Source organism: Methylophilus sp. VKM B-3414 (genome assembly GCF_032248435.1).
In the GTDB taxonomy this organism is placed as follows: Bacteria; Pseudomonadota; Gammaproteobacteria; order Burkholderiales; family Methylophilaceae; genus Methylophilus; species Methylophilus glucosoxydans.
In genome coordinates this window covers 1-57,671 of sequence record NZ_JAVTLI010000012.1, presented here as the reverse complement: position 1 = coordinate 57,671, position 57,671 = coordinate 1, and the positions used below count along the sequence as shown (strand labels likewise).

Below are 57,671 nucleotides of genomic sequence, written 5' to 3'. Positions count from 1 at the left end.
AATTTGCAACTGGTCATACTCGGTCATGTACTGTTTGGTCAGCATTTCTTGCCGGTCCAGCTCAAAATACAGTTTGCGCGCCTTGTATTGGGCCGTGACCACACCCAGCGCCATCGCAATCGTTAATGCAAACAAAATCAAATTGAGCCGGATCACTGGTCTAAGCCTTGTTCAAACGATGGCATCATTTAACTACTGCACCGTGGTGCGTTCAGCCACGCGCAAAACCGCGCTGCGTGAACGTACATTTGCTGCCACTTCAGCCTTGCTTGGCTTGATCGCCTTGCCCACGGGCATCATGCGCGGTTGTGGCAAGTCCTTGGCGCGTATAGGCAAGCCTGCGGGCAGGTTGTCGCGATCTGCTTCCGACTGAATAAAGCGTTTGACGATGCGATCTTCCAGCGAATGGAAGCTGATCACCGCCAGACGGCCTTGCGGGCGCAACAAACGTAAGCAATCCGGCAACACTAGCGAGAGTTCCTCAAGCTCTTGATTGACGAAAATCCGTAAAGCCTGAAATGTGCGCGTTGCAGGGTTCTGGCCCGGCTCATTCTTGGGGATGGCGCCTGCCACGATCTTGGCAAGTTGTCCTGTAGTGGTGATGGCATGCCCATCTTCGCGCTCTTTAACAAGCGCCCTTGCAACCTGCTTAGCAAACCGTTCTTCACCATAATCTTTAATCACCTCCACCAATTGTTTTTCTGGCATTTCAGCCAGCCACTGCGCCGCAGTCTTGCCGCGGCTTTGATCCATACGCATGTCCAGCGGCCCGTCAAAACGGAAACTGAAACCACGCTCACCCTCATCAATCTGTGGCGACGAAATCCCCAGATCGAGCAAAATGCCATCCACTGCCTGCACACCCAATGACTCAAGCACCTCCGCCATGGAGGAAAAATGTGCATGCACCATGCTAAAACGCGCATCGGCAATCGCCTGCCCATGCGCAACAGCCGCCAGATCACGGTCCAGCGCGATCAAACGGCCTTCACTACCCAGCTGGGAAAGAATGCGGCGACTATGTCCGCCACGGCCAAACGTCCCGTCCACATACAAGCCATCCGCCCGCACATTCAAGGCATCCACCGCCTCATGCAACAACACGGTGATATGACTGGCGGCGGCTGGTGACACTGACGTTTCCGTCAAGGACGCGGGCGCTGACTTCGCGCCCCGCGTCATAGCGAGAATCCTTCGAGCTCTTGTGGAATCTGTAATTGATCCGCCGCCATCAGGCTTTCCAGCTGCTGATCCCATGCGGCCAGATCCCACAATTCAAAATGACTACCCTGCCCGACCATCATCACCTCCTTGTCGAGCTTGGCAAATTTGCGCAGTACAGCATTCACCAGCAAGCGGCCCGCAGAATCCAGATGCATCACATCTGCCTGACCGACGATCATGCGCTGAATACCACTGGTTTGAGGATTAAAACTGGACAAACTGGTCAGCTTGGTCTCAATCGGCTCCCAAGCTGCTTTTGGATACAAAATCAGGCAACGGTGAGGATGCGCAGTCAGCACAACCTCCCCCTGCCCACCGGCCGTCAGGGCGTCACGATGCTTGGCCGGCACACTTAGCCGCCCCTTCGCATCCAAACTCAACTGTACCGCCCCGCGAAACATCAATTTTGATCCTTAACCCTATTTCTTGTTGAAAAAAGGAATAATTTCCCACAATTCAACACAAAATCACCCTTTTGCACACTATAGATAAAAAAAAAGTGCTTGGCAAGCACTTTGGGTGAAAAAATCTCTTTTAAAGACAATGACTTAGAGCATTTTAACAAAGCAATTCAAATCAACGGATTGGCGCAATTAATACATAAAGTTGTTTAATAAGGATAGCTATCTCATTGAAATTATTGAATAATTAAAAAACAGTATTTTCGGGTGATTTTTTAGGCAAAAAATAGGTCTAGGCAAGCATGCCCGCCATTCCACATACACTCTTTTGATGAAACTTTCCCCACGCTTAAACTTCCTGATTTTAGGGACAGCGATTTTGCTGGCCATGCAATGGCATACCTGGTGGTTTTACCTGAACCCGCCACCAGATTTTAGCCATGGGCAAGTGGTGCTCTACGCCACCGACTGGTGCCCTTATTGCGAAAAAACGCGCGCACTGCTGGCAACGAAAGGCATTCCCTATAAGGAAATGAATATCGAAACCTCAGCAGAAGCACGCAGCCAATACCAGCGGCTGGCGGCAAACGGCGTCCCCGTCTTATTAGTGGCAGGAGAGGTGGTGCGTGGCTACCACCAGCAGAGAATGGAAGCCCTATTGGATGCCTGGCAACGGGAACACAAACCAGCGGCTCTAACCAAATAATACGACTGACGCTAAACCATTAAAAATGCCTGACATGCGCTTATTTAGCCTAAGGCCCTCTCAAACAGACCACTCAACAATGATTACCGCTATAAACATATAGGAAAACTTCCTTAAAAAAGATATGCTTTTGCAAAATTGGCCCATGCATCCCTGTTTAATCGCCCAATCAAATACGCTGTAAAAGCGGTATAACTGGCGGGTCCGAATACATAGTTAAAAAGTTAACTTATCAATTAGACCCTAGCCAAAACTAGACCCCAGTCATGCCACCGATGATATTCCGCACAATCCGTTTACTCCCACTCCTTTTAATGGCACTGAGCCTGCCAGTGCGGGCAACCAATGGCATTCTGCTCATTGGTTACGGCGCTGAATCCACCCTCATGGGCGGGGCGGATACCGCTGTGGCAAGGGATACCAGCGCACTGAATACCAACCCGGCCGGGCTGGTGCAAATCAAAAGCAAGCAGTTCGATGCTTACGGCTCACTGCTGCGCACCACCCATCTCGAACAGGTTGACGCGCGCAACGACCAACACGCAGATAATCGTTACACCTTATTGGCTGGTGGCGGATATGCACAAGCACTGGAGGATCTACCCTGTACTGCGGGCATCGGCTTTTTTACCCAAGGCGGGGCCGGGGCGGTGTTTAAGCATATCAACACGCCGTTTGGCACCAATGACGAAATGTACTCTTTGTTTGGTATCGCCAAAATCACGCCAGGGTTGGCTTGCCAGGTGAATGACCGTTTATCCGTCGGCGCCGTACTGAGCATCAATTACGCCAGCATCAAGCAAGGTTTTTTTTACAACACTTCTGTCCCGAACGTATTTTCAGGGTTTAAAAACAAAGGTGCAGATACGATACGCCCAGGGTTTAAGGTAGGCGTGCAATATCGACTGGATGAGCAATTGACACTGGGCTTTAGCTACACCGAAAAAACAGAATTGCCACTGACTGGCGGGACATCATTGGTGAATAATGGCGCATCTGGGGTGGTCCGTTATCGTGACTTGAGCATTAAGGGGTTTGCTCTGCCGCGCGAGGTAGCGATAGGTGCCGCATTCAAACCGGATGACCGTTGGCTGCTCTCCGCCAAAATCAACTGGATACAATGGAGCGATGCCATTAAGGATGTCACCACCACCTGGCAAGATCCTGACAATCCATCAGCAGCGAGTCAACTGAGAACGGTCAACCCGCAGAACTGGCATGATCAACTGGTCTACGCCCTGGGCGCGGCCTATCGCTACGACGACAAAACGACGCTATATGCAGGTTACAACTATGGTAAAAATCCGGTACCCAGGCAAAATTCCAGCGCGCTGTTGGCGGCGACCCTAGAACAACACATCACGCTGGGCATGGCTCGCAAGCTTGATGCCAACTGGAAAATCACTAGTGGTATCGAATGGCTGCTGCCCAAAGACGTGACTTACAATAGCAATGTGTTCGGACAAAATACCGAAGCGAATAACGGCGGTTTTTTCCTGCACATGATGCTGAGCAAACAGTGGTAAACAGACACAGGTTAAGCTGAGTTCAGCTTAACCTGCCAGATGACTTTCACTGGACAATGGCGCCAGCCCTTAATGTCCCTGACCGCTCTTGAGAATGTCAGTATTAAATCCAAATACCTTGCCCGCCCAGAGAAATATGACCCAGGCGAGCACCCCAAACGGCAAATAACCGGCAAAGCCCAGCAGCGGCATTTCGACATAAATATGTATCACATTCACGTAAGGGATATCGTATACCCAATAATTAGGGTTGGTGACCGGCAATACGGGATGCGCGCTACCATAGTTCCACACCTCCCAGAACAAGCCGTTAATGATGGCACTCAGCGCCATTAATAGCACTGGACTCCAATTGCCTTTTGCGACATCGGTAAATGGCGTCCAGATGCCCAGCAGCATCAATATGGCGCTAATGCCGATTAAAGGCGCAATCCACATGGCCCAAAATAATGGATATGGCCAGAACGGTACGGCAGCCAACAAGACAAAGCTCAGATATAACATCGGCTTGGCTGGCAGTGAGAGCGCAGGACCTTGTGCATAGCGTGCGACAAATTTTGGAAACGCATTGAGCAAGGTATACCACTCAAAAATCGCCGGCCACACAGTGGTATACGCAAACAGAAAAATCCATACGATCTTGGCATGGCTTAATGCAGGAATATCATCTGTATTGGGGTAATACCAGTTACCCAAGGCAAAATAATCAAAATACTCAAAGAAATACCAGCCACCTAGCGAGACAGCCGCACTGATCAGAAATGTCTTGGGGCGGCTGGCAAACAGCGAGTAGCCGCCCGCATAGCGGAATGTCAGGCCATCGAGCACAAAGATAAATCCCCACCACATGGGGGTGAACGCGTAATACACCAGATCACCAAACGGGGTCGTACGCGCCCACATCAACCACCAGAAAAACAGCGTGACCACCATCCCGGCCCAAAACCACCAAGGCAGGGCGCGCGGGACAGGCTGCGGAGAAGGTGCGACAGGCTTAAAGCCAAACCATTGCGGGAAGAGTAAAAAAATCGCGACCGCGGCTTCGAGCAGAGCAATGACAACAAACACGATCAAATTAAAGCCAGGCGGGTCTTCAACAAACTGCGGCGGAAAAATACCGAAGCCAGGCGGAAGATGCGTAGATGGATAAGCAAACCAGGATGAGATCAATGGGATGAGTATCATCGCCAAAATGGTCATCACCAGCGCAGAACGTGTTGTTGCAGCTGCAAACATAAATTCCCCCTTGATTGACTAACAATATGTTGCCCCAATGCTGCGCACTGATGAACATGGCATCCTTAGCGCAACTGATCTTGCCGTGTTACGGCTCTTGTTTTGTTATTGTATTTTGCGCACGCGCTTATTTTCGTACATGCGCATATCCGCCAAACGCATAAACTCAGAGATATTATCAACCTCATAATAATAGGCGGACCCTGCGCTGGCCCCGGAAAACTCAAACCCCTCACGGCGCATATTTTCAACCGCCTCTTGCAACGCCTGCTCTACAACGACCACCTCACCTTTGTGACTTAATACGGCAAACTCATCCCCACCCAATCGATACAAGATGAGCGTACTGCCTAAATAATGCTGATATTTTTTTGCAAAGCAGATCAGCAACTCATCTCCACGTGCATGCCCGTAATGATCGTTATAAAACTTAAGTCCATCCAGATCAATAAAGGTCAGGCTACTCTGCATGGGTAGCCGATCCAGCGCTTTTACAAACGCATAGCGATTAGGCAGGCTGGTTAAAGCATCCGAATTGGCTACTTTCTCCGTCATGCCCAGCGCCTCTAATGCCTCTTCTTTTTCTTTATGCAATTGGGCAAATTGAAAAGAAAGCACCAACGCCAGCAATACCACCTCAATGGCCACACTCACCAGGCCCAGATGTTCGACATACAAATCAAACTGTTGATGCATTTTGCTGAGGCTGATCGTAATAATCCCCGACACAAAAAACAGGCTAATCGCGATTAAATAGCGTTTGGCAGTGGCATTTTTACGCTGGCTTTGCCTGATGGCCGTAGCCAGCCCATAGCATAAAAACAGCCCAACTTCATAGCGGCAAAACTCCAATGCCCAATTGGGGAAAGCAATAGCCAACAACAAAAACAAGACCATCACCACCAAAATCACCCGCCCCGCCGCATAGAGTCGCTTGTGTTGATACGGATTGATTTCCAGCAAATGCATCACAAACAGGATGTACGCAATACTGGAAAACAGGATAGGCATCGAAGCCCAATAGATGGAGTGAAGATTAAACAGGTCGGAAAGGACAAGCAGGGCGGCACTGTTAAAAAGAAAATTACCCGCAATAAAAATGGCATACATGGCTTCCACTTTACGATTACGGCTAGTCGCCAGTACCGTATAGTAGATGCCCAACCCCCAAAAGACCCCCAAGCCAAACAGCGTCAGCGCATTTCCACGCTTGATGGCATGCATGTAGCTGGCCTCATCATCTAAATAAGGCTCGGGAATCGCCAAATAGTTGGTAGAAATCAGTTGCGTGGCCAAGACATATTTGCCTGGTGCCAGATTGACACTGCGGCCATGCCTCAAGAAAAAGGGATTCTCAATTCGACGGCCAATCCCCCCTTCCAGCTTCTCCACCTCATGCCCTTGCTCGTCATACACCTGATGCTGGAAATACTCTATGGTACTGGTATTTTTGAAATCAACCACATACGCGTTGTTTGTCTTGATTTCAAACGAAGCAATATAAAGATAATGCCCGCCTCTCGGACTCACCGTCGCAACAGGCGCGTACTTTTGACGCAGTGGATCAGAGAGAAACTGCTGGGGACTTTGCCCGCCTTTATAGGCATGGACTAGCGACCAGACACCCTCTATCGATTGAGGAGAGGCCTGCACCAAGCCAATGGACAGCACAGCGATGATGATCGCTATGATCCCCCTGCCCAAGCTACTCAACATCCCCATCATCCATCACCGTTTTTATTGATTAATACGCAAACTATACAAGAAAGTCTCGCGAACGCACAGCTTCAAAGGCTACCTGCCAGACTACCCTTAACACGTCTTTGCAAAACGCCAGACTGATCGAAAATCAATCACCGCAACTGTGACAGCCCGCGAATACCTTCCCGTAGAACTAAAAGGAATATCAAGCCGTTGTAGAGACTCTACTATATTGTTGATTGAAGCGTCTTCATCTGCGTCAGGAAGAGCCCCGTCGAGGCCCAGCATGCTTTAACAGCCCACAGCACATGACTCATTGAGGAATAGATGGGTGAGGCGGCCTGATCTAAGGCCAAGGAAGCGACCACTTGGAAAGTGATCGCGAAATAAAAAGTAAAGCCAACCGGTAAGCCGGGTTCTGTAACTACTTGCGTAGCTGACAGTCATTCCTCTAGGCGTGCAATTACTCACACGCTCAAGCTATCTACCCGCTGGCAGCGCGAGCCACGCCTTATTACTTGCGTAAAATGCCAGCCTATTTGATATTGCTGCAGATGGAGGTTACCGCGTTTCACATCCACCTCACTAAAGAGGCTTACTCGTCTCTGTGGCCCTATTCCTCGCCTTATACTGTTGCCAGCTTTCAGCGTACGGCCGTTAGCCGTCATCCCGCTCTGAGCAGCCCGGACTTTCCTCCCCCTGTTTGCACAGGCGGCGACTGTCTGGTTGGCTTCAGTGCTATTTTACCATGCCTGAACGAACACCCTATAATGTGCGGAATTATCCTAGACTTGAATGCTCATGACCTCAACAGAAAAACCCGGCCAGCTGGACCCGACCTGGCAAGCCGTGCTTGGCGCAGAATTCAATCAGCCTTATATGCACTCGCTCAAGGCTTTTTTGCAACAGGAAAAAGCGGCCGGTAAAACCATTTTCCCGCCAGGCCCCCTGATTTTTAATGCCTTTAATCACACGCCCTTCGATAAAGTACGCGTGGTGATTATCGGCCAGGACCCTTACCATGGGCCGGGGCAAGCCCATGGCCTAAGCTTCTCCGTGCCTGCAGGCGTGGCACAGCCTCCTTCACTCATGAATATTTTTAAAGAGATTGAAGCCGATCTTGGGGTGCGCATGAGTGGGAGTGGCGACCTGACACCTTGGGCGGATCAAGGGGTGCTGTTACTGAATGCCACCCTGACAGTACAAATGGCCAATGCCGGTTCGCACCAGAACCGTGGCTGGGAGCAGTTTACTGATGCGGCGATTGCTGCATTGAATGCACAGCGGACAGGCCTGGTGTTTGTGCTGTGGGGCAGCTACGCACAAAAAAAAGGGGCCATGATAGACCCCAATAAACATCTGGTTTTAAAATCGGTGCACCCTTCACCACTCTCGGCGCACCGTGGTTTTTTTGGCAATCACCAGTTTTCCAAAATCAATGCCTATCTGGCTACACAGGGCCAAGCGCCGATCAACTGGCAACTTTAAACCAGCTTCCACGCCACAGTCTGCCCGGCGCGCAAGGGCACCAGCGCATCATCGGCAAAAGGAATGCTCTCAGGCACCAGCCAGCTTTGCTTGAGCAAGGTCACCTGGGTGGTATTGCGTGGCAGATGGTAAAAATCCGGGCCATAAAAGCTGGCAAAACCTTCGAGCTTATCCAGCGCGCCAGCTTCTTCAAAGGCTTCGGCGTATAGCTCAATTGCCGCATGCGCGGTATACATGCCTGCGCAGCCACAGCTAGCTTCTTTGGCAGATTTTGGATGTGGTGCGCTGTCTGTCCCCAAAAAGAATTTGGGCGAACCGGAGGTCGCGGCTTTGACCAGTGCGGCGCGATGCGTTTCTCGCTTAAGCACCGGCAGGCAGTAATGATGCGGACGGATACCACCAGTAAACATGGCGTTGCGGTTCATCAGCAAATGATGGGCGGTGATGGTAGCGGCCAGATTGGCTGGCCCGGCCGCCACAAACTCGGCGGCGTCTTGCGTGGTGATATGCTCAAACACAACCTTAAGGCCAGGAAAATCCTTGAGCAGCGGTTGCAAATGGCGCTCGATAAATACTTTTTCACGGTCAAACACATCGACATCACCATCGGTGACTTCACCGTGTATCAGCAAGGGCATGCCCTGCTTTTCCATCTCGGCCAATGTGGCTGCACATTTTTGCAGGCTGGTCACGCCTGAGTCACTGTTGGTCGTAGCGCCCGCCGGATACAGTTTGACCGCATGCACCACCCCAGATTGACGTGCCGCAGCAATTTCACTGGCAGGCGTATTATCTGTGAGGTAAAGCGTCATCAGGGGCTCGAACACCATGCCGGCTGGCAAGGCTTGTTTAATGCGCTGATAGTAAGCCAGCGCGGCCTCGGCGGTGGTCACAGGTGGCCGCAAGTTAGGCATCACGATGGCGCGTGCAAACTGTTTAGCCGTATCCGGCAAAACTGCTTTCAAGCCTTCGCCATCTCTGAGATGCAAATGCCAGTCATCGGGACGGGTGAGGGTAATTTTGGTTGTCATGCATTCATACCTTTATTCATGAGTATTGGCGGCCTTAAGCGCCAGCGCCGCTTCATAGAGTTCATTTTTTTTCTGGCCGGTGATATCAGTTGCCAGTGCCACCGCCTGCTTGAGTGGCAACTCCTGCAACAGGCGCTGCAGTATCCTTAATGTTTCGTCATCCAGACCCACGGCTTTTTTCTGCACATCAGCATGTAGCAGCAAGACAAACTCGCCACGTTGCTGGTTGGGGTCTGCCTGCAACCAGGCGACCGCTTCGGCCAAGCCACAGGTGTGTATGGTCTCGAAGGTCTTGGTCAGCTCGCGCGCCAGCGTCAGCTGACGGTGACCACCCAGCACAGCGGCCAGGTCAGTGACACACTCCACAATACGGTGCGGTGCCTCATAAAAAACCAGCGTGGTTGGAAGCGTTTTCAATATCTCTAACCGCTTGCGCCGCTGCGAGCCACTGGCGGGCAAAAAACCCTCAAAGTAAAAACCGGGCTGTGCGATGCCTGCGGCCGACAATGCCGTAATGACAGCGCTCACGCCTGGAATCGGCACCACCGCCAATCCTGCCTGCCTCACCGCGTGTACTACCAGCGCACCAGGATCACTGACAGCAGGTGTACCGGCATCGGTCACCAGAGCAATCGACTCCCCAGCCTGCAGACGCTTGATCAAGCCTTGTGCCGATTGCTGCTCGTTGTGTTCATGCACCGCCAGTAAAGGCTTGCTGATGCCCAAATGCCTTAACAACCCCACCGTATGCCGGGTATCTTCTGCGGCAATCGCATCCACCAGCTGCAATGTGCTGATTGCGCGCTGCGTGATATCGCCCAGATTGCCGATAGGCGTCGCAACTACATATAATGTGCCTGACTCTGTCATCGCGCTATTTTATGCCATCGCAGGCATTTCGCTAAGTTGTTTCATTGCGTATTCAACAACCCAAATGCAGGCATTATTCTGGTGAGAACCCTATGAAGCTGAATCAAAACAATCAGGGATTGGCTGCGGAACAAGCCGCCGTGCGCTTTCTGCAACAGCAGGGCCTTACCCTGGTGACACAAAATTACAGCTGCCGCTATGGCGAAATTGACCTCATCATGCACGAAAAGAACACGCTGGTGTTTGTAGAAGTGCGCTTGCGCAGCAACCGGGCATTCACCAGTGCGGCCGACAGTATTCATTATCACAAGCAGCAAAAACTGCTGCGCGCCGCGCAATATTACCTGCAAAGCCTTGACCGCCAGCCGCCATGCCGGTTTGATGCCATTCTGTTTGACAACAGCCGCTACCAATCGCCAGAATGGATTCGTAATGCAATCGACACATAAAAAGCGTAGAATTTTATGCTTGAATGCCTGTCACATTAGCTCATCCGTTTGTTTCACCTAGTCATCACAAGGAATTCTCATGACAAAAAAACTCTCACTGATCGCATTGGTATTATTGACCGTGCAATTGACAGGCTGCTTCCCGGCTGTCGTTGGCGGTGCCGCAGTCGGTGGCTCAATGGCGGCAGACCGTCGCACCTCAGGCATTTATGTTGAAGACGAGAATATTGAACTCAAAACGATGAAGCGCATGTCGCAATATATGGATAAAGCTTCACATATCAATGTGACCAGCTATAACCGCATCGTGTTGCTGACTGGCGAAGTGCCTAACGCCGGACAACAAGCCCAGGCTGAAACGCTGACCCGCGAAATCTCAAACGTACGCAGCATACACAATGCCTTAACCATAGGCTTTGCCTCTTCTATCAGTGACCGCACCAATGATGCTTACATCACCACCAAGGTCAAAGCCCGTTTTGTCAGCGAAAACCTGTTTCCGGCCAATGTCGTTAAAGTCGTGACCGAAGCCGGTGTGGTTTACCTGATGGGCATCGTTTCTGAAAAAGAGGCCAATGATGCCGTTGAAATCGCCAGAAGCACCGAAGGCGTGAGCAAGGTGGTCAAAGTTTTCGAATATACCAACTAAGGATAGGCGGCATCAGTCGCGATGCGCAAACATTGCAGTCCTTCTGTGAGGTTTTTATGCATCCCAGTGCTCGTACTGATAACGCTTACCCCTGACTATTAATTTGTATTTTTTAAGGAATCCGCATGGAAACTCAGGAAATTATTATTCAAGGCATCACACTGGCGGGCAAACCTTTCCGCCCGAGCGACTGGGTAGACCGTATGTGCAGCACCTATGCCAGCTTTGGCGTTGACAAGAAGCTGCGCTACTCGCCCTATTTGAAACCAAAACTGGTCAACAATGTACGCAGCCTGTCTGTGGACATGAAGCTTAAAGATGTGAATCCGGCTGGCTTTGAGCAGCTGATGCAGTTTGCCAAAGAGAACCAGTTGAGCGTAATCAACCCAGCCGGCGAAGCAGTCAACATTTAGACTAGGGCTTTACGGGGACATTAAACGCGGATTCCTTGAGTAACTGCTCTAACCAGGCGCGACTCAACGCGCCGCGTTTAACTTGATACAAGCGGCCATCTGGCGCATAAATATAGGTAGTGGGCAAAACTTCAGGCTTGTGAGCCGTCGGCTTTTGCGCCTCACCGAGCACCACCGGATAAGAAATCAGCATATCATCGGCATACTTCTTGACTGAGGCCACAGACTCATACTGGACCGCCACCCCGAGCACCATCACGTTTTGATTAACATGGGCATCATAAAACGTCACCAGTTCAGGCATTTCTTCAAGACAGGGCGGACACCAGGGGGCCCAGTAATTCACCACCAGCCAACGCCCTTTGTATTGGGAAAGCTGATGTTTATGACCAGCCATATCCTGCATCACCCAGTCCTTGGTCGCCTCCTGCGCCTGGGTCTCGCTCATGCTTGATAATAGCCATAGACTCAGCCATCCGATGCGCAACATGTTAAATAACATCAAGCCCTCTTGTTTTTAATGAAGATACGCCGCATTTACAAACAATAATGCAGGGAAAAACTTGATTATGCTTGAAAACTGTTGCTATACTAGCTGCAATCTTTTTAGTAATTTCAGTTTTCAGCAAATTACTCATTCAAAAATAATTGATTCAACTGATTCAAATAACGTTTAGCCTAAACAATATTTAGTCAAACACATTCAGAATTTTTCTGTTGATACCCTGTCTACTATTGACTTACATCCTTCACCAATCTTAAGAGGCAATAATGAGCGACAACATTACCCATTTAAGCGACGCCAGCTTTGAACAAGAAGTATTGCAATCCACGATTCCGGTACTGGTTGATTACTGGGCAGAATGGTGCGGACCTTGCAAGATGATTGCGCCGATTTTGGATGAGATCAGCAAAGAGTATGCGGGTCGCCTGAAAGTTGCCAAGCTCAACATTGATGACAACCAGAACACACCGCCTAAATATGGTATCCGTGGCATTCCCACACTGATGTTATTCAAAAACGGCAATGTTGAAGCCACCAAAGTGGGCGCCTTGTCCAAATCTCAGCTCAGCGCGTTCATCGACAGCAACATCTAACTTCTTTACCCGGTTTCAACGTCTGCGAAACCGGGTTTCCTTTTCAATCTCTCAGATGTTTTTCAATCTTGCGAGTTATTCATGCACCTATCCGACCTTAAACACCTTCCTGTGACCGAACTGGTCGAAATGGCGATCGCCAACGACATTGAAAATGCGAGCCGTATGCGCAAGCAGGATCTCATTTTTGCCATCCTTAAAAACAAGGCAAAAAAGGGCGACAGCATTTTTGGTGATGGCACGCTGGAAGTGTTGCCTGACGGATTTGGCTTTTTGCGCTCACCCGATACCTCCTACCTGGCAGGTCCGGACGACATTTACGTCTCCCCTTCACAGATTCGCCGCTTCAACCTGCACACCGGTGATAGCATTCAAGGTGAAATCCGCACGCCTAAAGAAGGCGAACGTTACTTTGCACTGGTCAAGGTAGACAGCGTCAATGCCGAGGCACCCGAGAATACCAAACACAAGATTCTGTTCGAGAACCTGACCCCGCTATTCCCGACCATCCCACTGACGCTGGAACGCGATATCCGCGGTGAAGAGAACATCACCAGCCGTGTGATCGACATGATTGCACCTATTGGTAAAGGTCAGCGCGCCTTGCTGGTCGCCAGTCCGAAAAGCGGTAAAACGGTCATGCTGCAAAATATTGCACACGCGATTACGGCTAACCATCCTGACTGTATTCTGATTGTATTGCTGATCGACGAGCGCCCGGAAGAAGTGACAGAGATGACCCGCTCAGTGCGTGGCGAAGTAGTGGCTTCAACCTTTGACGAACCGGCCACCCGCCACGTACAAGTGGCTGAAATGGTGCTGGAAAAAGCGAAACGCCTGGTTGAGCACAAAAAAGATGTCGTCATCCTGCTCGACTCCATCACGCGTTTGGCGCGTGCGTACAATACGGTGATCCCGTCTTCCGGCAAGGTCTTGACTGGTGGTGTGGACGCCAATGCCCTGCAAAAACCCAAACGCTTCTTTGGTGCGGCACGTAACGTCGAAGAAGGCGGCTCACTGACCATCATTGCCACGGCGCTGGTTGATACCGGCTCACGCATGGACGATGTGATCTACGAAGAATTCAAAGGCACCGGCAACATGGAAATCCATCTGGATAGACGCATGGCCGAGAAACGTACTTATCCGGCGATCAACGTCAACAAGTCCGGCACCCGCCGCGAAGAGCTGTTGCTGGATAAAGATGTATTGCAGAAAATCTGGGTATTGCGCAAATTGCTCTACCCCATGGACGACCTCGAGGCGATGGAGTTCTTGCTTGATAAAATCAAGGCCACCAAGAGCAACAACGACTTTTTTGACAGTATGCGTCGCGGCTAATGCTGCCAACGATACAAATATTTTTGAGATTGTGCTTGATAAAGCAGACGAATTCATAGATAATCGCGCGTTTACTGCAACTGCTTAAGATTAGAGAGAAAGCATGAAAGCTGATATTCACCCAAATTACCCGGAAATCAACGTCACATGTAGCTGTGGCAACAAATTTAAAACCCGTTCTACTAACGGTAAAGACTTGAACATTGAAGTCTGTTCACAGTGCCACCCGTTCTACACTGGCAAACAAAAGATCGTGGACACCGCTGGTCGCGTTGAGAAATTCCGCCAAAAGTACGGCATGTAATTTCGGCGAAGATCGTCCAGAAAGGCAGCATGGCTGCCTTTTTTGTTTTAATCTATAGGCATTAAGCTTGAGCTGAATAATCTGTTCTTGTTAAGGGCGTTTACTTCGCGATCTGTATTCCACCATGCAGTTTTACATTGACCACGACTGGCAAGAAAACATGGCTACCCCGCGCGCCAAGGTCGGTGAGCGGGCAAAAACACATTTGCTGATCCTGCTCTGTGCCATCTGGTTGTGCGTGGGCCTGATAGGGCATTCACCCTGGAAGCCGTTCGAGTCGCAGACGGCCAGTATCGTCCAAAGCCTGTTTGAACATCCGTTCCTGTCCATGCAAAGCTGGACCGAAGGCTACTGGATTGCGCCAGTATCGGCAGGCCACCCTGCCCTGGAAACCCCGCCCTTGTTTTACTGGGTCGCAACTGGTTTTGCGCATCTGCTCTCCCCATTTTTACCTATACATGATGCAGCCCGACTGAGTGTTGGTGTCTGGATGTTGCTGACACTGATCATGATGGGCTTGAGTGGGCGGGAGCTGTGGAATTTTGGGGTTGGCAGACAAACCAATTTCATTTTCATAGGTTGCCTGGGGTTGGTGGTGAGCGCACACACCATGATGCCGGCCGTGGCGGCCTTGAGTGGCATCACCATGGCGTTTTACGCCCTGGCACTCGTCATCCGCAAGCCATTACGTGCTGCAGGTTTGCTAGGGGCAGGCTTGCTGATCTCATTTCTGGCGGGTGGCGTATTGCCTGCACTCACCATTATCGGGACGACGGTTTGCCTGCTGCTATTGCCTGCCATTCGTCAACATCGCGCACAATCCCAGGCCTTACTGGCAGGCGTGCTGCTTGCAGTGCCTGGCATCTGGCTGTGGTGCTCGCTATGCCAGCAATGGGCCCCCGAACTTTGGCAGACATGGTGGCAATCGCAATGGCAAGTGCAACTCCCGACAAAGCATGCTTATTTTGTCCGCACCTTGGCCTGGTATGCCTGGCCAGCACTCCCTTTTGCCATGTGGGGCGTTTGGCGCTTTCGCCAGAGCGTGCTGAGCACCTACCGCTTTCAATTGGGACTGATCTTTTTTACCGTAGCCTTTGTACTGATCGGCTTTTATAGCGACCGCAGTGAAGTGAATGCCTTGCCCTTGCTAGTCCCGCTGACCGTGCTGGCAGCTGGCAGCATAGAAACGCTCAAACGTGGCGCAGCGGGTGCCTTAAACTGGTTTGGATTGATCTTGTTTGGCCTGTTGATTGCAATTGCCTGGCTGGGTTGGTGGGCCATGCTCAATGGCACCCCCGTCAAACTGTATCAGCGTCTGAGCTACCTGTCCGGCCTGCAAATGATTCCATTCAGCCTGCTCTACGGTGCGATTGCGGTAGCCGTGACCCTGATCTGGTTATCTATTGTCTTGCGTTCCAAACACTCCAACCGATCCAGCGCCACGAACTGGGCCATCGGCATGACCTGTGCCTGGACCGTATTCATGAGTCTCTGGCTCCCGATGATAGAAGCGGCGCGCACCTATCAGCCCCTGTTTGAAGACTTGCGCAAGCATTTGCCCACGCATTACCAATGTATTTATGCGCAAAACATAGGCAGCTCGCAAGAAGAGTTATTGCACTATCATGCCAAGATACGCCTGCAAACCCAGGCGACTGCAAAACCGGCAGACTGTGATTTGTACCTGATTGAAGACCAGCCTGGAAAACGCCACGTGTTGCCCGGGGATGAATGGCGCGTCATTTGGGAGGGGGAGCAGACCCGCCAGAATCGCGAGTCTTTCAGATTATTACAGCGAAACCACAAGTAATACAGAAAACGGCGACCAGACCTTCAGGTCGCCCTGTTCACTTCAAGACAATTTTACATATTGCTGCACGGCCGCAATCACTTGCGGATGCAAGCCTTGCCCCTGATGCTGCTGCACATGGCTAACCAGGCTGTTGATCATGACCGAATTCCAGAATTTTTTCAGGTGGCTGGCAATTTCACGCTGCGCTTCCTCGGCATCAGGATTTGCCTCAAAAAAATCGCCAATCTGGTTAGCCATTTTAATTAACTTTTCGACATCCATCTCTCTACACGCTTTCCAGTGACTATCCGGCTTAGCTTGTTTGGCCAAGCTCACCACTATACACAACACATTGGCCTGCTCTGGCAAAGCCAACCAGTAAAAAACCATATTCCTTGGCCAGGTTGACGGCGAGGGCGGTGGGCGCAGACATGGCCACCAACACCTGACCACCGGCCATCGACACTTTCTGTACCATTTCGTAACTGGCGCGACTGGTCGTCAGCACCCAGTGATCCAGCCAGCATGCAGACCACTCGACTTGCTGGCGCAACAAGCAACCGATCAGTTTATCCAGCGCATTATGCCTGCCGACATCTTCCCGCACGCACACAATGTTGCCCTGTTTGTCGGCAAGTGCTGTGGCATGCGTTGCGCCTGTCATCTGTTGCAGTGGCTGCTGTGATTGCAAGCAAGCCAGCGCGTTGGCTATCACGGCCGCATCCAGTCTGGTGGGCGCTGATGCCGTCATGCCAGGATGCTTGAATACTTGTTGCAAACTTTCTGCGCCGCATAAGCCACAACCCGTGCGGCCAGTCAGATTACGGCGCTGCGCTTTAAGCAAAACAAATTGTTCTGTGGCTAATTCTATGTGCAGTTCAACGCCTTGTAATTGACCATCGTCATCCTCAATCGCTTTAGCCTCTACACCATAAATCTGCTTGCGCGCAGTAATAATGCCTTCGGTAAACGAAAAGCCATAGGCAAAATCTTCGAGGTCTGCCGGCGTGGCCATCATCACCACATGCGATATCCCGTTGTACACAAACGCAATCGGGACTTCTTGCGCCAAGGCATCGGCGACCACAGTCACTTCGCCCTGACGCCAGCGCGTCACCGCCAGCGTCGTGACTGCCTGCTCAGCAGGCTGCACCGGCATTTCCTGATAGGCTGACAGGCGACATTGCGCCTCAGCCTCCTTAATAATGGCCTCGCTCATCAGGAAACAACCGTCTGCGGATCCATGCCGGACAACTCAATCTGGGTATCGCTGAATGAACGATATTGTTTCTGCCAATCAGACAACTGGTTCACCTTGGACACCTGTACTGCCGTGACCTTGTACTCTGGGCAATTGGTCGCCCAATCCGAGTTGTCGGTGGTAATGACATTGGCACCGGACTCAGGATGGTGGAAGGTGGTATAGACCACGCCAGGTTGTACCCGCTCGGTAATCTTGGCGCGCAACACGGTCTGCCCGGCGCGGCTGGTAATCCCCACCCAATCGCCTTCAACAATCCCGCGATCCTCAGCATCGTGCGGATGAATCTCGATCACATCCTCATGATGCCAAACCACGTTTTGTGTGCGTCGGGTTTGTGCACCCACATTGTATTGCGACAGGATACGGCCGGTGGTCAGGATCAATGGGTATTTCTGGTTGACGCGCTCAGTGGTGGGCACATATTGAGTAACAAAGAACTTGCCCTTGCCGCGCACAAACGCATCCACATGCATGGTCGGCGTCCCCTCTGGCGCCTCGTCATTGCAGGGCCACTGGATACTGCCCAACTCGTCCAGTTTCTTGAAGCTGACCCCAGCAAATGTAGGGGTCAAGGCAGCGATTTCATCCATGATCTCGCTGGCATGGGCGTAATGCATGGGGTAACCCAAGGCGGCCGAGAATCTGGCAGTAATCTCCCAATCTTCCATCCCATTCTTGGGGGTCATGACTTTACGCACTGGGGAAATGCGGCGTTCGGCATTGGTAAAGGTCCCGTTTTTCTCAAGGAAGGACGCCCCCGGGAAGAATACATGCGCGAATTTGGCAGTTTCGTTCAGGAACAAGTCCTGCACAATCACACATTCCATATTCTCCAGTGCATGGGTCACGTGCTGGGTGTCAGGGTCTGACTGGGCAATATCCTCACCCACGCAATACACCGCTTTAAAACTGCCTTCAGCGGCCAAGTCCAGCATATTGGGAATACGCAGCCCGGGGTCAGCGCTCAGTTTGACACCCCATGCCTGCTCGAACTGCGCCCGAGTTTCATCATCAGACACATGACGGTAGCCAGGAAACTCATGCGGCATGGAGCCCATGTCACAAGAGCCTTGTACATTGTTTTGACCACGCAAGGGATTCACACCCACGCCTTCACGCCCGACATTGCCGGTTGCCATCGCCAGGTTGGCTATGCCCATCACCGCGGTCGAACCTTGACTGTGCTCGGTGACCCCTAACCCGTAGTAAATTGCCGCATTGCCGCCGGTGGCATACAAGCGCGCAGCTTCTCTCACCTCTTTGGCAGGCACGCCCAATTCTTTTTCCAGTGCTTCTGGAGAGTTTTCAGGCTTGGCGGCAAAATCACGCCAGGCCACATAAGAATCCCATTCGCAGCGCGCTTTAACAAATTCCTCTTGCACCAACCCTTCAGCCACAATCACATGTGAAATGGCTGAAATCATGGCCACATTGGTCCCAGGCCGCAGCTTGAGATGGTAGTCGGCACGAATATGGGGAGAATTAGCAACCAGGTCGATTTCACGTGGATCGACGATAATCAACTTGGCCCCTTCACGCAGACGGCGTTTCATCAGTGAGCCAAACACCGGGTGACCATCGGTAGGGTTGGCCCCCATGACGAAAATCACATCTGATTTCATCACGGAATCGAAGGTCTGTGTGCCCGCGGACTCACCCAGGGTTTGCTTGAGGCCATAGCCAGTCGGGCTGTGGCACACACGGGCACAGGTATCGACGTTATTCACACCGAACACGGCACGGATCAGTTTTTGTGTGACATAGACTTCTTCATTGGTGCAACGACTGGAAGTAATTCCGCCCACGGCCTCTTTGCCATAGGTTTGCTGGATACGCTGAATTTCACTGGCGGCATAATTAATTGCCTCATCCCAGCTCACTTTTTGCCAGGGATCATGAATACTCTTGCGTATCATGGGCGTGGTAATGCGATCCGCATGCGTCGCATAGCCCCAGGCAAAGCGGCCTTTGACGCAACTGTGACCATGGTTGGCGCCGCCTGCTTTGCTCGGCGTCATGCGGACAACCTGCTCACCTTTCATTTCTGCATCAAAACTGCAACCAACGCCACAATAGGCACAAGTCGTTGTCACTTTGTGCTCAGGCGTGCCTGCCTCAATCACGGTTTTTTCCATTAATGTGGCGGTCGGACAGGCTTGCACACACGCACCACAGGAGACACATTCTGACTCCAGAAAGTCTTTGCTGCCTGCCGAAACCTTGCTGTCAAAGCCGCGACCTTGAATGGTCAAGGCAAAGGTGCCCTGTGTTTCTTCACAAGCCCGCACGCAACGTGAACAGACAATACATTTGGAAGGATCAAAGGTGAAGTAGGGATTGGACTCATCTTTGGCCTGGCCCAGATGATTTTCGCCTTCGTAGCCATAGCGGACTTCACGCAAACCGACCGCACCAGCCATGTCCTGCAACTCGCAATCCCCATTGGCGCCACAGGTCAGGCAATCCAGCGGATGGTCAGAAATATATAATTCCATGACGCCCCGGCGCACATCCGCCAATTTAGGGGTTTGCGTCTTCACCTTAAGCCCTGGTGCGACTGGCGTCGTGCAAGAGGCCGGATAGCCGCGACGGCCTTCGATCTCGACCAGACAAAGACGGCAGGAACCAAACGGCTCCAAGGAATCGGTAGCACAGAGCTTGGGCACGGTGACGCCGCCCAACTGCGCCGCATGCATGATAGAACTGCCCTCGGGCACAGTAACATCCACCCCATCGATATTGAGGGTCACCATCACTGCGCTGTCTGATTTTGGCGTACCGTAATCCTTGTCTGGGTCATACTTGAGGGATTGCGGCTGCGAAGAGGAATACTTGATATCGTCCATAATAATGTCCTTTGCTGCCTAGGCTGCAGCCTCTTTACCACTTAATCCAAAGTCTTCAGGGAAATGGTTCAATGCGCTCAAGACCGGGTAAGGCGTCATCCCGCCCAAGGCGCACAGAGAACCGTTAAGCATGGTCTCAGACAAATCACGCAACAAATGCACTTGCTTGGCGCGATTGTTGCCCAGCATAATCTTGTCCATCACCTCTACGCCACGGGTAGAGCCGATCCGGCATGGCGTACATTTGCCGCAGCTTTCCTCGGCGCAAAACTCAAAGGCATAGCGGGCCATTTTCGCCATATCGACACTGTCATCAAAAGCAACGATGCCGCCGTGACCGAGTACCGCCCAGATTTTGCCAAACTCTTCATAATCCAGTGGTGTATCAAACTGACTCTCTGGCAAATAGGCCCCTAGCGGACCGCCGACTTGCACGGCGCGAATCGGCCGCCCAGTCGCTGAACCACCACCATAGTTGTAGAGCAATTCGCGCAAGGTCGCACCAAATGCCAGTTCGACCAGGCCGGTGTGTTTTAAATTGCCCGCCAGCTGGATAGGCAAGGTGCCACGTGAACGCCCCATGCCGTAATCCGCATAGTATTGCGCACCCTTATCCAGAATAATCGGTACGGTAGCCAGCGAAATCACGTTATTGACAATGGTCGGCTTGCCAAACAAGCCTTCAATGGCAGGCAGTGGCGGCTTGAAGCGCACCAGTCCTCGCTTGCCTTCCAGGCTTTCGAGTAAAGAAGTCTCTTCGCCACACACATAAGCGCCTGCCGCTCGGCGCACCTCCAGGTGAAACGTACGGCCTGAGCCCTGAATATTCTCGCCCAGATACCCGGCAAGATTGGCCTTGCGGATCGCCTCATTCAGTGTTTTCAAGGCATGCGGATATTCACTGCGCAAGTAGATATAGCCCTGCGTTGCGCCGACCGCAATGCCAGCGATGGTCATGCCTTCAATCAGCACAAACGGATCGTCTTCCATGATCATGCGGTCAGAATAGGTGCCGGAATCGCCCTCATCCGCATTACAGACGACGTATTTTTGTTCAGCGGGCGCATTGAGCACGGTATTCCACTTGATGCCGGTCGGAAAAGCGGCACCACCCCGGCCACGCAAGCCTGAGTCAGTCACCGCTTTGACTATGTCAGCGCCGGACATGGTCAGCGCATTTTTGAGTCCTTGATAGCCATCATGCGCGAGGTAGTCCTCAAGAGACAAGGGGTCAGTGACCCCCACCCGTGCAAAGGTCAGTCGTTGCTGTTTTTTGAGCCAAGCCAGCTCTTCAGTCAAGCCGAGATATAAGGGATGGGCTTTCGCCTGGCCTGCCAAGGGCTGAGTAAACCCTGCATCAAACAAACCTGCGACGTCTGCGGGCGACACCGGGCCAAAAGCGACGCGCCCTTGCGCACTCTCTACTTCTACCAGAGGTTCCAGCCAGAACAGGCCACGAGAGCCATTACGCACCAGCGTAATCTCGAGGCCTCGCGCCTGGGCTTCCTGGATGATTTTTTTCGCGGTACGCTCAGCACCCAAAGACAGTGCTGTCGAGTCGATTGGGACATAGATCTTAACCATGACATACCTCGGCAATCAGTTCAGTCACTTTTTGCGTATTCATGCGGCCATAGACTTCTTCATCGAGCATGACGGCAGGGGAACAGCCGCAATTACCCAGACAATAGACCGGGAGCAAGGTCAGTGTGCCGTCAGCGGTAGTTTGATGATAGTCCACGCCTAGCCTGGCTTTTAATTCGGCTTCAAGCTTCTCTGAACCCATGGCCTGGCAGGATTCCGCGCGGCAGACTTGCAACACATGCTTGCCGACCGGATGCGTACGGAAATGATGATAGAAACTCACCACGCCGTGCACCTCGGCCACCGAGAGCGCCAGGGCTTTGGCAATGTCAGGATAGACAGTTTCCGGCACATAGCCAATATCATCCTGAATCGCATGTAACAGAGGCATTAAGCCGCCCGGTACATGCTGGTGTGCTTGAATATGCGCTTGTATTTGCGCATGCTGTTCATGGCTTAATGTGTTATCCAAACCGACCTCACATCTTAACGAGTTACAATTCAGTTACATTCTATCACCTTGGCATCATATCCTCTATTTATGCCTTGTTAAAGCAAAAAAAGGGCATAAAATGCTGATTACTTTAAATTTTAATGATCGCAATGCATACGCCAGCCACTCTACCCACCCAATTGATCGACCAGTTTGGCCGACAGGTGGACTACATACGCCTGTCGATTACTGACCGCTGCGATTTCCGCTGCCAATACTGCATGGCAGAGGACATGACGTTTCTACCCCGTCACGAGGTCATGTCACTTGAAGAGTGTGCACGCTTGGTTAAATTGTTTGTCCGTATGGGCGTGCGTAAAGTTCGCATCACCGGCGGCGAACCGCTGGTGCGCAAAAATGCACTGTGGCTGTTTGAGGAAATTGGACATTTGCCCGGTCTGGAGGAGTGTGTCATTACCACCAATGGCAGCCAACTGGATAAATACGCGCAGGCATTGAAGGCGGCAGGCGTCAAACGCATCAATATTTCTATCGACAGCTTGCAGGCTGACCGCTTCAAGGCGATCACCCGGGTAGGTGAGTTATCCAAAGTGCTGGGCGGTCTTGAAGCAGCCATCGCCGCCGGTTTTGAAAACATAAAGCTCAATTCGGTATTGATGCGCGGCATCAATGACGATGAAGCCGAAGCCCTGGTGAACTTCGCCATTCAAAAACGCATAGATATCAGCTTTATTGAAGAGATGCCCTTGGGCGAAGTGGCGCACGACCGTGAACAGAGCTGCGTCAGCAATAAAGACACCCTGGCACTGCTTAAAAGTAAGTTCTCACTGACGCCGAGCACCCATCAAACAGGCGGCCCCGCGCGCTACTGGCAGGTCAATGGCCAAGCGACCAGGATCGGCTTTATTTCACCGCATAGCCACAATTTTTGTGAAAATTGCAACCGGGTACGCATTACCTGCCAGGGAGAATTGTTTTTATGCCTGGGCCAGGACCATCAGGTGAATTTATTACCGCTGTTGCGTGCGCATCCCGACGATGACCAACCCCTGGTAGAAGCAATTTTGCACGGCATGCACATCAAACCCAAAGGCCATGACTTTGATTTACAGCGTGCAGGACCCGCTGTGATCCGTTTTATGTCGCACACAGGTGGTTAATGCAGATTACCGCAGTGATTCTTGCCGGGGGGCGTGGCTTGCGCATGGGGGGCGTGGACAAAGGCCTGGTGGATTACCAGGGCAAACCTCTGGTCGCGCATGTGCTGGAGCGCATCCAGCCGCAAGTGAATCATGTCATCATCAATGCCAACCGCCATCTGAACGAGTACCAGCGTTTTGGCATCCCTGTGGTCGCAGATGCCAATGACCAATTTGACGGGCCTTTGGCAGGCATGCAAGCAGGGATGCATCATGCCAGCACCGAATGGATTGTGAGTGTCCCCTGCGATTCGCCGCTGCTGCCGCTGGATCTGGTCAGTCGCCTCAAGACTGCCCTGGAACAAACACAACACCTGCACAAGCAAGCCAATGGGCTGGCCATTGCACGCAGCCAGAGTGGAACACACCCCGTTTTCTGCCTGATGCCACGCGCCCTGCGCGAGCATTTGGATCATTTTCTCGAGCAAGGCCAGCGCAAAGTGAGCGCATGGCAAGCGCAACATCCACATGTATTCGTGAGCTTTGAAGATGAGCAAGCGTTTACTAACATTAATGAACGGCCATCATCATCGCTATGAACCAGACACCAGATTTATTACGTCAATTGGCCCACGACCCGGCGGGCGCAGAGGATTATGACCCCAATGCCATGTCGGTATCGCAAGCGCGACAATACATTCAACAATTCCTGACGCCTGTGCAACAGACCGAACGCCTTTCGATTAAACAAGCCTTGGGACGGGTGCTCGCCAGCCCTATTGCCTCTACACTCAATGTGCCAGGTCACAACAATTCAGCCATGGATGGCTTTGCTTTCAGGCTCGCTGAAGCCTCGCAGCCATTGCGTATCGTCGGCACGGCGTTTGCCGGCAAGCCTTTTAACGGCACGATTCCTGCGGGCGGCTGTATCAAAATCATGACCGGTGCAGTGATTCCGGCAGACGCTGACACCGTCGTGATGCAAGAGCATGCAACAGTGACCGGCGAGCATGTCAGCATCCAAAAATTGCCTGGCAAAGGCGCCAATATTCGCCTACTGGGTGAAGACATCGCTATCGGACAAACCGTCCTTGCTACTGGCCACACGTTGCAACCGGCAGACATGGGCTTGCTCGCCTCGCTGGGTGTCGCAGAAATTGAGGTTTACCGACGTCTTAAAGTGGCTTTTTTTACCACGGGCGATGAACTGGTGAGCGTCGGCCAGCCCTTGCAAGCCGGACAAATTTACGACAGTAATCGCTATAGCCTGTGGGGCATGTTGCAAGCCCTGGGCGCAGAGGTCGAGGACCTGGGCAATATTGCCGACAATCCCCAAGCCTTGGAGCACACCCTATTGCAAGCCGCCGCCCGCTTTGATGTGGTCATCACCAGTGGCGGCGTGTCGGTGGGGGAAGCGGACTTCATGAAACAACTGCTCGCCACCCATGGTCAGGTGCTGTTCTGGAAAATCAACATGAAGCCAGGGCGACCGCTGGCTTATGGCAAGCTGGGACAAGCGCATTATTTTGGCTTGCCCGGCAATCCGGTCGCCACGATGGTAACGTTTTACCAGTTTGTGCAAACGGCGTTAAAGACCTTGATGGGAAGCCATGAGCGCGCGCAACCTTCCTTCAAGGTCGCGTGCGTGAGCCCGATTAAAAAGGCCGCAGGTCGTACCGAGTTTCAGCGCGGTATCCTGTTTAATGACGGTGCAGACTGGAAGGTAAAAACCACAGGCGAGCAGGGCTCCGGTATTTTAAGTAGCATGAGTCAGGCCAATTGCTTCATCTTGCTCGATGAAGCCTCAGGGCCGCTACCCGCAGGCAGTTGGGTTGAAGTGCAACCTTTCACCGGCATTTTCTAAGGCATCCTTGTATCTGCAAGCTGGCAAGAAGATTCAAAAATAGCTTATAGTGTCGGCTTGCGTTGGGGGTCATCAAAAGGGATATTGGCGTGCAAGCCGTTTTAAAAGAAACAAAACAATTCAGTCATTTATTAGAGTGGTGCCTGATTGCCTCACTCCTGATACATGCCTTGATCATGTTTACCCTACCCAAACCTGATTACGACCTGCCGCCCCCAAACAAGCAAGAAATACGGATTGAGCTGGTCAAACCAGAACCACCCGCGGTCACGCCCGCGCCACCTGCACCAGCAGAACCTGAAGTGGTCAAACCCACCCCTCCCAAACCGCAGCCACAGCCTCCAAAGCTAGAACCCAAGCCCGTAGAGCAAAAACCGGTGACGCCGCAAAAACCGTCGCCTATGCCAGAGCAAGCGGTAGAAACGCCCCGCCCCGTAGTGGAATCACCAGCCCCGGCCGTGATTGCCGCCAAGCCCAGCGTCAGTGAAACCAAGTCTGAAGTCGTGGTGCCGCCCCCCGCGCCCCCTGTGCCACCAGAACCAGTCAAAGCCTCTGGGCCCAGCGAAGGGGATATTGACGCCGCGCGTAATGCGTTTAGAAGTGCGGCGCATAGGGAGCTGAAGAAAAACCAGCGCTACCCGCGGATTGCGCAAGACAGAGGCATAGAGGGCGATGTCAAATTAAGCATCAGCATTGACGATCATGGCAATATCACCAATATTGAAGTCGTCGAGTCCAGCGGCAACAAAGCCATTGATGACGCAGCCTTGGCGGCAGCGCAAAAATCGCAGCTTAAACCCCATTTTCATGAAATACTACGTGGCAGAATCAATAACATTATTGTCACGGTCAGCTTCAAACTGTCCAGTTAGGTGCACATGCTGTTCAAGCGCAAGCAGACAAGCTCATCTCCCCATTGGCAACATGACAAGCCGCTGCGCTTATTATTGCTTTTTCATGACATCTATTTTATTGCACTGATCGTCCTCGCCGTCGCCAGTGGCGCTTATGGCATCTATTTGTGGGACAAAGCCTCCAAACAATCCCAGCGCATCAATGTCGTGATCCAGGAAATCTACCTGGTACGTGGCGACCTTTACCGGCAAATGAAAGAGTTGTTTGATGCATTTTTTTTGCAAGAGACGAATGCGCTCAATGAATACAACCAATACACCACGTCGATTCTGATCCATATGGAGCGCCTGCAGTCGATCGCGCTGGACCAGGAAGAACGTGATGCCTTGATGGAAATTGAGCACAAATACCGCAACTTGGTGAATGAAGCACCTGCGCTGTTCTATCGTTACCAGCACAATCCCGACCGTAATGCCCAGAAGTCGATTTATCAGGATATTGAAACCGGCATCTTCAAGCATTATGAAGAGGTGTCCAAGCGCGCAGAACGCCTGCTCATGATCAAGCAAGGTGAAATCAAGCACAGGCTGGATGAAGCCAGAAGTAACTCCATTGCCGTTTTGTCCTTGCCGCTGTTACTGGCTTGTGTGCTGATTGTCTATTCCAGGCGCATTCTCAAAGAGTCTATCGTGCGCCCGATAAATGACATTATGCAAGCCACCAATGCCATCAGCGGCGGCAGCCTCACCCATCAGGTGCCAGAAGCTGGTGCCGAGGAGCTGGCGATGCTGTCACGCGAAATCAATAAAATGGCCGAAGACCTGGCCGCCAGCCGCGATGCCCTGGTCAAGAGCGAGAAACAGGCGGCACTTGGCCTGTTGGTGCCTATGCTGGCGCATAACATCCGCAATCCCCTGGCGAGTATCCGCGCTACTGCGCAGGTGATCGATGACCCGCAGCTGGACAAGGACACCATGGAATCGATTCAAGGCATTATCCATACCGTAGACCGGCTTGAGCGCTGGACCGGCAGCCTGTTGTCTTATCTGCATCCGATCAAGCCTATGCTCAATCAGCTGCGGCTATCCAATATCGTTCAAGGTGCGGTCACTACCCTGCATCCCAAACTGAATGAAAAGCAGATCAGGTTGCAAGAAAACAGTGACACGGTGCAACAATTGATTTTGACCGACGAGCATTTACTGGAACAAATGCTATACAACCTGCTTCTAAACGCGACAGAGGCTTCTCCCAAAGGCGCCGAGATTCAGCTGCAATGTGCGCTACATGATCACTTGCTAACCCTGGTGATTATCGACCAGGGGCCAGGCATGCCGTTCAAGCCTGATCCGCATGCACTGACACCGGGCCCCACCACCAAACGGTTCGGCACGGGTCTCGGCATTCCTTTTGCATTTAAAGTTTGCGAAGAGCTCGGCGGGAGCATGTCTTTTGAAAGTGGCGCAGGCACAGGTACCCGCATTACTATCTTATTACCGCAATAATCATCCACCTCTCGTGAGATGCTTGATCGCAGGCGGTGAATATGCGATTTGTGCTTGCTTAATTTTGTATTTTTATCAACAATGTGATTAAGTGATAGCGATGTCAACTATGTTAAATTCACCTGTTCCAGAACTCAGCTTACCAGCGACCTCCAGCCTGCAATTCAATAGCAAAGACTATTTGGGCAAGTTCCTCGTCCTGTATTTCTACCCCAAGGATTCCACCCCAGGCTGTACCACGCAAGGGATGCAGTTCCGTGACATGCATGCCGCATTTCTCGAAGCCAATGCCATCATTTTCGGCATTTCGCGTGATACGCTCAAATCGCACGAAAACTTCAAGGCCAAATACAGCTTTCCCTTTGAATTGATCTCGGACAGCGATGAGATCGCTTGCCAGGCGTTTAATGTGATCAAAATGAAAAACATGTATGGCAAACAGGTTCGCGGCATTGAGCGCAGTACGTTTCTGATCAACCCACAAGGCATCATTGTGCGCGAATGGCGCGGTGTCAAAGTCGATGGTCATGCCGCTGAGGTGTTAGCCAGCATACAGTCTTCCCACTCATAAAAGTGATTTTCTATGGCCCGTGCTCCACAAACCAAGCTTTTTGTTCTCGATACCAACGTTTTGATGCACGACCCTTCGTCGCTATTCAGGTTTGAAGAGCACGACGTCTACCTTCCCATGGTCACCCTGGAAGAGCTGGACAACAATAAAAAAGGCTTGACCGAAGTTGCACGTAACGCGCGCCAGGCCAGCCGTTTTCTTGAAGAAATCATGGGGGGCAATGAAACAAGCAACCTTGAGGAAGGCTGTCCGCTTGCCATTCAAGGCAACCGTCATTTAACTGGCAAGCTGTTTTTCCAGACCGAACATGTGCCGACGGATTTACCAGGCCTCGCTGGCAGCAAGGCCGACAACCAGATCATCAGCGTGGTGCTGGCACTCAAAAAACAACACACCAAACGCAATGTCATCCTGGTCAGTAAGGATATCAACATCCGCATCAAAGCCCGTGCCATGGGCGTGGCGGCTGAAGATTACTTTAATGACAAGGTACTGGAAGACAGCGACATGCTGTATACCGGCCTGCGCGAACTGCCTGAAAACTTTTGGGACTTGCACAGCAAGGACATGCATTCATGGCAAGAATCTGGCCGCATGTACTACAAAGTCAGCGGGCCTATCGTCAAGTCACTGCTAGTAAATGAATTCGTGTTTTATGAGTTCAACAAACCGTTTCACGCTATTGTGCGCAAGATTGAAGACAATACCGCCATTCTTGAAGTGGTGCAGGACCACATGAACGCCAAACACAATGTGTGGGGCATCACTGCACGCAATCGTGAGCAGAACTTTGCGCTCAACCTGCTGATGGATCCCAACATTGATTTTGTTACGCTGCTGGGGCAGGCCGGGACAGGTAAAACCTTGCTCACCCTCGCCGCCGCCCTGACGCAAACCCTGGATAAAAAACGTTATTCGGAAATTATCATGACCCGTGTGACGGTACCGGTCGGCGAAGATATTGGCTTTTTACCTGGCACGGAAGAGGAAAAAATGGCGCCATGGATGGGTGCCCTTGAGGACAACCTCGATGTGCTCAACAAAACCGATGAAGATGTGGGTGAGTGGGGCCGTGCAGCCACCCAAGACCTGATTCGTACCCGGATTAAAATCAAATCGCTGAACTTTATGCGTGGCCGTACCTTTCTCAACAAGTTTCTGATCATAGACGAAGCACAAAACCTCACCCCCAAACAAATGAAAACGCTGATTACGCGGGCCGGACCGGGCACCAAAGTGGTCTGTCTGGGCAATATTGCCCAGATTGATACCCCCTACCTGACGGAGGGCAGCTCGGGATTGACCTATGTGGTTGACCGCTTCAAGAACTGGGCGCATAACGGGCATATTACCCTGGTACGTGGTGAGCGCTCACGTCTGGCAGACTTTGCGGCAGAGGTCTTGTAGACAGTCGTCTGCTCGCTTCTTATGGTCAAAGGCTTCTATACCTTACTGATTGCCCAGTTTTTGTCGGCAATCGCAGATAATGCTCTGCTGTTTGCTGCGATTGCCCTGCTGGCAAAGCTTAACGCACCCAGCTGGCACGAACCACTTCTACGCGAATTTTTCGTGATTTCCTATATCGTGCTCGCGCCTTTTGTCGGCCCCTTTGCCGATGCGCTGCCCAAAGGCCGGGTCATGTTTTTAAGCAATGGATTGAAGTTTATCGGTTGCCTGATGGCACTGGCGGGCGTGCCGCCCCTGTATGCGTACGCTGTGGTGGGGATAGGTGCTGCCGCTTACTCGCCGGCGAAATATGGCATTTTGACTGAAATGCTGCCATCGCATTTGTTAATCAAGGCCAACGCATGGATGGAAGGCACTACAGTCACCGCCATTATTCTGGGGCCGGTCTTGGGTTCTACGTTATCTGCCAACAATCCATACATGGGCATAGCCTGCATCATGTGCCTATATTTGCTGGCCGCAGCGTTCAACTACTACATTCCCAAAGTACCGATTGACCACAAAGTAGCGCAAAAAACGCTCTGGTTTTTGCTCAAGGATTTTTGGCATGCCTTTATGACGCTGTGGAAAGATCCGCAAGGCCAGGTCTCGCTGGCCGTCACCACTTTGTTCTGGGGCGCCGGCGCCACCTTGCAATTCGTGGTATTACAGTGGGCAGATGTCAGATTGGGCTTCTCTCAGCAACAAGCGACTTATTTGATCGCCATCCTTGCCGTTGGCATCGCCATCGGCTCAATCATCGCTTCCAAGTATGTCGAGCTGGAGAATGCCGTGAAAGTGTTACCGGCAGGCATTTACATGGGGATTCTGGTGATGAGCATGATGGTGATCCACAGCCCCATTCTGGCAGGGATCCTGCTATTTGTGATTGGTGTGCTTTCAGGCTATTTTCTGGTGCCGCTCAACTCCTTATTACAACACAGGGGCCATCATTTACTCGGCGCCGGGCACTCGATTGCCGTACAAAATTTTAACGAGAATATAGGTATCTTGCTGCTGTTGGGCGCTTACACCTGGATGGTAGGCGCCAAGCTAGACATTAATACCATTGTGGCCATCTTCGGGGTATTTATTATTTTCAGCATGTCATTGATCACACTGGTTTATCGCAAACATATCCGGCGATAAGCGCAACGCAGCTTTGATACAATCAACAAAAAAGGGCGCCTGAGCGCCCTTTTTGCTGTCTAGCGATCAATGCAATTTGACATGGGGCTCGGTACGTCTTGAGATAATACGACCGATGGTATGAACAATCACCGCCAGCACACCGTGCAATGCCATCAAGTGCATCTTGTACAAGGAACGGTACATCACGCGTGCGAACAAGCCCTGAATGTACATGCTGCCCCCCGCCACGGCACCCATCAAGCTGCCCACGGTAGAGTATTTGCCCAAATTGACCAGTGAGCCGTAATCGGTATAGTGGAACTCTGGCAGCGACTCTTTACCAGCCACACGCGCCTTCACCGTCTTGATCAGCAGCGAAGCCTGCTGGTGTGCCGCTTGCGCACGTGGAGGTACCGTCGCGTCATGCCCCAGCCATGGACAGGCTGCACAATCACCAAACGCAAAAATATTCGTATCACGAGTGGTCTGCAAATGCTGATTCACCACCAACTGGTTAATGCGGTTGGTTTCCAGCCCATCGATATCCTTGAGGAAATCCGGGGCTTTGATGCCAGCCGCCCACACTACCAACTCCGCAGGAATCGTACGGCCGCTGTGCGTCGTGATGCCTTTGGGAGACACCTCAGTCACACGCTCGCCAGTAAACACATTCACCCGCAGTTTACGCAACTCAACATCGACCGCATAAGAAAGCTTGGGTGGTAATGCTGGCAAAATACGGTCACTTGCTTCAATCAGAGAAATCTTGACGTCACGATCGGCATCAATTTTATCCAGGCCATAGGCGGCGAGCTCACGCGTAGTATTGTGCAGTTCAGCCGCCAACTCGACACCCGTCGCCCCAGCGCCCACAATCGCCACTTCAAGCTGACCGGGTTTTAATGGTTCAGGCTGTGTTTGTGCACGCAATAATGCGTTGTGCAGATAGCGATGGAATTTTTGCGCCTGCGCCTGGGTATCCAAGGCAAGTGAATACTCACGTGCCCCTTTAATGCCAAAATCATTGGTAGTACTACCCACCGCGATAATCAGGGTATCGTATTTGAATGAACGGCGCGCAATAATTTCATTCCCATCTTCGTCATGTACCGGCGACAAAAACACTTCACGTGTTGCACGATTCAGCCCATCCATCCGGCCCAGCCTGAACTTGAAGTGATGCCAATGTGCCTGTGCCAGATACTCCAGCTCATGGCGATCCGGATCCATACTACCCGCTGCAATTTCGTGCAACAGCGGCTTCCAGACATGGGTTCGCGTTGCATCAATCAACGTGATCCTTGCTTTTTTCTTTTTGCCCAAGGAGTCACCCAACTTGGTCGCCAATTCAAGGCCACCTGCACCACCACCTACAATAATGACATGGTGTAAATCATTTTCGTCAGTCACGCTCACATTAATCCTTCAATAAAAAAGCGCGCCTGCCGTACTGCCAAGCGCGCACAACACCTCAAATAACACGACTATTCGTTACCAGTAATTTTGGCATGACTACGAATAAAAGCGATGATTTTCAATACATCGTCAGGCTTCAAACCATCATCTGGCGCCATCAAGCCAAAACCTTTTGCACCCATGCCACCATTGGTGCCATGCCAGATTGTTTCAAACATGCCTTTATTGGTTGCATTCTTCGCATAACGGAAATTCTCGCCAATCAAGCCAGGCCCGACAGCGCCTTCACCATGACCACCATGACAAGCAACGCAAGAGAACAGGTTAAACTTTTTCTTGCCTTCCTTAATCGCCTCTTCGTTACCAATATAAGGGTTTTTACCCGTCGCCAAAAATTCTTTCGCAGCAGGTGTATCAAACATTTTATGGTCAATTTCCATAGGTTGACCATCTTGGGTGGTGACAAATTGTATCGCCTTGACATCGCCACCTTCTGCTGAAGCGCCAGCAGATTGCCCACCGTTGTTACATGCCGCCAACATTGCTGCCAGCAATGTCGTCAATAATAAACTTCTCATCGTTACCCCCAGGTTTTATATAGTGTTATTCCTTAAAATCCTGCCATGTCTATTATTATTTTAGCTTCACACAGCACGCTTTAATTGTGCCATAAAAACAAAAAACGGTCACCTAAGTGACCGTTTTTATTCGTAACGAGTTATTCGTTACCTGTCATGCCTACGTTGCTATTACTACGCACAAAGGCAATCACTTTCAATACTTCATCTGGTTTCAAACCATCATCTGGCGCCATCAGGCCAAAACCTTTAGCACCCATACCACCGTTGGTACCGTGCCAGATGGTTTCAAACATGCCTTTGTTCGTTGCGTTTTTAGCGTAACGGAAGTTAGCACCGATCAAGCCTGGACCCACAGCGCCTTCACCTTTACCACCGTGACAGGCAACACATGAGTACATGTTGAAAATCTTTTTACCTTTTTTGATAGCGTCTTCGTTACCGATGTATGGGTTTTTACCAGTAGCCAAAAATTCTTTGGCAGCATCTGTATCGAACAAAGCTTTGTCAATGTTCAAGGTGGAACCGTCTTGAGTTGCTGAAAAAGTGATATCAGCCATTGCGCCTGTGGCAAATGCCATCAAGGAAATCAACAATGCTGATTTAAGTGTGTTGCCTAACATGTTTTCTCCTAATCCTAAACAAAATGAGCGGCGACAAGTGGTAAACAAAACAATTACCGCATGCTCATTTAACGAATCGTTCCAGAAACGGTTGACGAATAATTCATTAATAATGACAGAATTTATCACACAGCCATCTCAAAACAAGCCAACGATTTTACTGTGTTTTTTTTTCCTTGTCATTAGCAACTGTCTGTTTATAAAACTTTTTCAACAGCACTGTTATTTTTTATACACACTGTCGCCTTCAACAACTGGCACGGTGGGGATACCATAATCCTTAAGAATCGCATCAATCTTGTCTTTGTTGCGCTCTAAAGCTTCATTAATCATTTTGATGCGGTCTTTGTCCTTCATACGGACAGCTACTGAAATATTCCAATACTCCTTACCTTTGAGGTTGACTTTGTTGTACTCAGGAATCAAGCGCATTTCCAGCGGGACTTTGGAATTTTTAACGTAGTAACCAGCGATAGGACCCCACATCACAGCGACATCAATATCGCCTTTGACCAGATCATCAATAATGAAGCTGGTTGGCAAATTCAGATCGCGCTGCAAACGGTAAGGACGTGCATTCGTCATCAAGTTGTAATCATTGAGCGGGATAGTCGCTGGGCTCTTGTCAACAATCCCGATAATGCCTTTTTTCAAATCTGGCGAATCCCAGTTGGTAATGTCGTAATTGCTGTCTTTGCGCCAGACAAATACATGTCCTGAACGATAGTAGGGTTTGGACGTTCTCAACCCATCGAAGTCTGAGGTCATACCGATGATCACATCACATCGCATCGCATTGATGGTATTACGTAGAAACCCTTGACGGTTATAGGCATATTGGAAGCTCAGCTTCTTGCCCAGGTCATCGGCCAGTACTTTTGCAATCTTGTCTTCAAATCCTTCAAGCTTCAAGTTAGAGTAAGGCATATTATCGGGATCAGAACAAACCTTGAACTCTGATTCATCAGCCACACGACGTACCTCACCGATCCGGCCTTCATCCGGGTTGATTGAAGGGATTTCGATCTCCTCAGCAGACACCCATGATTGCGTTGCCAACACCAATCCCACCGCACCCAGCATATTCCATATTTTCATTTTGATTTCGTTCCTTTTTGTGATTGTTTCCTGTCGTTTTTTGAACTTAATCATATGCAAAAGTTCGATGAATTCACGACAAACTCAATCATCTTATCGCGAATACGTATTGATTTGTAGGGAAGCCCTACTTAAATTCCTGTTCATGGTTTTTAATCATGAAATTCATGAAAAAAAACACCCTGCCTAAGCAGGGTGTTAAGGAGTCAACGTACTTCTATTAGATAATTAACGTACTTCTATTAGATAATTTAAGACAAGCTCAAATTACAGTGAGAATACGTTCAATGCACCGCCGCCAGGCGCAGCGTTGTACTTGGTCAACTCTTTGTAACCACCAGCAGCACCCAGTGCGTCTGTGTCGTTAGTCATACCCAAGTTCATCGCAACACCAGCCCAACCACCGATACCAGACAATACACCAACGTATTGTTTACCAGCATGGCCGTAGGTGAATGCGTTACCAATTACACCGGAACCCACTTGGAATTTCCACAGTTCTTTACCATTTTGTGCATCAACAGCCTTGAACCAACGATCCAATGTACCGTAGAACACAATGTTAGAAGCTGTAGTCAGAGCACCACCCCAAGCAGAGAACTTCTCTTTGTTGTACCAAACTTTTTTGTTGGTCATTGGGTCGTAAGCACCGAAACCACCCATCACGCCGTCTGGACCAGCAAACATAGTCAGTGTCGCACCAACCCATGGTTGACCAGCAACGTATTTGGACTCAACTGGCTCGTATGTCATACATACGTGGTTCAATGGTGTGTACATCAAACCAGTTTTTGGTGAGTAAGCCGCTGGCTGTTGGTCTTTAGTACCCAGAGCCGCTGGACATACACCTTTAGCGTTGTAGTCTTGGTGTGTAGAAGCAGATGCCAGTTTGTCTGGTACACCTGTTTTCAGGTCAACGCTGTTAGCCCAGTTAACAAATGGGTGCACTTTTTCAGCAGCAACCAATGTACCGTTGTTAGCTTGCCATGTGTAGATAAAGCCGTTACGGTCATGGTGCCATGCGTATGTTTTGCCACCTTTGTCGAACAGGATCACTTCGTTAATACCGTCGTAGTCCCACTCATCGTGTGGTGTCATTTGCATTGCCCATTTAGCAACACCAGTGTCCAGATCACGTGCAGTGATTGTCATGGACCATTTGTTGTCACCTGGACGTACGTCTGGGTTCCAAACGGATGGGTTACCTGAACCGTAGTATACCAAGTTTGTCTTGGCATCATATGGCCACCAGCCCCATACGGAACCACCACCATGTTGCCAGCCGTCTTTCACAGCTTGTGGTTTCAACCAAGTACGTGTACCCAGTTCTTTTTCGCCGATTTTCAGTTGGTCGTTAGGGATCTTTTTGAAAGAACCGCCTTGTTTGTTACCACCGTTCACGTCTTCATAAACAGACAGCGCGTTGTACTGTGGGTTTTCTTTGTTGGTATTAGCGTCGTGCAATGTTTCACTATCTGGGCCTGTAGAGTAGGCTTTCCATGCCAGAGAACCATCTTTAATGTTGTAAGCAACAATAAAGCAACGTACGCCGAACTCAGCACCTGAGCAACCGGTCAGTACTTTGTCTTTGATCACGTGTGGTGCGTTGGTGTTAGTTGCACCGACTTTTGGATCAGTGTTTTTAACGTCCCAAACTTTAGCACCAGTTTTTGCATCCAAAGCAACCAGCATGCCGTCGTTTTGTTGCAAGAAGATTTTGCCGTCGCCGTAGCCCAGACCGCGAGAAACGTTGTCACAGCACAGAACTGCTTGTACGCTTGGGTCTTGTTTTGGGAAATAGGACCAAACAATTTTTTGGTTGTCGTTCAAATCCAGAGCGTATACGTTGTTTGGGAATGCTGTATGTACATACATCATGTTACCCACAACCACTGGAGAACCTTCGTGACCACGGTTTACACCAGTTGCGAATGTCCAGGCTGCTTTCAGGTTTTTAACGTTACCTTTGTTGATTTGAGCCAGGTTGCTGTAGCCTTGGTTGAAATGGTTAGCGCGTGGGTGTGCCCAGTTGTTGGCATCTTTCATCGCAGCTTCTTGGTCAGCAGCAGCGAATGCAACCATTGGCAAAGCAGCTACCAGACCCAGGGCCAGTTTGATTTTGTTAACTTGCATATTGATCTCCAAAGTTAGTACTAAGGGTTTAATATTAGGTGTGCACCTGATTTGCTGACACTAGGAATGAGCATAAAAGGCACACACTTTACACACCAGAGACAAGGGAAATTATCCTGAACTAACTTGGAAATTGTCACTTGCCACATGTGAGGATTGCAATATAGAACAATTTGTTTTCAATTGCAACACTTTGGTTACAAATTGGTTACAATTTTTTCAAATTATTTTTTGAATTTTTCCACCGTCTCATTGGAAATAAATTTTCACAAATAAAATCAAATAGTTAAAGAAAACCCTCTATGAAGAACCTCGCCCTCTTTCCCGAATGCCAACCATTCAAACAGTGGCATCTTGCTGCCACTTCGTTACATTCTATCTATGTTGAGCAGTGCGGGAATCCAGAAGGGGTTCCCGTGATTTTTTTGCACGGTGGCCCGGGCAGCGGCTGCAATCCTGCGCAACGGCGCTTTTTTGATCCTGCGCATTACCACATCATTCTGTTTGATCAGCGCGGCTGCGGCCGCAGCATGCCGGCGGGAGAAATTCAAGACAACACAACCCAACATCTGGTTGCCGATATTGAACAGATTAGGACCAGGCTAAATATTTCACGCTGGCATGTCTTCGGCGGATCATGGGGCAGCACCCTGGCGCTGGCTTATGCCAATCAACATCCGAATCAGGTGATCAGCCTGACCTTGCGTGGCATCTTTCTAAGCAGGCCACATGAAATTAACTGGTTTCTGGGACAGGTTGCATTGTTTTTTCCTGAAGCATGGCAGGCATTACTAGCCCCAGTCCCAGAAGCGCAGCGCAGCCAGGTACTGGAGTACTATGCAACCCAGGTGTTCGATCCTGACCCTATCGTCAGTATTCCGGCGGCAATTCATTGGAATGCATTTGAATCCAGCATCATGAGCCTGCTGCCCAAGGCTGACAGCAGCGCCCCGGATGGCCAGGTGGAGCTCGCCCGCGCACGGGTACAAATTCATTACATCCGGCATCTCTGTTTTGTGGATGGTGAGCAGATGCTCTCCGATGCGGGCAAACAACTGACGCACATTCCAACGACAATTGTTCAGGGCCGTTATGACATGGTGTGCCCACCGCAAACGGCTTGGGCACTGAGCCAAGTTCTGCCTCACGCCAAGTTTGTGATGGTGCCGGATGCTGGTCACTCCGCGATGGAGGCAGGTACCTGCCTTGCCCTGCTGAACGCCACAGAACAATATAAGCATTTATCAGACGCAGACTGAGCCACTAAACGCAATATGATGCCATCCGTATTATGGTCAACCTTGCAGCAGCAATGGCAAGGCTTGAAACAGCAGCTGTCGGCTTATACCTATTGCACGCCACTATTTGTGGTGCAGACCACCTGGCATGGTGTGATTCGCCACCGCCTGATGGCGCTGGCGGCAGCGTTGTCGTTTTATGCCCTGTTTGCGCTGATCCCGCTGATTGTGCTGATTTTCTTTTTACTCAGCCACTTGGTGTACTCATCGGATTATGCGATCGTGAAGCTGGCCATCCTGACCAGCAATCTGCTCCCGGAATTTAGCCAGCGCATCATGGTAGAGGTGTATCACAACACTCAAACCGAAGCCGCCTGGGGTGCTGTCGGCTTCTTTATTCTGCTATGGACCATCACCCCTCTGGCTGCACATATGCGCTCCAGCTTTTATCTGATTGCCAGCCGCCAGGATGTCCCCTCATTCTGGCATAAGAAGCTGCGGGACATCATGGCGGTACTGGGCGTGTTGCTGGTGTTCTTCCTGTTTACCGCGGCTGGCTTTGTGCTGGAATCAGTGATTGTCTTTTTGGCGCAGCACCTGCCAACAGCGATGATCAGCGTGGTCGGCTGGCTGGCTTCACTCTTGTTGACCACCTTGCTGATCGCCGGCTTTTATCATAGCTTTTGCCCTCTCCCCATCCAGTGGCGTCATTTACTCATCTCAGCCTTGCTGACGGCGACGGTGTGGATGCTGATGCGCCCTGCCTTCGGGTTATTTTTAACGGTGAATAAAAATTTTGGCGCCGTGTTTGGCAGCATGAAAGCCATGTTTGTCTCGATCAGCTGGTTATATCTCAACTTTGCCGTCTTTTTGGCGGGCATAGAATTGATGGTCACGCTGAAACAAAAAGAAATATTGCTACTGAAAGGTCTGTTTGATGATGTGCCCAATCAGCAGCATTACCTGCAAGCGCTGACACAGATCTTTGGACAGTCCTATAGCAAAGGCGACCACGTCATCCGGCAAGGCGCATTGAGTAACTACTATTACATGGTGGTCGAGGGCACCTTGCATATGACACAGCACGCTAATGGGCAGAAAAGCACCGTGCGCATTTTGCAGTCTGGCGATTTCTTTGGTGACATGGCCTTGTTTTCTCAACAAGCGGCAACCGCCAGTGTGGTGGTAGTCTCCGAGAGGGCATCCGTCATCCGCATAGAAAGCGACTACATGCACAGCTTGCTGGAACAAGCCCCTGAAATTGCCGTTAGACTGCTCAAACAGCGCTCAGACCATCCCCGCCCCCACTAACCCACCTGCTTTTTGGCACCCAATCCCCTTTTAGACAATCACCATTTGCGGGAGATCAACACACGCAATCATTGCGGAATTGTAATATCTGTTACAAAATTGTAACTATATTGGGAATTTTTCATGATGGCTATTCCACTCTCACAAGAGATCAATGCATTAATACAGCAACTGAATCGCGGCCAATTCGAGGCAGTGATTCAACGTGCTCGCCCTTTAGTGGCGCAACATCCTCGCGAATTTATCTTGCATCATTTGCTGGCGCTAGCATTCGATCAACAGCAAGCCTACCCGCAAGCGGCTGAGGCTTACCAACATGCTTTAAACCTAAACCCGCAAGTCCCTGAGCTTTGGTTCAACTATGCGATTGTTAAAACATATCTGAATGACCTGGTTGCCGCGGAGCAAGCTTATGCCCAAGCGATTGCCTTGAATCCGCAATTTTTTGAAGCCCACGGCAATCTGGGCACGATATTGCAAAAGCAAGGCCGGCTGGACGAAGCGGTCGCCAGTTATCAGCGCGGCTTGCGCATCCAGCCGCAAGATGCACGCGGTCATTTTAATCTGGGCACCGTGCTACGCGATCAAGGCGACTTGCAAGCCGCCGTACAAAGCTATGAGCGTGCCATCGATTTGTTCCCAAATTACACCGATGCCTATAACAATCTAGGGGAAACCTGGCGCGATCAGGGCGATATGACACGGGCGGTCAACTGCTATCAGCAAGCCTTGCAGCGCAATCCCCAACATGCTGCAGCCAATTACAACATGGGCGAGTTTCTATATTTGGCCAAGCGCTTCGAAGAAGCGATCCCTTACTTTGAGACATCGCAACTGGAAGATTGGCAAGCCAGAGTCTTGTATTGTTTATATCGCGCCGAACAATTTGAGGTTTTTAAACAACGTCGCGATGCAATGCTTGCGCAAGGCCCGCACACGGCACCGTTTATCGCCACCCTCTCTACGCACTACAGCATAAATCATGGCGAGCCCGACCCTTACCAGTTTTGCCCGGATGGCTTTTCGTTTGTCTATCACCGCAGCCTGCCTGAGCTGGCCCCTGGCAGCCCCTTGCTCACACAGTTATTGAACGATATCGCGCAAGCAGATATTGCTGAACGCAAACAAGCGCGGCTCACTCACGGCAAACAGTCTGCTGGCAACTTATTCAAACGGGCGGAAGCTTCGTTCCGGGCACTGGGCGAAATCGTCAAGCGAGAGTTTCGCTTATACCACGAACACTATAAACATGCGGACTGCGCCTTAATTACGCATTTTCCCTCAGCACTGGAGTTCACCAGCTCATGGTATGTCAAGATGCAAACAGGCGGGCATCTGGATGCGCATATTCATGAAATCGGCTGGATCAGCGGCGCGGTTTACCTGGCTATGCCGGAGACTGAGGATGAAAAGGAAGGCGCCTTTGAATATGGCACGCATGGCGACCAATACCCGCAATTGCATGACCGGTTTCCGACACGTTATATCAAGCCGGCGATTGGAGATATTGTGCTGTTTCCCTCTTCGCTCTTTCATAGAACGATCCCGTTTCAGGCAGACGCAGAGCGCATTTGCATTGCCTTTGATTTAAAACCCGCGACGCCAACCGGCTTCACACGTAGTGACTATTAATCTCCTACAGGTTCACAAGCCAGAAAAAATCCTTTAGTTTTATGAATTTATCAAACCGATACAGAATTTATCAATTTTGCTGATTATAGATAGGTGGCCGCAAGGTATGATAGGCATTGCATCAGACGGTAAGCTGGCCGTGGCAATGCCTTAAAACTGGCCCGCAACCCATTGTAATCTAAACCGTTCGATCAGATCCCTCACCCTTTTGGAGTCAGATCAAGATGATTTCAGCGCGCCAGTCTTGTTTTTTCCCACGCTTGCTGCTTCTCCTGCTTTACCCCTACTTCATCCAGCAAGCACATGCCAGCGTGGACGAGGCACGCACCTCAAAAAGTGAGTTACTCTACAATCTGGCCCTGTTGAGTCAGACGCCTTATCGCCCACGCCAGGAGATTTACACGGTATGTGCGTTTGAGGAAGACATTGGTCATCTCAAGGCCACCTCGCTGGAATCGCAAAAATTACAACAATCTCCGATTTTTTTGGTGACACTGAAAACACAAGCCGATGTGAAACGCTGTAATTTGCTATATATTCAAGATGTCGTCTCACAAAAGCCGTTAGAATTGCAGCAGATTATTCAAAAAGAGTCCGTGCTCACGGTTGTCCATCAGGGCAACAAGTTTGCCGAGTTTGGCCATGTAGAAATCAGCGAGCTAGACAAACGCTATCAGTTCATGCTGCGTTTGGGCGCGGCCAAACAGGCCGGCATCGTGTTCGACTCCCGCTTGATGAAACTGGCGACTAACCTTATTCAGTGATTTTGTATGTTAAAACTGCTGCCTCACCTTAAGATTGCCCATAAACTGCTGCTCACCGAGCTGGTGATGACTTTGAGTATGTTTCTGGTGTTTATCGTGTTTGCATTTGGCAGCCATTATCACAATCTGCGCACCCACATGATTCGTGACATACTGGTGCAAACTCAGGTCGTGGCCACTTCGATTGGACCCGCGGTCATGTTTGGGGAGGTCAACTCACTGACCAAAACACTGGAACCGCTGACGGATAATCAGAATATCCGCAGCATCACGATTTTTAACCAGCAGCAACAAGCGATCCAGCAACTCTATCCGCAACATCCACAATCCACTGCCGTCTGGCAATGGCTCTACCCTTTTTTCAAGGATCTGGAAGTTGAGACGCCTATCGTGGTGAATGAAAAAACGGTGGGCACCTTGCAAGCAACCATCAAGCAGGCGCAAATTGTCGATGTCCTGATTGGATTTGCCTGGTCTAACGCCATTGCGGTACTGGCAGCCGCGCTGGTCGGCTGTCTGATTATCTGGCGACTTAACCGCAATATCGTCAACCCGATTCACGCCTTACAAAGCTTTGTCAGCAATATCACTCGCAATCATCACTATGACCAACGCATCAGCATCCGCAGTCAGGATGAAATCGGCATGCTAGGCCATGACATCAACAATATGCTGGAAAGCATCCGTCAGCGTGACGCACAGCTGCAAACCGAACTGGAACATCGCAAAGTCATTGAAGAAAAATTGCAGTTCCTGGCGCACTACGACAAAAATACCCAATTACTGAACCGTCACGCGTTTGAAGAAGCGATTACGCGTAGAATCACCGCTTCCTCCAATGGCCCAGCCAATGTGTACCTGCTGTTGTTAGACTTGGACCGCTTTAAAATCGTCAATGATTCGTTTGGCCATAACACCGGGGACAAGTTGTTGCTGCAAGTGGCGCACCGCCTGCGCGGCAACCTGGCACAAAAAGATGCGATTTTCCGCCTGGGTGGCGATGAGTTTGCCATTCTGCTGGATGCCGCAGGCCGGCAAACGATAGAGCAAGTCTGCAAACGGATTATCCAGACGATTTCTGCCCAATTTATCGTCGATGACCATGAAATTAATATTGGGGTCAGCATCGGCATTGCGCAATTGAGAGCCGGATTCGACTCTAAAACCGAAGTGATGAAGAACGCGGATGTGGCGCTGTATCAAGCCAAGGATGCGGGTCGCAACACCTATCGCTTTTACAGTGAAATGGATGAAGCCAATACCTCCGAGCTACGCAATCTGCGTGAGGCGCTGCACTTCGCGCTGCAAAATCAGGAGCTGGAGCTCTATTATCAGCCCATCATCCATACACAGCTGTTGAAAACCATCGGCTTTGAGGCCTTGCTCAGATGGCGTCATCCAACCAGAGGTTTACTTAGCCCTGACCAGTTTATCCATCTGGCGGAAGGCTCGGGCCTGATTATCAGCATCGGTGCCTGGGTGATTCACCAGTCACTCAAGCAACTGGCCATGTGGCAAGAGATGTTTGACCAGGATCTGTTCATGAATGTGAATATTTCTTCGCGCCAGATTGATGACGATAGCCTGTCAGACACTATCCGCCATGCGCTGGATTTTTACCACATTTCGCCACGTACCCTGAACCTGGAAATTACCGAATCCATGGTCATGCGTAATATTGATTCTGCCAAACAAATCCTTTACTCACTGAAGCAGTTAGGCATAGGCATTGCGATTGATGATTTTGGCATTGGCCACTCGTCAATGAACTACCTGAAACAATTGCCGGTAGACATTTTAAAAATTGACAAGCAATTTACGGCGGGCATTCCGCATGACAAAGTCGATATCGCGATTGTCGACGCGTTGGTAGCGTTAGCGGTCAGCCTCAATTTAAAAGTGGTGGCAGAGGGCGTGGAAAGCGCAATCCAGTTTGAATACCTGCAATACAAACTCTGCCATCATGTGCAAGGTTACTTGTTCAGTGCGGCCTTATCTGCGAGCCAAACCACCACGTTTATGGCAGACTTCCCGGAAAGTATTCCGGCAGTGTTCAGAAAAATTGCGAGTGCAGAAAATTAATGCCGTTGATCACGCCGCATGAGTGTAGTGATCAAGCTTAAAAAAATCAAAAAAGTCGTTTTAGGGGGATCCATGTTACGTTTGAAATCTACCAGTTTCTGGCTGGGGCTGGCTTTGGTCAGCACCCATCAAGTCACTGAGGCAGCAGGCTTTGCCTTATCCGAACAAAGTGGCAGCGGGCTTGGGAATGCCTTTGCCGGAGCGGCTGCCGTGGCAGAGGATGCCAGTACGATTTTCTTCAACCCGGCTGGGATGACTTACCTGGAGGGGCGTCAGATCGTGGGTGCAGTCAACCTGATTAATGTCAGGGGAAATTTTGATAATCAAGGTAGTCAAGCAGCCAGAAATCCATCTCTAAATGGAGAAGGCGGTAATTTGGGCAGTTTTGCGGCGATTCCCAATCTTTATTACAAGCAGGACATTAACGATCAACTCAAAATCGGCCTCGGTATTGGCAGCCCATTTGGACTCAAAACCGAGTACGACAACAACTGGATAGGCCGCTTTCAAGCCATTAAATCCGAGCTTAAAACCGTCAACATCAACCCATCACTGGCCTGGAAACTTAATGACCAGTGGTCATTGGGATTTGGCGTGTCTGCCATGTGGGCACAGGCAGAGCTGACCAGTGCAGTGAATTTAGGGGCCGCAGAATCATCGATTAAAACCAAGGGGGACGACTGGGGATTTGGCTACAATCTGGGCGCCATTTACCAAGTCACGCCCGATACCCGGCTAGGCTTGGCTTTCCGTTCAAAAGTCGACCAGCACTTGAAGGGAGAAGCGCGCTCCCCTTTCACGTTGGCCAATGCGAGTCCATCGAGCACATTGAATGCCGACATTACAGCAGATTTATCCTTGCCTGAGACGCTTTCGCTCAGTAGTTTCAGCCGACTGGACGACCGCTGGGAGCTACTGACAGACATCACCTGGACACGCTGGAGCCGGTTCAAAGCATTGAGCATCATGCGCGATAATGGCTCAAATACTGCCATTGGGACCACGCAGGAACACTGGAATAATACCTTACGTTATTCGGTCGGGCTCAATTATCATTACTCAGACACACTCAAACTCAAAACCGGCATTGCTTACGATCAAGAAGCCATAGACAAGCAACATAGAACCCCCCGCATTCCTGGCAATGACCGTATCTGGCTGTCTTTGGGCGCGAGCTGGCAATATAGCCATGAAACAAAACTGGATGTTGGCTATGCACATTTGTTTATCCAAGAAGCCAGTATCTATGACGACCAGCGGGCGCTTACTCCAAGCAGGGGGCTGGTGGCCGGTCAATACAATGGCAGTGCTGATATTCTCAGCCTGCAGTTTAACCACCAATTCTAAGGCTTAAGGGCGCTGCGCACGCAGCGCTCAACCAAGCTCCCACATTTGTGACAAGTCAATTATGACGGGCGTAAGCTTCATGTAAGCCGCATGTCATCTAATCGTCATTTGCCAGCACGAAAATGCGTTGTCTTGTGACAACCCGCAATATCGCATAAAACATTGAGATTAAGATGACCATCAGACATTTTTTTAAACTGGCATTACTTCCAGTCGCAATCGGTCAGGCCCTGACCGCCCAGGCAGAAACGCCTACAACGTCCGCCAACCAAAACGATCAGGCACCAAGCTCGTTCATGACACGTTTCATGAATGATGACAACCCGTTGCGTCTGGACTTCAACGTCGGAGACCATCCATCGAACGTACAAGTGTATGGCATCATCGATATTGCGCGCACCAGTGTTAACCACTCGTTGCCTGAGAACTACGAATTACCTAACAACTTCTATCCTTACAATGGTGCAAAAATCACACCGAGAACCACCTCAAGAACCGAGTGGGTCAATGGTGGTTTGCAAGCCTCCCGTCTGGGCATCAAGGGCGAAGTCGGCAAACTACAAATGTGGGATCGTGACTTTAAATTCATGTACCAGTTTGAAGCTGGCTTCAACCCGCTTGATATGAAGTTGCATGATGCGGCACAGACGCTGGCAGACAACTCCGGGACCAATGCCAACTCTAGCGTCAGCGCGGACTCCTCCATGAACGGTGAGTTATTTGCGCGTCAGGCCTGGGTAGGGATTGATGGCGGCAAGCTGGGGCGTGTGTCATACGGTACCCAGTACAACCCATTTTTTGAAATCACCAACCCTTATGACCCTAACAGCAAGGCAGATACCTTCTCGCCCTTGGGTGAGAGCGGCACGATTGGCGGCGGTGGCGGCATCTCCGAAAACTCCCGCATGAAAAACACGGTGAAGTATGGCAATACTTACGATGTTGAAGGGCTAGGTAAGGTCAACTACGCCGGCATGTATCAGTTTGGCAATACCGCAGGCACTTCCGAGGGTTATGGCTACACCGGTCAACTGGGCTTTGAAAATAGCGTATTTGGCGTTCAGTTTGCCTTTAACGGCTTTAACAATGCCGTCAAGGCAGGCTCTGCAGCTGCTGGCAATCCAGCCGCCAACGACACCATTACTGCGTCCCTGTATAACACGGAAGCCACTTTAATCGCGTTGAAGTGGACGCCGAACAAGGAAATCAAATTCACAGGCGGCTGGGAATGGTACCGTTTGAAGCCTTCATCAGACCGGACTATCAAATACAGCAAACTGTTTGACCAGACCGTATTTGGTGGCGTCGCCACCTCTGCATTACAACCAGGTTACAAACAAGATAACAATGTCTACTACATTGGTGCCAGCTACGACTTTTCGCAGCGCATCCCAGCCCTGGCAGGTCTGACAGCCTCTGTCGGCTACTATGCAACCCGGTTTGATGCGATTGATGGCCCAACAGTCTCCACCAACTCACAAGGTAAAATTGACACCTGGACTTCAGTGATTGACTATAAGATCAACAAGCGGGTTGATACCTATGTTGCTTACACCAATAACCACTTTTCAGGGGACAAGTTCCCGCGTTCGACCTAGTATCAGGACGTGAAGGCAGTAGGTGCCGGGGTACGTTTCCGGTTCTAAGTTCGCTGCCTGTTCATAAAAAGGCCCAAGCCGTGCTTGGGCCTTTTTTCATATGTGCGAACTAACACTGCAGCAGCGCAGCTTCTTGCCGCGATTGTTGCACCAGCATTTGCTCAAAGGCCTCAGCAGGCACAGGCGGGGAATAGAAAAATCCCTGGGCAAAATCACAATGGATATCCATCAGCAAATCACGCTGCAGTGCGGTCTCCACCCCTTCAGCGATCACTTTCAGGCCTAGCTTATGCGCCATGACAATGATGGCCTCACACAAGACATAACTTTCATTGCCCGCATTCAGGTTACGGGTAAAGGACTGATCAATTTTCAAATAATCAATATCAAATTTACTGAGGTAAGAAAGCGAAGAATAGCCAGTTCCAAAATCATCGATCGCAACTTGAATCCCCAAGTCGCGATAGTACAATAAGCGCTGCTCGACGACCGGGTCGGGATTCAGTAACAAGCCTTCGGTAATTTCAACCACCAGATGCTTGCCTGCCAGCGCGTTATCCTGCAAGATTTTTCCCCAGTCATGATGAAAGCGTTGCGGGTCAACGAATTGCACCGGAGACTTGTTGACGCTAATGGCAAATGCCTCCCCCACCAGCGGCTGCCATTTGGACGCATGCGCGACCGCCCGAGAAAAAATCCAATTACCCATCGCAACAATGTCCCCCGTTTCTTCGGCCACGGGAATAAAGAGCGCCGGACTGATCAGTCCGCGTTCAGGATGCTGCCAGCGCATCAGCGCTTCGGCTTTGACGATCTTGCCCGTGTTCAAACTCACAATCGGCTGGTAGTAATCGCGCAACTCATCCTTTTCAAGGGCCGCCTTCAGGTCCCGTGCCAACATCACGCGTTGCGACATGGCCTCTTTAATCGCTAGCGAGAAAAAACGCAGGTTATTACGGCCCCGACTTTTTGCCTCATACATGGCCTGATCCGCATGCTGTATCATTTCTTCAGCATTGATGGCATCCTCGGGATACTGGCTGATGCCGATACTGACCGTGACATAGACGCGCTCCCCGCCAAGAATGGTGGCTTTAGAGATCTCCTGCATCAACTGCTGGCCGAATGCTTGCAAATCGGCACAGGCAGACTCTGGTGCAATAATGGCAAACTCATCCCCGCCCAGCCTGGCCACCTCCATATGATCATACAAGCATTGGCGTATCCGTTGGCCGATCTCAATCAACAACTCATCCCCATGCCGGTGACCGAGCGTATCATTGACCTCTTTAAAGCGGTCTAAGTCGAGCAACAACAGGCTGAGTTTTTGCTGTTGGGTTGCCGCCTCGGCAATCGCCTCTTTGAGGTGGCGATTGAAATAATGGCGGTTAGGTAATTGGGTCAGGCTATCATAATTGGCCTGTTGCCAAATCGCAGCATCGGCCTGCTTCTTATCCGTGATATCAATATGCGTACCGCGCATCATCCACGGCTGCCCGTCGGCTGTACGCGAAATCAGCCGCCCCCGATCCGCGATCCACAACCAGCGCCCGTCTTTATGTTGCATGCGGATATCGCACTCATAAAAGGCAATCTCGCCTTTGAGGTGCTGTTCAACCAAGGCCATGGCCATTTTCCAGTCATCCGGATGCGTCAGACGTTTTGGCGCCTCTACGCCTAAAGGCTGGATATCTTCGAGTTGATATCCCAGAATTTCTGCCCAGCGATGATTAAACTGGCACGCTCCGGTTTGTACATTCCACTCCCAGGTGCCCGCACGCGTCGCATCAATGATTTCAGTCAGACGCAATCGCTCCAGTTCCAGCTCGGCACGCTTGCTTTCAATTTCAGCGGTCTTTCTTTTCACCGCGAGTCTTAGCATAAACACCAGCAATACCAAACTCACGGCAACGATGAATGCCACAGCCAACATCCATAACGCTTGCCCTTCATAGAGGTCTTGCTGCAAGGGACGGCCCTTCCATCGTGCCTCAATCGCAGCCATTTCAGCCGGGGTGATGGCCGCCATGCCTTTTTCAATCAAGGCCAGAATGGGCTCATTGCCCTTTTTTACCGCCCGGTGAAACTCGCCGTGATAAAGGGTAAAAGCACGCAGTACTTTTTGATCCGCCTTTGCGCGATACAGATAATAGCTAGCCGGATAATCATCCATACACAGGATCTTGATTTCGCCCTTGAGCGTGGCGGTGATCATCTCTTCATAATTGTTATATAGCCGAAACGATTGAACCCCGGCTTGCTTCAGGTGAAAAATACAGCCATCGCCTTTTTGCACACCGACGGTAAAGCCACTCAGATGGCTGGAGGATGCCAGGCCACCTATGCTTTTATGCGCATAAATGCCCACCGGGAGCGTGGCATAAGGGGTACTGAAACTGAAGCGCTGTTCACGTTCGGGATCCTGATAAATCATCTCGATCACATCAGCATGCCCGCTCAACAATTGCTGTAGCGCCTGCTCCCAGACCATGGCAAGCAAGGTCACCTTCACCCCGGTTTTTTGCTCCCACAACTTCCAGGTATCCACCACAATGCCCACCGTATTGCCATTTGCGTCCTTAAACAAATAGGGCGGGTAATTATCATCACTGGTAACAGTAATGGTCTGTTCTGCACATCCGATACCAGGCTGCATCAAGCCCATCAAGCACAGCATGCAACCAGCAAGTATCGACACCTTTCGCATGGCGAAATACCGTAGAGATCTCTTTGCACCCTGATGAATCACGTTGACGCCACCCCCGCGGCACCATAGAGATGGTCACCTTATAGATTGATAACAATTCTATGTCGAACAATTATTTATCTTGAGAAATATGATGCATATCGTACACCGAAAAGATACATGAAAATAGCAAAGGCCTCTATCAGAAAACGCAAATCTATTTGCGTTCTGCTGAGAGAGGCCAGTGAATACTGCTTTCGCAGAGTCTATAAGAGCCTTATGAGGTCTGGTGTGAACTAAGCATCTGGTGCGCCAGCCTTGATCCTGGCGATCCAGTCTTCGACCTGAATGAAGCCTGCTTGTTGTGCTTTTTGTGCATCGGCTTCAGAGATCACGTCTTGCACAAATTCCAACCGTTTCCATTCAGCCAACGGGGTTTCGCATTGTGCAGAAGGGACGTAGCGCGAGGCACTTTCGCGCTGATAGCGGTGAATATAGCGTGGACAGTTTTGCCAGAGCTCGGACAAACTTACCTTGACAACAAACTCAGCCTCTTTGTAATGCGCCAACAAAGCTGGATCGGTTGAGACCTCACTGACGCCCTGCAAGCGGATACGATGCGGGCGCTCAAATGAAATAAACAGCAGCCCTACCTCGCCGTTACCCACCATATTGCCTACCGACAGCTGCATACCGTTGCCATTGTAGATCGGGAACATCAGCGTCTGGCTGTCCAGCACGCGGACAAATCCAGGAAAACCACCTTTGTAAGACACCGTAGGTCTGCCATTATGGTCCACCGTAGACAGGAAAAACATATCCAGTGACTCAATAAAGCCCTTGGCATCCTCATCAATTTCCGTTTTACAGGCAATTTCCTCAATACGGTCAGCCAGTTTTCTGGTGCCCTGGGCATCTTGCACCTGACGATGTATCTCTCCGAATAAGCGACTCATAACTCCCCCAATTGGTTAAACGTAGGTTTGCTGCAATCAATCCATTGACTGCAGCTATCTTAGCTTGTTTGGCGCATCATACTTGATTTAAACGGCACTATGTATGGTCTGAACAGTGGTTTCAACGAAAGGGGAATGATGTCTACAGGCACAAAACCGGCAAGCATCGCAGCTGGAAAAAGACAGGCGCGCTCAAGCTGGTGATGCCGAATGCTGTTTCACCGCAGAGCAACAAACATCAAAAAGCCCCAGTGAATGAGGGGCTTTTTGATGCGTTTTTGATGATGTTAGGACTTGAAAAATTGGATAGGAAAACTGCGCTTCTGATCATCCACACAGATTCCATCACCAATCACGTAGACGCTACCGAGCAAGCCATCGCCCTCAATATTGATTTTAAAGTCACAATTAAGCACGGCTTTTTGGTTAGCAATTAAAAAGCTTTTGCCTGAATAGGCACGACGAACCACCGCATCAGAGGCACTTTGTGCATCCACCGTACGGATCACCGGGGCCACCGTACTGGTGGCGGTCCACTTGCCAGCAAGCTTGCCATAAGGTGACTCGTCGAAGTCGATATCGCCATCGTTACTAATATCATTAATCATGATACTTCCCGTATAGACCGCCCCATCCGTACCGATCAATTGCGCTTTATTTTTATAGACGCCCAGCTTTACCATGTTCACAGAACAGCCCGCCAACAGCAATATCGCTGCCAGCAATACACCCATTTTTTTCATTCACCGGACTCCCTTAGCCAGTTATTTATTCAATGCACACCCTCATGCGCAGCCTTACCGGTTAACACCGTCATAGTTAGTCTAACAGTCCTTCACTTATTTTTGATGACAGGTGCTTTCCATTGTAGGCAGAAGTTTGACGCCTCCGCGAACACGCATTATCCATCATAGTCTAACTTAACGCATACTCACAGTGTTATATAAAAAACTGTATAAAAGCCTTTATATTTTGCATTTCACGCCGTTATAGTCACATACAATTTACAGATAAATTATCCAAAAACCATTGGGGGTTGAATCATGGCTTGCCGCAGAGTGAAAGGGCTATGTTCGGTCGTCCATATTCTTGGTCGCCTGTGTCTGATGCTAGGCATAGGTTTTAGCGGAGCAATGCTACAGGCAGAAGAAATTTTGCCAGGCGAGTTCCCACCATCAAATGCATTGGCACTCACCACACAAGAGCGTGATTGGCTGCAGCAGCACCCACGCCTCAAGGTCGCAGTGAAAAGTGGCTGGATGCCCGTAGAGTTTCAGCTGGAAAATCACAACCATGCCGGTGTCTCCATCCAGTATCTGGAGCAGATCAGCCAGCTCACCGGTTTAACATTTGTTATTGTCAACGATCATGACAACCTCACCCCGGCTGACGCGCCGCTCATGACAGGGATACGTGGTCAAAATCCGCCAGCCGGCTTTCAATTGCTCAAACAACCCTATCTGGTCACAGTCAATGCCATTTATATGGCCGCTAATCACCCTCTGGCACATCATGAAATCAGCCTGCGTGATCTCACAGACAAAACGGTTGCCGTATTCAAGGGCGGCCCCGTCGCACAAAAACTTAAAAATGAAGTCCCCACGATCAAAATCAAACTGATTGATATCGCGGATGAGGCGTTTGATGATTTGCAGTCGGGCTATGTCGATGCCTACGTTGGCAATGAGCTGGTCCTGGACTATCACATCGACTTGCATAAAATCCAGAACATCAAGAAAGTAGGCATCACCGCTATCACCAGTGACGTCTGGATGGGGGTAGACGCAAATCTGCCAACATTGGTCAGCATACTCAATAAAGCGACACAACAGATTGGCACCAATCCGCCCGAGATTATGAATACCTGGAAAGCCTCGCCTGCGCCAGAGCGGACACAATACCTGATTGCGGTCCCGGGAGTGCTTGCCTTGCTTTTGTTTCTGCAACTGCTAAAAGTCTACCGCAGCAGCAAAAAACAGGCTGTGGCCGCACAGCAGGAGATTTGGTTCCAGGCTAATCACGACTTTCTCACCAAGCTCCCTAACCGCTTTCAGTTAAAAAATGAAATTGACCAGGCCATGCAACAGGCCCGCGAATCCAAGCAGTCCCTAGGGGTCATCATTATTGATCTCGATAACTTTAAGCAGATTAACGATACGGCTGGACATGCTTTTGGCGACGAAGTGCTGATCCAGGTCGCCGCACGCATACAATGCATGATACAACCGCCTAGCCTCACCGCCCGCTTTGGCGGAGATGAGTTTTTGATGATGCTGCCAGGCATTGATCAAGCAGCTCTACAGGCTCTGTGTGAACAACTATTGCAAGTAATGTCGCCACTCTTCGAGGTTCAATCCAAAACAGTAAGCGTGTCTATGAGTATAGGGGCGGCGCTTTTTCCCGACCATGGTCAAGATGCCGACGAGCTGATTATGTTTGCCGACCAGGCGCTGTATCAGGCCAAGAAGTCAGGAAAACATCAATGTGTGCTGTTCAATCAGGCCATTTATGAAGAGTTTGCACGCAAAATGCAACTGATCGAGGCGCTTAAAGAGGCCATTCCCCAACAGCAACTGTCACTGCATTATCAGCCCATCTTTCGCTTGAGTAATCTGCAGTGTGAAAAACTGGAGGCCTTGTTACGCTGGCAACATCCGCAACTGGGCATGATCCCGCCAGACGTGTTTATCCCCATTGCAGAAGAACATAATTTTATTATTGCGCTTGGCGAATGGGTGTTTGCACAAATCATTCAAGACCTGCAACAGATCCAGCAACAGTTTGGCAAGGTAGAAATCTGCATTAATATTTCGTCCCTGCAATTTGCACACCCTGCCAGCCTGGAGCAATTTCTCGTCACCCTCAAAGCACAACATATTCCCGGAGAACAGTTCTGTTTTGAAATCACCGAACGGCTATTGCTGGACTCCTCAGTCAATACAATGGCGATGCTCAACAATCTGCATCATGCAGGGATTAAACTGGCGATTGACGACTTTGGGACGGGCTATTCCTCACTCGCCTATCTGCATAAATTCATGATTGATTATGTCAAAATCGACAAATCCTTCATCAGCAGCCTGACAGAAAATGAAAAAAATCAGGCCTTATGCAAAACGATGATTTATATGGGCAATCAGCTCAATATCAAACTGATTGCCGAGGGCGTAGAAACACAGGATCAAGAAACCCTGCTCAAGCAGATGGGCTGTCACTACTCACAAGGTTACTTAAGAGCAAAACCGCATCCACTGATTGCTGTAAAAGAATCGCTCATTCAGCAAGATTGAATCGCATCAGATCGTTAGACCACCCTTACTGAATGGCACTGAGCCGATCAATCTCGAGGTTGTTCTCTATGGTATGACATTGCAACACTTCAGCATCACCCTTCACCAGCGTCAGCTTCTCTACCGTATTGATATTGCTGGCAAACTTGCCATCCAGTTCGCCACATTTTTTTGTACGATGGCTAGCAAAACTCAAATACTCTTTTTTTCTGCCCTCAAGCTGAACGGCAGGCACCGCGCTATCGTTCATATAGGCCGCATAGGCACTTCTGAGCCTGAGTTCGGATACACTCCAGATATTAAAAACAATCATCTTTTTGGAGTTGTCTTTGTGTAAATTCTCTTCACTTGTTGCTGCAGGCACCGGATTCGCTGCCACATGTGCATGGGGTGCTACAACTGTCGTTGAGGCTGGCTGCTCGGAGGCTGGCTCAGGTGATGCATTTTTTTTGTGAGCAAGGGCATCCGTTTTTTTGCCCGATTTTTTCACCGGCATCTCCTCTGACTCAGGGGCTGGCGTCGTCTCAGACACAGCCTGTGTCAACTCGCTGGTTATTTGTGCGCTCACCTCGGGGGCAGCCACGGCAGAGACCTGATTTTGAATACGCAGGGTTGCAGCACTGCCCTCTTCGCGCTCCTCTCCCTTGATAATCAGGCCAAGCAAGATGACGATCAGCACACCTATCAATAGCACATTGATTTTACCAATCTGGATTTCGCCACGCTGAGTAGGCGCAAAATGATATGAGCAGTAGATCATGGTAGGCAAACCCTTATCCCCAAGGGTTGTGTTTGATGTTGAAGATAATGCATATTTCCACAAATTCGGTCAGGTATAGTTTTACGCCAATAGGATATGCAATCTCTAACAATGCCTTAAAAAGAAATAAATTTCAATCATTGCCATTATGTTTACACCCTTTTTCATACATTCTCACTAATGCGTAGCCAATCAAGGCAGCTCATTTAAGCCATCACACGTTTGACTGCACGAAAATGAACCGCCTGCACAGGCAAATGAGCAGTTGCAAGATAAGTGCGGGCAAGGGGTGCCTCTTGCTGCAAGCGCGGCTCTGCAGACGAAGCCATCTCTTCCTCGGCTTCCTCACGGAACAAGGCATCTCTCAAATGCGTATCCGCGCCAGCTTCATTGATCATGGGCGCATTCGTGTAAGTCAACTTGCCATTGAATCCCACAAGTACTTGAGTATCAGCAGGCACGATCGCTGTCGCTTCCACCGCCTTTGCATGCACTTTGACTGACGTTGAATCATCTACCGACAGAATCGTGAAGTACATTCCTATGCACATCACAATTAAGGCCGCAGAAACCGCGCCCATTGTAATGGCAAGTAGAGAGAGTGCACTTGTAAATGTACGCGGTGATGTTGTTTTTGGCATATTAACCTCCCCAATCACTGATGACTGTTTTCACACAGCCTATATGATCCAATAATCAACCACCTGAACGAATACACATCAGGCTGAACCTCTTGTAGGAATTTTCGTACAAGACAGGACAAAACCAGGATCAGTGGTGCCCTTAATTAAAATGAGAAGATTTCAGCCATACAAAGTAAAAAAGCACCTCCGAAGAGATGCTTTTTTTGCATTGAGATCAATATGCGTTTAATCGAATGCAGGGTTTGGTTTACCCCGCTGCACATAACCGAGATTACGTTCAGCGGTCCTAGTGGTAAATCAAGCCCTCACTTGCATCATGCCGGGATAGCTCCCAGTTGCCTATAGGAGTTTTTCCCGAATTGATTCATCAACAAACAACCCTCCCTATTTGGTGATGGCTAAAACCATACCGCTAGCATCTTTCGTTGCCAGGCAGCGCCAGTTAGTGATGATGCTCATGCTTGTTTTCTTTGCTACCGTCTTCGTGATGATGCACATGTTCATTTGCATGGCCGTCACTCCCATGATGGTGCTCATGTTCATCCGCATGACCATCTTTGCCATGGTGATGCTCGTGCTCATCCGCATGGCCGTCCTTACCGTGGTGATGCTCATGCTCATCCGCGTGTCCGTCTTTACCATGGTGGTGCTCATGCTCGTCCACGTGCCCATCGCTCCATTTATCCACAGCAATCACATTCGTTGTAGCTGTCAAATAGAAAAAACCCAGCACTAAAGCCGCAATGACTTGTTTAGGATTATCCATCCTTTACCTTTCCCAAAAATCGGACCTTCATTCTAGTGAGCGCTTGATTTTTAATCAAATACTTCATGAATTAATCCGTGTTGCAGCGGTAATGAAGATTCCGTTAGAGGATTATCGGATCGATGCAAGTTAAGCAACTAAGCCCGATGGCTTATGTACGCCAGTGCACGGAGCATTCAACTGTCGTCTGGAATACTTGTATGCACTAGGTACTAAGTGCCTCGATTCATACAAGGAGAAACACATGGCACACACATTACATTTACCACAGGCAAAGAGTCATCGCCTGTTGTCCTGGGGCTTGGCCTCCGCATTTACAGCATTGTTGCTGCTCAGTGGTTGCGCCTCAACACCCAAACCGCCAACTTCTGCTTTGCAAGCCGCGGAGCAAGCCATCGCGAGTGCAGAAAGAGCAAGTGTTGCGGATTATGCTGCCGTCGAACTGAGTACCGCACGCGACAAACTCTCTGCAGCGCACAGCGCAGTACAAGAACAAAAAATGATTCTGGCACAACGCCTCGCCCAACAGGCACGCACTGACGCTGAGTTGGCCTCCGCCCTAGCCGAAGTGGCAAAAGCCCGTGTGGTTAACGAGCAGATGCAAAAAGGGACTGACACATTAAAAATGGAAATGAAGCGTAAGACAGGAGATCAATAATGAGCACACAAATTTTTAACGCTAGAACACTCATATCCACCGCTGTGGCATCCGTCTTGTTGGTGGCATGTACAGCCAGACAAATACAACCAGAAGCGGTCAACAATGCCCGCAGTAAATTGACCATGTTGCAATCTAATCAGCCACTGGCAAGCCAGGCACCCGTCGCGATCAAGGAGGCCGAAGTGGCAGTCCGTGCTGCCGAGGTATCTCAAGGCGACAAAGAACAAGTTGCGCACCTGATGTACATCGCAGAACGCAAGGTCGATACCGCACAAGCACTGGCCGAAAGTCGCCTGCTCGTTGAGCAACGCACGGCCTTGAGCCAGCAACGGGAAACTGCACGCCTCGACTCCCGGACAAAAGAAGTTGATATTGCACGCAGCAACGCTGATTCCGCGCGGATAGAAACATTAGCGGCGCAAAAGGAGGTTGAGAACGCGCGCAGCAATGCAGAATCCTCACGGCTCAAAACACTGGCTGCACAACAAGAGTCAGCGAATGCGCAACAGAAAGCTGCTGATTTGCAACGCCAGATTGCAGAACTCAACGCCAAGCCAACCGAACGTGGCCTCGTTGTAACGCTAGGCGACGTGTTGTTTGACACCGGCAAAGCTGAGCTAAAAAGTGGTGCGACGACAAATTTAGCCAAACTTGCGACCTTCCTCAATCAGCATCAAAATCGCTCTGTGATGATCGAAGGCCACACAGACACTGTCGGCAATGCTGACTACAATCAAGCATTGTCACAGCGTCGCGCAGACTCAGTTAAGGGCTGGCTAATGAAACAGGGCATCCATTCAGACCGCCTCGTGACTGCTGGCAAGGGTGAAACCTCACCAGTCTCGGGCAATGATAGTGCATCTGGGCGCCAGTTAAACCGTCGTGTTGAAGTCATCATTGAAAATACAGACGCTAATGTTGATGAAAAAATATCGGTAAGGAATAAGCTGTAATAAGTTGCTGAGCGAGAGAAAACGCTGAATTGGAAACCAGGTTCCTGATACAAACTGGTTCTATTCTGCTACCAGCATTCACACACTCACTCTAAGATCACAGGACTGTGCTTAATTAAAAATGGTACGGCTTTGGGGGCAGGTCACTCTATCGAGATCATCTTGTGGAGGATTAATGAATCGCCCCGGCTGCATTAGATACTTTTTAGCCTCATACTTGAGGTTAATAGGAGTATTAAATGAGCAA

The 57,671-nt window shown here is 50.3% G+C and carries 52 protein-coding genes and 1 other RNA gene (1 of these 53 running past the window's edge); 28 read left to right on the top strand and 25 right to left on the bottom strand.

Annotated features, from left to right (window positions below; all coding sequences use genetic code 11):
• The 3 genes in view from ftsL to mraZ are tightly spaced (at most 36 nt apart) and all read right to left on the bottom strand, a layout consistent with a single transcriptional unit that may run on beyond the window.
• Nucleotides 1–156: the 5' portion of a cell division protein FtsL gene (ftsL, locus tag Q9292_RS12540; RefSeq protein WP_313988604.1), read on the bottom strand. It extends 123 nt beyond the left edge of the window; only the first 156 of its 279 coding nucleotides appear in the window; its start codon is at nt 154–156; its stop codon lies off the left edge, out of view.
• A 36-nt stretch (nt 157–192) separates the two neighbouring features.
• Nucleotides 193–1,182: a 16S rRNA (cytosine(1402)-N(4))-methyltransferase RsmH gene (rsmH, locus tag Q9292_RS12535; protein WP_313988601.1), complete on the bottom strand. Its 990-nt coding sequence runs from the start codon at nt 1,180–1,182 to the stop codon at nt 193–195.
• On the bottom strand, nt 1,179–1,625 hold the full coding sequence (gene mraZ, locus Q9292_RS12530) for a division/cell wall cluster transcriptional repressor MraZ (RefSeq protein WP_275356553.1): 447 nt from the start codon (nt 1,623–1,625) through the stop codon (nt 1,179–1,181). The genes rsmH and mraZ overlap by 4 nt, the downstream gene beginning before the upstream one ends.
• 331 nt (nt 1,626–1,956) lie before the next feature.
• Between mraZ and Q9292_RS12525 the strand changes: the two genes are divergently transcribed.
• Together Q9292_RS12525 and Q9292_RS12520 are read left to right on the top strand one after the other, a co-directional pair.
• Complete coding sequence (locus Q9292_RS12525; protein WP_313988596.1) at nt 1,957–2,331, top strand: glutaredoxin family protein; 375 nt, start codon at nt 1,957–1,959, stop codon at nt 2,329–2,331.
• A gap of 314 nt (nt 2,332–2,645) precedes the next feature.
• On the top strand, nt 2,646–3,857 hold the full coding sequence (locus Q9292_RS12520) for an OmpP1/FadL family transporter (RefSeq protein ID WP_313988594.1): 1,212 nt from the start codon (nt 2,646–2,648) through the stop codon (nt 3,855–3,857).
• 69 nt (nt 3,858–3,926) lie between these two features.
• On the opposite strand, the gene Q9292_RS12515 is transcribed toward Q9292_RS12520, so the two are convergent.
• From Q9292_RS12515 to rnpB, 3 genes are all read right to left on the bottom strand, one after another.
• Nucleotides 3,927–5,093 (bottom strand): mechanosensitive ion channel protein MscS, encoded by a 1,167-nt coding sequence (locus Q9292_RS12515; protein ID WP_194749182.1) that lies wholly within the window; start codon nt 5,091–5,093, stop codon nt 3,927–3,929.
• 105 nt (nt 5,094–5,198) lie between these two features.
• Nucleotides 5,199–6,809 carry a diguanylate cyclase gene (locus Q9292_RS12510; RefSeq protein WP_313988591.1) on the bottom strand — a complete coding sequence of 537 codons (1,611 nt, stop codon included), beginning with the start codon at nt 6,807–6,809 and terminating at the stop codon, nt 5,199–5,201.
• 376 nt (nt 6,810–7,185) lie between these two features.
• Nucleotides 7,186–7,528, bottom strand: an RNA gene (gene rnpB / locus Q9292_RS12505) — RNase P RNA component class A.
• 61 nt (nt 7,529–7,589) lie between these two features.
• Between rnpB and ung the strand changes: the two genes are divergently transcribed.
• Entirely contained in the window at nt 7,590–8,282 is a 693-nt protein-coding gene (gene ung, locus Q9292_RS12500; RefSeq protein WP_313988588.1) for a uracil-DNA glycosylase, read from the top strand.
• On the opposite strand, the gene pyrC is transcribed toward ung, so the two are convergent.
• Nucleotides 8,279–9,313, bottom strand: coding sequence for a dihydroorotase (pyrC, locus tag Q9292_RS12495; RefSeq protein ID WP_313988585.1), 1,035 nt, complete (start codon nt 9,311–9,313; stop codon nt 8,279–8,281). The genes ung and pyrC overlap by 4 nt on opposite strands.
• Nucleotides 9,314–9,325: 12 nt before the next feature.
• Nucleotides 9,326–10,183, bottom strand: a complete 858-nt coding sequence (rsmI, locus tag Q9292_RS12490) for a 16S rRNA (cytidine(1402)-2'-O)-methyltransferase (RefSeq protein WP_313988582.1) — start codon at nt 10,181–10,183, stop codon at nt 9,326–9,328.
• 92 nt (nt 10,184–10,275) lie between these two features.
• On the opposite strand from rsmI, the gene Q9292_RS12485 reads away from it, so the two are divergent.
• From Q9292_RS12485 to Q9292_RS12475, 3 genes are all read left to right on the top strand, one after another.
• A complete protein-coding gene (locus Q9292_RS12485) occupies nt 10,276–10,632 on the top strand; it encodes a YraN family protein (RefSeq protein ID WP_313988580.1) in 357 nt (118 codons plus the stop codon).
• Between the two features lie 79 nt (nt 10,633–10,711).
• Nucleotides 10,712–11,281 (top strand): BON domain-containing protein, encoded by a 570-nt coding sequence (locus Q9292_RS12480; RefSeq protein WP_313988576.1) that lies wholly within the window; start codon nt 10,712–10,714, stop codon nt 11,279–11,281.
• A 125-nt stretch (nt 11,282–11,406) separates the two neighbouring features.
• A complete protein-coding gene (locus Q9292_RS12475; RefSeq protein ID WP_194749175.1) occupies nt 11,407–11,694 on the top strand; it encodes a DUF3579 domain-containing protein in 288 nt (95 codons plus the stop codon).
• 1 nt (nt 11,695) lies between these two features.
• Here Q9292_RS12475 and Q9292_RS12470 read toward each other — a convergent pair whose 3' ends face one another.
• Nucleotides 11,696–12,142 carry a TlpA disulfide reductase family protein gene (locus tag Q9292_RS12470; RefSeq protein WP_313988572.1) on the bottom strand — a complete coding sequence of 149 codons (447 nt, stop codon included), beginning with the start codon at nt 12,140–12,142 and terminating at the stop codon, nt 11,696–11,698.
• Nucleotides 12,143–12,465: 323 nt separating this feature from the next.
• Here Q9292_RS12470 and trxA point away from each other — a divergent pair, with 323 nt between their 5' ends.
• From trxA to Q9292_RS12450, 4 genes are all read left to right on the top strand, one after another.
• Nucleotides 12,466–12,792 (top strand): thioredoxin TrxA, encoded by a 327-nt coding sequence (trxA, locus tag Q9292_RS12465; protein ID WP_194749174.1) that lies wholly within the window; start codon nt 12,466–12,468, stop codon nt 12,790–12,792.
• Between the two features lie 81 nt (nt 12,793–12,873).
• The gene (gene rho, locus Q9292_RS12460; RefSeq protein ID WP_194749173.1) at nt 12,874–14,133 is read left to right on the top strand and encodes a transcription termination factor Rho; all 1,260 of its coding nucleotides are present in this window, start codon (nt 12,874–12,876) and stop codon (nt 14,131–14,133) included.
• 103 nt (nt 14,134–14,236) lie between these two features.
• Entirely contained in the window at nt 14,237–14,437 is a 201-nt protein-coding gene (gene rpmE, locus Q9292_RS12455; protein ID WP_018987393.1) for a 50S ribosomal protein L31, read from the top strand.
• A 124-nt stretch (nt 14,438–14,561) separates the two neighbouring features.
• Entirely contained in the window at nt 14,562–16,247 is a 1,686-nt protein-coding gene (locus tag Q9292_RS12450) for a glycosyl transferase (RefSeq protein WP_313988568.1), read from the top strand.
• 42 nt (nt 16,248–16,289) lie between these two features.
• On the opposite strand, the gene Q9292_RS12445 is transcribed toward Q9292_RS12450, so the two are convergent.
• From Q9292_RS12445 to Q9292_RS12425, 5 genes are read right to left on the bottom strand one after another with little or no spacing between them, the layout of a single operon-like run.
• The gene (locus Q9292_RS12445; protein ID WP_313988566.1) at nt 16,290–16,559 is read right to left on the bottom strand and encodes a formate dehydrogenase subunit delta; all 270 of its coding nucleotides are present in this window, start codon (nt 16,557–16,559) and stop codon (nt 16,290–16,292) included.
• On the bottom strand, nt 16,543–17,448 hold the full coding sequence (fdhD, locus tag Q9292_RS12440) for a formate dehydrogenase accessory sulfurtransferase FdhD (RefSeq protein WP_313988564.1): 906 nt from the start codon (nt 17,446–17,448) through the stop codon (nt 16,543–16,545). Before fdhD ends, Q9292_RS12445 begins: the two co-directional genes overlap by 17 nt.
• The gene (gene fdhF / locus Q9292_RS12435) at nt 17,448–20,339 is read right to left on the bottom strand and encodes a formate dehydrogenase subunit alpha (RefSeq protein WP_313988562.1); all 2,892 of its coding nucleotides are present in this window, start codon (nt 20,337–20,339) and stop codon (nt 17,448–17,450) included. Before fdhF ends, fdhD begins: the two co-directional genes overlap by 1 nt.
• 18 nt (nt 20,340–20,357) lie before the next feature.
• Nucleotides 20,358–21,923 carry an NADH-quinone oxidoreductase subunit NuoF gene (locus Q9292_RS12430; RefSeq protein ID WP_313988560.1) on the bottom strand — a complete coding sequence of 522 codons (1,566 nt, stop codon included), beginning with the start codon at nt 21,921–21,923 and terminating at the stop codon, nt 20,358–20,360.
• A complete protein-coding gene (locus tag Q9292_RS12425; RefSeq protein WP_313988557.1) occupies nt 21,916–22,395 on the bottom strand; it encodes a formate dehydrogenase subunit gamma in 480 nt (159 codons plus the stop codon). Before Q9292_RS12425 ends, Q9292_RS12430 begins: the two co-directional genes overlap by 8 nt.
• 131 nt (nt 22,396–22,526) lie before the next feature.
• Between Q9292_RS12425 and moaA the strand changes: the two genes are divergently transcribed.
• The 8 genes from moaA (at nt 22,527) to lplT (ending at nt 30,906) form a co-directional block, all read left to right on the top strand.
• Nucleotides 22,527–23,537, top strand: coding sequence for a GTP 3',8-cyclase MoaA (gene moaA, locus Q9292_RS12420; RefSeq protein WP_313988555.1), 1,011 nt, complete (start codon nt 22,527–22,529; stop codon nt 23,535–23,537).
• Nucleotides 23,537–24,115 carry a molybdenum cofactor guanylyltransferase MobA gene (mobA, locus tag Q9292_RS12415; RefSeq protein WP_313988553.1) on the top strand — a complete coding sequence of 193 codons (579 nt, stop codon included), beginning with the start codon at nt 23,537–23,539 and terminating at the stop codon, nt 24,113–24,115. The genes moaA and mobA overlap by 1 nt, the downstream gene beginning before the upstream one ends.
• Nucleotides 24,112–25,380 (top strand): gephyrin-like molybdotransferase Glp, encoded by a 1,269-nt coding sequence (gene glp, locus Q9292_RS12410; protein WP_313988550.1) that lies wholly within the window; start codon nt 24,112–24,114, stop codon nt 25,378–25,380. The genes mobA and glp overlap by 4 nt, the downstream gene beginning before the upstream one ends.
• An 89-nt stretch (nt 25,381–25,469) precedes the next feature.
• Nucleotides 25,470–26,252 (top strand): TonB family protein, encoded by a 783-nt coding sequence (locus Q9292_RS12405; RefSeq protein WP_313988547.1) that lies wholly within the window; start codon nt 25,470–25,472, stop codon nt 26,250–26,252.
• 6 nt (nt 26,253–26,258) lie between these two features.
• Nucleotides 26,259–27,740, top strand: coding sequence for a HAMP domain-containing sensor histidine kinase (locus tag Q9292_RS12400; protein WP_313988544.1), 1,482 nt, complete (start codon nt 26,259–26,261; stop codon nt 27,738–27,740).
• 109 nt (nt 27,741–27,849) lie between these two features.
• A complete protein-coding gene (locus Q9292_RS12395) occupies nt 27,850–28,311 on the top strand; it encodes a peroxiredoxin (RefSeq protein ID WP_194749399.1) in 462 nt (153 codons plus the stop codon).
• A 12-nt stretch (nt 28,312–28,323) separates the two neighbouring features.
• Nucleotides 28,324–29,718, top strand: a complete 1,395-nt coding sequence (locus Q9292_RS12390) for a PhoH family protein (RefSeq protein WP_313988542.1) — start codon at nt 28,324–28,326, stop codon at nt 29,716–29,718.
• Nucleotides 29,719–29,739: 21 nt separating this feature from the next.
• On the top strand, nt 29,740–30,906 hold the full coding sequence (gene lplT, locus Q9292_RS12385) for a lysophospholipid transporter LplT (RefSeq protein WP_194749162.1): 1,167 nt from the start codon (nt 29,740–29,742) through the stop codon (nt 30,904–30,906).
• Nucleotides 30,907–30,972: 66 nt separating this feature from the next.
• On the opposite strand, the gene Q9292_RS12380 is transcribed toward lplT, so the two are convergent.
• The 5 genes from Q9292_RS12380 to Q9292_RS12360 all read right to left on the bottom strand — a co-directional run bounded on the left by Q9292_RS12380 (nt 30,973) and on the right by Q9292_RS12360 (nt 36,736).
• Nucleotides 30,973–32,298, bottom strand: coding sequence for an NAD(P)/FAD-dependent oxidoreductase (locus tag Q9292_RS12380; protein ID WP_194749161.1), 1,326 nt, complete (start codon nt 32,296–32,298; stop codon nt 30,973–30,975).
• Nucleotides 32,299–32,372: 74 nt separating this feature from the next.
• On the bottom strand, nt 32,373–32,882 hold the full coding sequence (locus Q9292_RS12375) for a c-type cytochrome (protein ID WP_313988536.1): 510 nt from the start codon (nt 32,880–32,882) through the stop codon (nt 32,373–32,375).
• 140 nt (nt 32,883–33,022) lie between these two features.
• Nucleotides 33,023–33,505: a c-type cytochrome gene (locus Q9292_RS12370; protein ID WP_194749160.1), complete on the bottom strand. Its 483-nt coding sequence runs from the start codon at nt 33,503–33,505 to the stop codon at nt 33,023–33,025.
• A 222-nt stretch (nt 33,506–33,727) separates the two neighbouring features.
• Entirely contained in the window at nt 33,728–34,603 is an 876-nt protein-coding gene (locus Q9292_RS12365; protein WP_194749159.1) for a quinoprotein dehydrogenase-associated putative ABC transporter substrate-binding protein, read from the bottom strand.
• Nucleotides 34,604–34,870: 267 nt separating this feature from the next.
• Complete coding sequence (locus tag Q9292_RS12360; protein ID WP_194749158.1) at nt 34,871–36,736, bottom strand: PQQ-binding-like beta-propeller repeat protein; 1,866 nt, start codon at nt 36,734–36,736, stop codon at nt 34,871–34,873.
• 302 nt (nt 36,737–37,038) lie between these two features.
• On the opposite strand from Q9292_RS12360, the gene pip reads away from it, so the two are divergent.
• The 7 genes from pip (at nt 37,039) to Q9292_RS12325 (ending at nt 46,708) form a co-directional block, all read left to right on the top strand.
• Complete coding sequence (gene pip, locus Q9292_RS12355; protein ID WP_313988531.1) at nt 37,039–37,995, top strand: prolyl aminopeptidase; 957 nt, start codon at nt 37,039–37,041, stop codon at nt 37,993–37,995.
• Nucleotides 37,996–38,010: 15 nt separating this feature from the next.
• On the top strand, nt 38,011–39,285 hold the full coding sequence (locus Q9292_RS12350; RefSeq protein WP_313988529.1) for a YhjD/YihY/BrkB family envelope integrity protein: 1,275 nt from the start codon (nt 38,011–38,013) through the stop codon (nt 39,283–39,285).
• A gap of 126 nt (nt 39,286–39,411) precedes the next feature.
• Nucleotides 39,412–40,917: a tetratricopeptide repeat protein gene (locus tag Q9292_RS12345; protein WP_409934500.1), complete on the top strand. Its 1,506-nt coding sequence runs from the start codon at nt 39,412–39,414 to the stop codon at nt 40,915–40,917.
• A gap of 224 nt (nt 40,918–41,141) precedes the next feature.
• A complete protein-coding gene (locus Q9292_RS12340) occupies nt 41,142–41,681 on the top strand; it encodes a YfiR family protein (protein WP_313988524.1) in 540 nt (179 codons plus the stop codon).
• A 6-nt stretch (nt 41,682–41,687) separates the two neighbouring features.
• Nucleotides 41,688–43,763 (top strand): EAL domain-containing protein, encoded by a 2,076-nt coding sequence (locus Q9292_RS12335; RefSeq protein WP_275356528.1) that lies wholly within the window; start codon nt 41,688–41,690, stop codon nt 43,761–43,763.
• 72 nt (nt 43,764–43,835) lie between these two features.
• Nucleotides 43,836–45,110 (top strand): OmpP1/FadL family transporter, encoded by a 1,275-nt coding sequence (locus tag Q9292_RS12330; RefSeq protein ID WP_313988519.1) that lies wholly within the window; start codon nt 43,836–43,838, stop codon nt 45,108–45,110.
• A gap of 173 nt (nt 45,111–45,283) precedes the next feature.
• Nucleotides 45,284–46,708, top strand: coding sequence for a porin (locus tag Q9292_RS12325; protein WP_313988516.1), 1,425 nt, complete (start codon nt 45,284–45,286; stop codon nt 46,706–46,708).
• 109 nt (nt 46,709–46,817) lie between these two features.
• Here Q9292_RS12325 and Q9292_RS12320 read toward each other — a convergent pair whose 3' ends face one another.
• The 3 genes from Q9292_RS12320 to Q9292_RS12310 all read right to left on the bottom strand — a co-directional run bounded on the left by Q9292_RS12320 (nt 46,818) and on the right by Q9292_RS12310 (nt 51,093).
• Nucleotides 46,818–49,415 (bottom strand): EAL domain-containing protein, encoded by a 2,598-nt coding sequence (locus Q9292_RS12320; RefSeq protein ID WP_313988514.1) that lies wholly within the window; start codon nt 49,413–49,415, stop codon nt 46,818–46,820.
• Nucleotides 49,416–49,690: 275 nt separating this feature from the next.
• Nucleotides 49,691–50,350, bottom strand: a complete 660-nt coding sequence (locus Q9292_RS12315; protein ID WP_194749152.1) for a pyridoxamine 5'-phosphate oxidase family protein — start codon at nt 50,348–50,350, stop codon at nt 49,691–49,693.
• Between the two features lie 287 nt (nt 50,351–50,637).
• Complete coding sequence (locus Q9292_RS12310) at nt 50,638–51,093, bottom strand: hypothetical protein (protein WP_313988511.1); 456 nt, start codon at nt 51,091–51,093, stop codon at nt 50,638–50,640.
• Nucleotides 51,094–51,393: 300 nt separating this feature from the next.
• On the opposite strand from Q9292_RS12310, the gene Q9292_RS12305 reads away from it, so the two are divergent.
• Nucleotides 51,394–53,640, top strand: a complete 2,247-nt coding sequence (locus Q9292_RS12305) for an EAL domain-containing protein (RefSeq protein ID WP_313988508.1) — start codon at nt 51,394–51,396, stop codon at nt 53,638–53,640.
• A gap of 25 nt (nt 53,641–53,665) precedes the next feature.
• On the opposite strand, the gene Q9292_RS12300 is transcribed toward Q9292_RS12305, so the two are convergent.
• The 3 genes from Q9292_RS12300 to Q9292_RS12290 all read right to left on the bottom strand — a co-directional run bounded on the left by Q9292_RS12300 (nt 53,666) and on the right by Q9292_RS12290 (nt 55,810).
• Entirely contained in the window at nt 53,666–54,400 is a 735-nt protein-coding gene (locus Q9292_RS12300; RefSeq protein ID WP_313988506.1) for a hypothetical protein, read from the bottom strand.
• A gap of 206 nt (nt 54,401–54,606) precedes the next feature.
• A complete protein-coding gene (locus Q9292_RS12295; protein ID WP_313988503.1) occupies nt 54,607–55,041 on the bottom strand; it encodes a hypothetical protein in 435 nt (144 codons plus the stop codon).
• A gap of 445 nt (nt 55,042–55,486) precedes the next feature.
• Nucleotides 55,487–55,810: a hypothetical protein gene (locus tag Q9292_RS12290; protein ID WP_313988501.1), complete on the bottom strand. Its 324-nt coding sequence runs from the start codon at nt 55,808–55,810 to the stop codon at nt 55,487–55,489.
• Nucleotides 55,811–56,054: 244 nt separating this feature from the next.
• Here Q9292_RS12290 and Q9292_RS12285 point away from each other — a divergent pair, with 244 nt between their 5' ends.
• Nucleotides 56,055–56,468, top strand: coding sequence for a DUF4398 domain-containing protein (locus Q9292_RS12285; protein WP_313988498.1), 414 nt, complete (start codon nt 56,055–56,057; stop codon nt 56,466–56,468).
• Entirely contained in the window at nt 56,468–57,424 is a 957-nt protein-coding gene (locus Q9292_RS12280; RefSeq protein WP_313988495.1) for an OmpA family protein, read from the top strand. Before Q9292_RS12285 ends, Q9292_RS12280 begins: the two co-directional genes overlap by 1 nt.
• Nucleotides 57,425–57,671 lie beyond the last annotated feature (247 nt).

What these genes read in the sequence shown, in the direction of transcription:
- rsmH (WP_313988601.1), bottom strand. Translation starts at nt 1,182, where the DNA reads ATGACGCGGGGCGCGAAGTCAGCGCCCGCGTCCTTGACGGAAACGTCA.
- mraZ (WP_275356553.1), bottom strand. Translation starts at nt 1,625, where the DNA reads ATGTTTCGCGGGGCGGTACAGTTGAGTTTGGATGCGAAGGGGCGGCTA.
- Q9292_RS12525 (WP_313988596.1), top strand. Translation starts at nt 1,957, where the DNA reads ATGAAACTTTCCCCACGCTTAAACTTCCTGATTTTAGGGACAGCGATT.
- Q9292_RS12520 (WP_313988594.1), top strand. Translation starts at nt 2,646, where the DNA reads ATGGCACTGAGCCTGCCAGTGCGGGCAACCAATGGCATTCTGCTCATT.
- Q9292_RS12515 (WP_194749182.1), bottom strand. Translation starts at nt 5,093, where the DNA reads ATGTTTGCAGCTGCAACAACACGTTCTGCGCTGGTGATGACCATTTTG.
- Q9292_RS12510 (WP_313988591.1), bottom strand. Translation starts at nt 6,809, where the DNA reads ATGTTGAGTAGCTTGGGCAGGGGGATCATAGCGATCATCATCGCTGTG.
- ung (WP_313988588.1), top strand. Translation starts at nt 7,590, where the DNA reads ATGCTCATGACCTCAACAGAAAAACCCGGCCAGCTGGACCCGACCTGG.
- pyrC (WP_313988585.1), bottom strand. Translation starts at nt 9,313, where the DNA reads ATGACAACCAAAATTACCCTCACCCGTCCCGATGACTGGCATTTGCAT.
- rsmI (WP_313988582.1), bottom strand. Translation starts at nt 10,183, where the DNA reads ATGACAGAGTCAGGCACATTATATGTAGTTGCGACGCCTATCGGCAAT.
- Q9292_RS12485 (WP_313988580.1), top strand. Translation starts at nt 10,276, where the DNA reads ATGAAGCTGAATCAAAACAATCAGGGATTGGCTGCGGAACAAGCCGCC.
- Q9292_RS12480 (WP_313988576.1), top strand. Translation starts at nt 10,712, where the DNA reads ATGACAAAAAAACTCTCACTGATCGCATTGGTATTATTGACCGTGCAA.
- Q9292_RS12475 (WP_194749175.1), top strand. Translation starts at nt 11,407, where the DNA reads ATGGAAACTCAGGAAATTATTATTCAAGGCATCACACTGGCGGGCAAA.
- Q9292_RS12470 (WP_313988572.1), bottom strand. Translation starts at nt 12,142, where the DNA reads ATGAGCGAGACCCAGGCGCAGGAGGCGACCAAGGACTGGGTGATGCAG.
- trxA (WP_194749174.1), top strand. Translation starts at nt 12,466, where the DNA reads ATGAGCGACAACATTACCCATTTAAGCGACGCCAGCTTTGAACAAGAA.
- rho (WP_194749173.1), top strand. Translation starts at nt 12,874, where the DNA reads ATGCACCTATCCGACCTTAAACACCTTCCTGTGACCGAACTGGTCGAA.
- rpmE (WP_018987393.1), top strand. Translation starts at nt 14,237, where the DNA reads ATGAAAGCTGATATTCACCCAAATTACCCGGAAATCAACGTCACATGT.
- Q9292_RS12450 (WP_313988568.1), top strand. Translation starts at nt 14,562, where the DNA reads ATGCAGTTTTACATTGACCACGACTGGCAAGAAAACATGGCTACCCCG.
- fdhD (WP_313988564.1), bottom strand. Translation starts at nt 17,448, where the DNA reads ATGAGCGAGGCCATTATTAAGGAGGCTGAGGCGCAATGTCGCCTGTCA.
- fdhF (WP_313988562.1), bottom strand. Translation starts at nt 20,339, where the DNA reads ATGGACGATATCAAGTATTCCTCTTCGCAGCCGCAATCCCTCAAGTAT.
- Q9292_RS12430 (WP_313988560.1), bottom strand. Translation starts at nt 21,923, where the DNA reads ATGGTTAAGATCTATGTCCCAATCGACTCGACAGCACTGTCTTTGGGT.
- moaA (WP_313988555.1), top strand. Translation starts at nt 22,527, where the DNA reads ATGCATACGCCAGCCACTCTACCCACCCAATTGATCGACCAGTTTGGC.
- mobA (WP_313988553.1), top strand. Translation starts at nt 23,537, where the DNA reads ATGCAGATTACCGCAGTGATTCTTGCCGGGGGGCGTGGCTTGCGCATG.
- glp (WP_313988550.1), top strand. Translation starts at nt 24,112, where the DNA reads ATGAACCAGACACCAGATTTATTACGTCAATTGGCCCACGACCCGGCG.
- Q9292_RS12400 (WP_313988544.1), top strand. Translation starts at nt 26,259, where the DNA reads ATGCTGTTCAAGCGCAAGCAGACAAGCTCATCTCCCCATTGGCAACAT.
- Q9292_RS12395 (WP_194749399.1), top strand. Translation starts at nt 27,850, where the DNA reads ATGTTAAATTCACCTGTTCCAGAACTCAGCTTACCAGCGACCTCCAGC.
- Q9292_RS12390 (WP_313988542.1), top strand. Translation starts at nt 28,324, where the DNA reads ATGGCCCGTGCTCCACAAACCAAGCTTTTTGTTCTCGATACCAACGTT.
- lplT (WP_194749162.1), top strand. Translation starts at nt 29,740, where the DNA reads ATGGTCAAAGGCTTCTATACCTTACTGATTGCCCAGTTTTTGTCGGCA.
- Q9292_RS12375 (WP_313988536.1), bottom strand. Translation starts at nt 32,882, where the DNA reads ATGAGAAGTTTATTATTGACGACATTGCTGGCAGCAATGTTGGCGGCA.
- Q9292_RS12370 (WP_194749160.1), bottom strand. Translation starts at nt 33,505, where the DNA reads ATGTTAGGCAACACACTTAAATCAGCATTGTTGATTTCCTTGATGGCA.
- Q9292_RS12365 (WP_194749159.1), bottom strand. Translation starts at nt 34,603, where the DNA reads ATGAAAATATGGAATATGCTGGGTGCGGTGGGATTGGTGTTGGCAACG.
- Q9292_RS12360 (WP_194749158.1), bottom strand. Translation starts at nt 36,736, where the DNA reads ATGCAAGTTAACAAAATCAAACTGGCCCTGGGTCTGGTAGCTGCTTTG.
- pip (WP_313988531.1), top strand. Translation starts at nt 37,039, where the DNA reads ATGAAGAACCTCGCCCTCTTTCCCGAATGCCAACCATTCAAACAGTGG.
- Q9292_RS12350 (WP_313988529.1), top strand. Translation starts at nt 38,011, where the DNA reads ATGATGCCATCCGTATTATGGTCAACCTTGCAGCAGCAATGGCAAGGC.
- Q9292_RS12345 (WP_409934500.1), top strand. Translation starts at nt 39,412, where the DNA reads ATGGCTATTCCACTCTCACAAGAGATCAATGCATTAATACAGCAACTG.
- Q9292_RS12340 (WP_313988524.1), top strand. Translation starts at nt 41,142, where the DNA reads ATGATTTCAGCGCGCCAGTCTTGTTTTTTCCCACGCTTGCTGCTTCTC.
- Q9292_RS12335 (WP_275356528.1), top strand. Translation starts at nt 41,688, where the DNA reads ATGTTAAAACTGCTGCCTCACCTTAAGATTGCCCATAAACTGCTGCTC.
- Q9292_RS12330 (WP_313988519.1), top strand. Translation starts at nt 43,836, where the DNA reads ATGTTACGTTTGAAATCTACCAGTTTCTGGCTGGGGCTGGCTTTGGTC.
- Q9292_RS12325 (WP_313988516.1), top strand. Translation starts at nt 45,284, where the DNA reads ATGACCATCAGACATTTTTTTAAACTGGCATTACTTCCAGTCGCAATC.
- Q9292_RS12320 (WP_313988514.1), bottom strand. Translation starts at nt 49,415, where the DNA reads ATGCGAAAGGTGTCGATACTTGCTGGTTGCATGCTGTGCTTGATGGGC.
- Q9292_RS12315 (WP_194749152.1), bottom strand. Translation starts at nt 50,350, where the DNA reads ATGAGTCGCTTATTCGGAGAGATACATCGTCAGGTGCAAGATGCCCAG.
- Q9292_RS12310 (WP_313988511.1), bottom strand. Translation starts at nt 51,093, where the DNA reads ATGAAAAAAATGGGTGTATTGCTGGCAGCGATATTGCTGTTGGCGGGC.
- Q9292_RS12305 (WP_313988508.1), top strand. Translation starts at nt 51,394, where the DNA reads ATGGCTTGCCGCAGAGTGAAAGGGCTATGTTCGGTCGTCCATATTCTT.
- Q9292_RS12300 (WP_313988506.1), bottom strand. Translation starts at nt 54,400, where the DNA reads ATGATCTACTGCTCATATCATTTTGCGCCTACTCAGCGTGGCGAAATC.
- Q9292_RS12295 (WP_313988503.1), bottom strand. Translation starts at nt 55,041, where the DNA reads ATGCCAAAAACAACATCACCGCGTACATTTACAAGTGCACTCTCTCTA.
- Q9292_RS12290 (WP_313988501.1), bottom strand. Translation starts at nt 55,810, where the DNA reads ATGGATAATCCTAAACAAGTCATTGCGGCTTTAGTGCTGGGTTTTTTC.
- Q9292_RS12285 (WP_313988498.1), top strand. Translation starts at nt 56,055, where the DNA reads ATGGCACACACATTACATTTACCACAGGCAAAGAGTCATCGCCTGTTG.
- Q9292_RS12280 (WP_313988495.1), top strand. Translation starts at nt 56,468, where the DNA reads ATGAGCACACAAATTTTTAACGCTAGAACACTCATATCCACCGCTGTG.